54 protein-coding genes, 1 tRNA gene and 1 pseudogene (1 of these 56 running past the window's edge) are annotated in these 56376 nt (G+C 60.4%); 15 read left to right on the forward strand and 41 right to left on the reverse strand.

The annotated features are described in order from the left end of the window. The 4 genes and pseudogenes from E5678_RS10565 to E5678_RS10580 all read left to right on the forward strand — a co-directional run. Nucleotides 1–496 carry the end of a class 1 fructose-bisphosphatase gene (locus E5678_RS10565; RefSeq protein ID WP_136178489.1) on the forward strand. 512 nt of this gene lie to the left of the window's left edge, so the window shows 496 of its 1008 coding nt (coding positions 513–1008); its start codon lies beyond the left edge, outside the window; its stop codon occupies nt 494–496. Between the two features lie 10 nt (nt 497–506). Beyond that, nucleotides 507–582: transfer RNA gene (locus E5678_RS10570), tRNA-Thr, on the forward strand. Between the two features lie 432 nt (nt 583–1014). After that, nucleotides 1015–1350 (forward strand): annotated as a pseudogene (locus E5678_RS10575) (IS481 family transposase); the annotation flags it as partial. A 57-nt stretch (nt 1351–1407) separates the two neighbouring features. After that, a protein-coding gene (locus tag E5678_RS10580; protein ID WP_136177497.1) for an IS3 family transposase occupies nt 1408–2564 on the forward strand; the annotation gives its coding sequence in 2 pieces (ribosomal slippage) (nt 1408–1675 and nt 1675–2564; 1158 coding nt in all). Here E5678_RS10580 and E5678_RS10585 read toward each other — a convergent pair. The 4 genes from E5678_RS10585 to E5678_RS10600 form a co-directional block, all read right to left on the reverse strand. Beyond that, complete coding sequence (locus E5678_RS10585) at nt 2561–3469, reverse strand: site-specific integrase (protein WP_136178490.1); 909 nt, start codon at nt 3467–3469, stop codon at nt 2561–2563. The two genes, E5678_RS10580 and E5678_RS10585, sit on opposite strands and share 4 nt — an antisense overlap. Continuing rightward, complete coding sequence (locus E5678_RS10590; protein ID WP_136178491.1) at nt 3466–4638, reverse strand: replication initiation factor domain-containing protein; 1173 nt, start codon at nt 4636–4638, stop codon at nt 3466–3468. Before E5678_RS10590 ends, E5678_RS10585 begins: the two co-directional genes overlap by 4 nt. A gap of 215 nt (nt 4639–4853) precedes the next feature. Continuing rightward, nucleotides 4854–5132 (reverse strand): hypothetical protein, encoded by a 279-nt coding sequence (locus tag E5678_RS10595; protein WP_136178492.1) that lies wholly within the window; start codon nt 5130–5132, stop codon nt 4854–4856. A 417-nt stretch (nt 5133–5549) separates the two neighbouring features. After that, nucleotides 5550–5780, reverse strand: coding sequence for a hypothetical protein (locus E5678_RS10600; RefSeq protein WP_136178493.1), 231 nt, complete (start codon nt 5778–5780; stop codon nt 5550–5552). Nucleotides 5781–6360: 580 nt separating this feature from the next. On the opposite strand from E5678_RS10600, the gene E5678_RS10605 reads away from it, so the two are divergent. Next, entirely contained in the window at nt 6361–7299 is a 939-nt protein-coding gene (locus tag E5678_RS10605; protein ID WP_136178494.1) for a hypothetical protein, read from the forward strand. Continuing rightward, nucleotides 7289–8170 carry a hypothetical protein gene (locus E5678_RS10610; RefSeq protein ID WP_247596982.1) on the forward strand — a complete coding sequence of 294 codons (882 nt, stop codon included), beginning with the start codon at nt 7289–7291 and terminating at the stop codon, nt 8168–8170. The genes E5678_RS10605 and E5678_RS10610 overlap by 11 nt, the downstream gene beginning before the upstream one ends. Before the next feature lie 308 nt (nt 8171–8478). On the opposite strand, the gene soxB is transcribed toward E5678_RS10610, so the two are convergent. The 9 genes from soxB to E5678_RS10655 all read right to left on the reverse strand — a co-directional run bounded on the left by soxB (nt 8479) and on the right by E5678_RS10655 (nt 16007). Further along, complete coding sequence (gene soxB, locus E5678_RS10615) at nt 8479–10203, reverse strand: thiosulfohydrolase SoxB (RefSeq protein WP_136178495.1); 1725 nt, start codon at nt 10201–10203, stop codon at nt 8479–8481. Between the two features lie 120 nt (nt 10204–10323). Continuing rightward, nucleotides 10324–10971: a sulfur oxidation c-type cytochrome SoxX gene (soxX, locus tag E5678_RS10620; RefSeq protein ID WP_136178496.1), complete on the reverse strand. Its 648-nt coding sequence runs from the start codon at nt 10969–10971 to the stop codon at nt 10324–10326. 14 nt (nt 10972–10985) lie between these two features. Continuing rightward, nucleotides 10986–11756, reverse strand: a complete 771-nt coding sequence (gene soxA / locus E5678_RS10625) for a sulfur oxidation c-type cytochrome SoxA (protein ID WP_247597018.1) — start codon at nt 11754–11756, stop codon at nt 10986–10988. 130 nt (nt 11757–11886) lie between these two features. Continuing rightward, the gene (gene soxZ / locus E5678_RS10630) at nt 11887–12198 is read right to left on the reverse strand and encodes a thiosulfate oxidation carrier complex protein SoxZ (RefSeq protein WP_136178498.1); all 312 of its coding nucleotides are present in this window, start codon (nt 12196–12198) and stop codon (nt 11887–11889) included. Nucleotides 12199–12263: 65 nt separating this feature from the next. Further along, nucleotides 12264–12719, reverse strand: coding sequence for a thiosulfate oxidation carrier protein SoxY (gene soxY, locus E5678_RS10635; RefSeq protein WP_136178499.1), 456 nt, complete (start codon nt 12717–12719; stop codon nt 12264–12266). Nucleotides 12720–12761: 42 nt separating this feature from the next. Beyond that, nucleotides 12762–13094 carry a c-type cytochrome gene (locus tag E5678_RS10640; RefSeq protein ID WP_136178500.1) on the reverse strand — a complete coding sequence of 111 codons (333 nt, stop codon included), beginning with the start codon at nt 13092–13094 and terminating at the stop codon, nt 12762–12764. A 108-nt stretch (nt 13095–13202) separates the two neighbouring features. Further along, nucleotides 13203–14288, reverse strand: a complete 1086-nt coding sequence (locus E5678_RS10645) for a c-type cytochrome (RefSeq protein ID WP_136178501.1) — start codon at nt 14286–14288, stop codon at nt 13203–13205. Continuing rightward, complete coding sequence (gene soxC, locus E5678_RS10650; RefSeq protein WP_210732026.1) at nt 14288–15628, reverse strand: sulfite dehydrogenase; 1341 nt, start codon at nt 15626–15628, stop codon at nt 14288–14290. The genes E5678_RS10645 and soxC overlap by 1 nt, the downstream gene beginning before the upstream one ends. After that, on the reverse strand, nt 15621–16007 hold the full coding sequence (locus E5678_RS10655; protein ID WP_247597019.1) for a metalloregulator ArsR/SmtB family transcription factor: 387 nt from the start codon (nt 16005–16007) through the stop codon (nt 15621–15623). The genes soxC and E5678_RS10655 overlap by 8 nt, the downstream gene beginning before the upstream one ends. A 542-nt stretch (nt 16008–16549) precedes the next feature. Between E5678_RS10655 and E5678_RS10660 the strand changes: the two genes are divergently transcribed. From E5678_RS10660 to E5678_RS10670, 3 genes are all read left to right on the forward strand, one after another. Then, nucleotides 16550–16849 carry a c-type cytochrome gene (locus E5678_RS10660; protein ID WP_136178503.1) on the forward strand — a complete coding sequence of 100 codons (300 nt, stop codon included), beginning with the start codon at nt 16550–16552 and terminating at the stop codon, nt 16847–16849. A gap of 12 nt (nt 16850–16861) precedes the next feature. Beyond that, on the forward strand, nt 16862–18145 hold the full coding sequence (locus E5678_RS10665) for an NAD(P)/FAD-dependent oxidoreductase (RefSeq protein WP_136178504.1): 1284 nt from the start codon (nt 16862–16864) through the stop codon (nt 18143–18145). A gap of 148 nt (nt 18146–18293) precedes the next feature. Further along, on the forward strand, nt 18294–18902 hold the full coding sequence (locus E5678_RS10670; RefSeq protein WP_136178505.1) for a c-type cytochrome: 609 nt from the start codon (nt 18294–18296) through the stop codon (nt 18900–18902). A 125-nt stretch (nt 18903–19027) separates the two neighbouring features. Here the strand turns inward: E5678_RS10670 and E5678_RS10675 are convergent, their stop codons facing one another. From E5678_RS10675 to E5678_RS10695, 5 genes are all read right to left on the reverse strand, one after another. Continuing rightward, nucleotides 19028–19339: a hypothetical protein gene (locus tag E5678_RS10675; RefSeq protein ID WP_136178506.1), complete on the reverse strand. Its 312-nt coding sequence runs from the start codon at nt 19337–19339 to the stop codon at nt 19028–19030. Nucleotides 19340–19372: 33 nt separating this feature from the next. Further along, a complete protein-coding gene (locus E5678_RS10680; RefSeq protein WP_136178507.1) occupies nt 19373–21757 on the reverse strand; it encodes a nitric oxide reductase activation protein NorD in 2385 nt (794 codons plus the stop codon). Nucleotides 21758–21771: 14 nt separating this feature from the next. Then, nucleotides 21772–22575 (reverse strand): CbbQ/NirQ/NorQ/GpvN family protein, encoded by an 804-nt coding sequence (locus E5678_RS10685; RefSeq protein ID WP_136178508.1) that lies wholly within the window; start codon nt 22573–22575, stop codon nt 21772–21774. A 282-nt stretch (nt 22576–22857) separates the two neighbouring features. Next, on the reverse strand, nt 22858–23205 hold the full coding sequence (locus E5678_RS10690; protein ID WP_136178509.1) for a ribulose bisphosphate carboxylase small subunit: 348 nt from the start codon (nt 23203–23205) through the stop codon (nt 22858–22860). A 138-nt stretch (nt 23206–23343) separates the two neighbouring features. Further along, complete coding sequence (locus E5678_RS10695) at nt 23344–24765, reverse strand: form I ribulose bisphosphate carboxylase large subunit (protein WP_136178510.1); 1422 nt, start codon at nt 24763–24765, stop codon at nt 23344–23346. A gap of 181 nt (nt 24766–24946) precedes the next feature. Here E5678_RS10695 and E5678_RS10700 point away from each other — a divergent pair, with 181 nt between their 5' ends. Then, nucleotides 24947–25840 (forward strand): LysR family transcriptional regulator, encoded by an 894-nt coding sequence (locus tag E5678_RS10700; RefSeq protein WP_136178511.1) that lies wholly within the window; start codon nt 24947–24949, stop codon nt 25838–25840. Between the two features lie 18 nt (nt 25841–25858). Here E5678_RS10700 and fba read toward each other — a convergent pair whose 3' ends face one another. The 7 genes from fba to E5678_RS10735 all read right to left on the reverse strand — a co-directional run bounded on the left by fba (nt 25859) and on the right by E5678_RS10735 (nt 33556). Next, nucleotides 25859–26920, reverse strand: a complete 1062-nt coding sequence (gene fba / locus E5678_RS10705) for a class II fructose-bisphosphate aldolase (protein WP_136178512.1) — start codon at nt 26918–26920, stop codon at nt 25859–25861. A gap of 215 nt (nt 26921–27135) precedes the next feature. Then, a complete protein-coding gene (locus E5678_RS10710) occupies nt 27136–27852 on the reverse strand; it encodes an HAD family hydrolase (protein ID WP_136178513.1) in 717 nt (238 codons plus the stop codon). Then, on the reverse strand, nt 27849–29861 hold the full coding sequence (tkt, locus tag E5678_RS10715; RefSeq protein WP_136178514.1) for a transketolase: 2013 nt from the start codon (nt 29859–29861) through the stop codon (nt 27849–27851). The genes E5678_RS10710 and tkt overlap by 4 nt, the downstream gene beginning before the upstream one ends. Nucleotides 29862–29989: 128 nt before the next feature. Further along, a complete protein-coding gene (locus E5678_RS10720; RefSeq protein WP_136178515.1) occupies nt 29990–30874 on the reverse strand; it encodes a phosphoribulokinase in 885 nt (294 codons plus the stop codon). A gap of 137 nt (nt 30875–31011) precedes the next feature. After that, nucleotides 31012–32106 carry a class 1 fructose-bisphosphatase gene (locus E5678_RS10725; RefSeq protein WP_136178516.1) on the reverse strand — a complete coding sequence of 365 codons (1095 nt, stop codon included), beginning with the start codon at nt 32104–32106 and terminating at the stop codon, nt 31012–31014. Between the two features lie 37 nt (nt 32107–32143). Continuing rightward, entirely contained in the window at nt 32144–32827 is a 684-nt protein-coding gene (rpe, locus tag E5678_RS10730; protein ID WP_136178517.1) for a ribulose-phosphate 3-epimerase, read from the reverse strand. Nucleotides 32828–32839: 12 nt separating this feature from the next. Beyond that, complete coding sequence (locus tag E5678_RS10735) at nt 32840–33556, reverse strand: HAD-IA family hydrolase (RefSeq protein WP_136178518.1); 717 nt, start codon at nt 33554–33556, stop codon at nt 32840–32842. 113 nt (nt 33557–33669) lie between these two features. Here E5678_RS10735 and E5678_RS10740 point away from each other — a divergent pair, with 113 nt between their 5' ends. After that, complete coding sequence (locus E5678_RS10740; RefSeq protein ID WP_136178519.1) at nt 33670–34638, forward strand: LysR family transcriptional regulator; 969 nt, start codon at nt 33670–33672, stop codon at nt 34636–34638. Nucleotides 34639–34697: 59 nt separating this feature from the next. On the opposite strand, the gene E5678_RS10745 is transcribed toward E5678_RS10740, so the two are convergent. The 8 genes from E5678_RS10745 to E5678_RS10780 all read right to left on the reverse strand — a co-directional run bounded on the left by E5678_RS10745 (nt 34698) and on the right by E5678_RS10780 (nt 44249). Further along, nucleotides 34698–35231 (reverse strand): porin family protein, encoded by a 534-nt coding sequence (locus tag E5678_RS10745; RefSeq protein WP_168708541.1) that lies wholly within the window; start codon nt 35229–35231, stop codon nt 34698–34700. A 124-nt stretch (nt 35232–35355) separates the two neighbouring features. Then, nucleotides 35356–36297, reverse strand: a complete 942-nt coding sequence (locus tag E5678_RS10750) for a rhodanese-related sulfurtransferase (RefSeq protein ID WP_136178521.1) — start codon at nt 36295–36297, stop codon at nt 35356–35358. A gap of 62 nt (nt 36298–36359) precedes the next feature. Next, nucleotides 36360–37448 (reverse strand): patatin-like phospholipase family protein, encoded by a 1089-nt coding sequence (locus tag E5678_RS10755; RefSeq protein WP_136178522.1) that lies wholly within the window; start codon nt 37446–37448, stop codon nt 36360–36362. A gap of 54 nt (nt 37449–37502) precedes the next feature. Next, nucleotides 37503–38333 carry an HDOD domain-containing protein gene (locus tag E5678_RS10760; RefSeq protein ID WP_136178523.1) on the reverse strand — a complete coding sequence of 277 codons (831 nt, stop codon included), beginning with the start codon at nt 38331–38333 and terminating at the stop codon, nt 37503–37505. 114 nt (nt 38334–38447) lie between these two features. Next, nucleotides 38448–39272 carry an HDOD domain-containing protein gene (locus E5678_RS10765; RefSeq protein ID WP_136178524.1) on the reverse strand — a complete coding sequence of 275 codons (825 nt, stop codon included), beginning with the start codon at nt 39270–39272 and terminating at the stop codon, nt 38448–38450. Between the two features lie 174 nt (nt 39273–39446). Then, nucleotides 39447–41837 (reverse strand): Tex family protein, encoded by a 2391-nt coding sequence (locus E5678_RS10770; RefSeq protein ID WP_136178525.1) that lies wholly within the window; start codon nt 41835–41837, stop codon nt 39447–39449. Nucleotides 41838–41900: 63 nt separating this feature from the next. Beyond that, entirely contained in the window at nt 41901–43367 is a 1467-nt protein-coding gene (locus E5678_RS10775) for an ATP-binding protein (protein ID WP_136178526.1), read from the reverse strand. A 180-nt stretch (nt 43368–43547) separates the two neighbouring features. Continuing rightward, entirely contained in the window at nt 43548–44249 is a 702-nt protein-coding gene (locus tag E5678_RS10780) for a response regulator transcription factor (protein ID WP_136180730.1), read from the reverse strand. 576 nt (nt 44250–44825) lie between these two features. On the opposite strand from E5678_RS10780, the gene E5678_RS10785 reads away from it, so the two are divergent. The 4 genes from E5678_RS10785 to E5678_RS10800 all read left to right on the forward strand — a co-directional run bounded on the left by E5678_RS10785 (nt 44826) and on the right by E5678_RS10800 (nt 48738). Continuing rightward, nucleotides 44826–45272 carry a hypothetical protein gene (locus E5678_RS10785; protein WP_136178527.1) on the forward strand — a complete coding sequence of 149 codons (447 nt, stop codon included), beginning with the start codon at nt 44826–44828 and terminating at the stop codon, nt 45270–45272. 74 nt (nt 45273–45346) lie between these two features. Then, entirely contained in the window at nt 45347–45787 is a 441-nt protein-coding gene (locus E5678_RS10790; RefSeq protein ID WP_136178528.1) for a hypothetical protein, read from the forward strand. A 37-nt stretch (nt 45788–45824) separates the two neighbouring features. Then, on the forward strand, nt 45825–47513 hold the full coding sequence (locus E5678_RS10795) for a DUF4384 domain-containing protein (protein ID WP_247596983.1): 1689 nt from the start codon (nt 45825–45827) through the stop codon (nt 47511–47513). Nucleotides 47514–47550: 37 nt separating this feature from the next. Further along, entirely contained in the window at nt 47551–48738 is a 1188-nt protein-coding gene (locus E5678_RS10800; RefSeq protein WP_136178529.1) for an SEL1-like repeat protein, read from the forward strand. A 42-nt stretch (nt 48739–48780) separates the two neighbouring features. Here the strand turns inward: E5678_RS10800 and E5678_RS10805 are convergent, their stop codons facing one another. The 8 genes from E5678_RS10805 to E5678_RS10840 form a co-directional block, all read right to left on the reverse strand. After that, a complete protein-coding gene (locus tag E5678_RS10805) occupies nt 48781–49995 on the reverse strand; it encodes a multidrug effflux MFS transporter (RefSeq protein WP_136178530.1) in 1215 nt (404 codons plus the stop codon). A gap of 61 nt (nt 49996–50056) precedes the next feature. Continuing rightward, on the reverse strand, nt 50057–50479 hold the full coding sequence (locus tag E5678_RS10810) for an MGMT family protein (protein WP_348770378.1): 423 nt from the start codon (nt 50477–50479) through the stop codon (nt 50057–50059). 129 nt (nt 50480–50608) lie between these two features. Beyond that, nucleotides 50609–51514 (reverse strand): SDR family oxidoreductase, encoded by a 906-nt coding sequence (locus E5678_RS10815; protein ID WP_136178532.1) that lies wholly within the window; start codon nt 51512–51514, stop codon nt 50609–50611. A 28-nt stretch (nt 51515–51542) separates the two neighbouring features. Continuing rightward, nucleotides 51543–52031, reverse strand: coding sequence for a GNAT family N-acetyltransferase (locus tag E5678_RS10820; RefSeq protein ID WP_210732058.1), 489 nt, complete (start codon nt 52029–52031; stop codon nt 51543–51545). Nucleotides 52032–52036: 5 nt separating this feature from the next. Further along, entirely contained in the window at nt 52037–52972 is a 936-nt protein-coding gene (locus tag E5678_RS10825; protein WP_136178533.1) for a glutathione S-transferase family protein, read from the reverse strand. A gap of 34 nt (nt 52973–53006) precedes the next feature. After that, a complete protein-coding gene (locus tag E5678_RS10830; protein WP_136178534.1) occupies nt 53007–54659 on the reverse strand; it encodes an isovaleryl-CoA dehydrogenase in 1653 nt (550 codons plus the stop codon). Nucleotides 54660–54805: 146 nt separating this feature from the next. After that, the gene (locus E5678_RS10835) at nt 54806–55819 is read right to left on the reverse strand and encodes an NADP-dependent oxidoreductase (protein WP_136178535.1); all 1014 of its coding nucleotides are present in this window, start codon (nt 55817–55819) and stop codon (nt 54806–54808) included. A 26-nt stretch (nt 55820–55845) separates the two neighbouring features. Then, nucleotides 55846–56274, reverse strand: coding sequence for a PaaI family thioesterase (locus tag E5678_RS10840; protein ID WP_136178536.1), 429 nt, complete (start codon nt 56272–56274; stop codon nt 55846–55848). Between the last annotated feature and the right edge of the window lie 102 nt (nt 56275–56376).

Consider the following 56376-nt stretch of genomic DNA (forward strand, 5'->3'; position numbering starts at 1 on the left):
GCTCACCGTGGGCGACGGCGTGGCGATGTTCACGCTGGACCGGGAACAAGGCTCCTTCGTGCTCATCAAGGAGCACGTGAAAATTCCGGCCGATACCCAGGAATTCGCCATCAACATGAGCAACATGCGCCACTGGGACACCCCCGTGAAGCGCTATATCGACGAATGTCTTGCCGGCCAAGAAGGCCCGCGCGAGAAAGATTTCAACATGCGCTGGATCGCCAGCATGGTGGCCGATGTGCACCGCATCCTGACCCGCGGCGGCATTTTCATGTACCCATGGGACAAGCGCGAACCCGGCAAGCCAGGCAAGCTTCGCTTGATGTACGAAGCCAACCCCATGAGCTGGCTGATCGAACAGGCCGGCGGCGCGGCAACCAACGGACGCGAACGCATCCTCGACATCCAGCCAACCAAGCTCCACGAGCGGGTCAGTGTGATTCTGGGTTCAAAAAACGAAGTCAACCGCCTCACGGGCTATCACACCGAGCTATAATCGTAGGATTGCCGGTGTAGCTCAGTCGGTAGAGCAGCTCATTCGTAATGAGAAGGTCGGGTGTTCGATTCATCTCTCCGGCACCACTCTTAAAAGCCCCTCGCTGTCATGGTGAGGGGCTTTTTCTATGTAGCTGACGTGTAACCATCGCGATTATTACCCCAAGCACTCGCTCTACACAAGCGCGATGCGAAGCTCACTTCAGTCTGGCGGACGCACGAAGGAGTAAGTTTGATTTGCCTACACCTACTCTCTAGGCCCTCTTTTTTCCAAGGCGTTCTCGACCTCGGCTAAGCGCTCTAAAGTCAAACTGGGATCTTTGGCTGCAAGTTCGAGAAAAAGGTTTCCTTCCTTGAGGAAAAGCTTGGCAAAGAATCCTCTTCGTAGGCCTCTATTTGAATGTCTAAGTGTCGCATCCCGGATGATTGCATAGACTCCAGACGGTACCCATTGTTCATGGCCAGGACGGCCATGAGAGAGTTGGTACAAAGTCTGATGCAACCCACCGGAGAGCTTCCATGATGATTGCCTTGCACAAGAACGCGCGAACAACGCCCGCCATCCGTGCCGAGATCGCTTCCAGCAGCGCCAGTGCGGCCAGCCTGGCTCAGCGCTTTGGCATCACCGAAGCCACGGTCTACAAGTGGAAGAAGCGCTCCACCTTTCAGGACTGCTCGCACACGGCGCACCGCCTTCAAACCACCCTGACACCCGCCCAAGAGCGCGTGGTCGTGGAGCTGCGCCGCACCTTGCTGCTGCCGCTGGACGACTTGCTGGCGGTCACCCGCGAATTCATCTGCTCCAAGGCGACCCGTTCGGGCCTGGACCGGTGTTTGCGCCGCCATGGGCTGGGTGGGCTTCCCCCAGTTTCCCGGACACATCCAATGACATGATGTGTTCAGGAGATAGGTATGACAAGAACCCGAAGGAGCTTCACGGACGAGTTCAAACGTGAGGCAGTGAAGCTGTGCAAGCAGCCAGGAGCCACGGTCACGAACATTGCGCGGGACTTGGGTATCCAGACCAGCGTGCTCAGGCGGTGGGTCACCCAGGAACGTGGCGGAGTGTTGGACCTTAGGCCGAACCGGCCGCTTCGCAGTGAGGCCGCCACTGAGGTGGAGCGGCTGCAACGCGAACTACGCCGCGTGACCACGGAGCGCGACATCCTAAAAAAAGCGCTCGGCTACTTTGCAAAGGACCCGCAGTGAAGTACGGCTTCATCGCGCGGCATCGTAGTGTCTGGCCCACCCGCACCATGTGTCGGGTTCTGGCGGTCTCCCACAGCGGCTTCTACGAATGGATGGACAGAGCGCCGAGCCAGCGCAGCCAAGACGACGCCAGGCTCACCCGCCTCATCCGAGAGAGCTTCGAACTCAGCGACCGAACCTACGGCAGTCCACGCGTCTGGCACGACCTTCGAGCGCTGGGGGAGACCTGTGGGATGAATCGGGTCATCCGGCTGATGCACCTGGCCAAGCTGCAAGCCCGCCACAAGCGACGCAGGCTACCTGGTGATACGGGCAGCAGGCTTGAGAACCATATCGCGCCCAACCATCTGCAGCGCGACTTCGAGGCCAGTGGTCCGAACCAAAAGTGGGTGGCTGACTTCACCTACATCTGGACGGCTGAGGGCTGGCTGTATGCGGCAGCGGTGATGGACCTGTACTCACGCCGCATCGTGGGGTGGTCGATGAGCGACACCATGCAGGCCAAGATGGTGAGCGACGCTTTGTTGATGGCCCTTTGGCGGCGCGGCAAACCCAGCTCGCTGATGCATCACTCGGACCAGGGCAGCCAGTACACCAGCGACGACTTCCAGCGGTTGCTCAAGGCACAAGGCATCACCTGCAGCATGAGTCGTCGAGGTGAATGCTGGGACAACGCTGCGATGGAGAGCTTCTTCTCGTCGATGAAGACCGAACGGCTCAGCCGCAAGGTCTACCGGACAAGGGAAGAAGCCAGGTCCGACGTGTTCGACTACATCGAGCGCTTCTACAACCCGGTGCGTAAACACTCAAAGCTAGACTTCCTCAGCCCAGTCAACTTTGAGCAAGGCTTAATGGGCTAAGCAAACCGTCCGGGAAACTGGGGGAAGCCCACGGCTTCACGATGCCAAGTAGCAAAAGTATGCCGCAAGTCATGCCATCGAAAATCGACTATCTCTGCTCTCTTCAGCGCATTGCGCCACGCCTTTGTGTTGACCTGGACGATGGGACTGCCTTCGTAGGTGAACACATTAATTGAATGACCACCTTGCCGCTTGAGCAAGACCGCCAGTGCCGCCTCATTCAATGGCACCGCGTGAGCACTGCCGTTTTTGTGCTGGTCCGCCCCCACCCATAAATGCCGCCGCTCCAAGCTGATTTGGCGCCATTGCAACCCGGCCACGTTCGCCTGCCTCAGACCAGTGGCAACAGAAAACTGTGCCATATCGGCTAGGTGCTCCGGCAACTCAGCCAGCAGCCTTGTGAACTCTGCCCGAGTCAGTGAGCGCAAACGCCCCCCGTTGTCTCGCATCATGCCGACCTTGGGCACACGGTCCAGCCATTCCCATTCGATGCAGGCCCGCCTCAAGATGGTTCGCACCAAGGCCATGTAGCGATTGGCCGTGGCCGGAGCCATGCCGTTTGCTCGCACTGCGCGCACCTGATCCAACAATGCTCGGTTGATATCTGCGAGGTCTTTCCCCCCTAGATGTGGGTGGAACCAGCGCAGCATGGACTTGTCCCATTCGTGGGTGCGCTTGTGACTCGTTTCCTCCAAGAACTTGGCCGCAGCTTCGTCCCATGTATGGCTAGGACGTACACCCAGCTTGTCTTGCTCCCAGCGCTCACCTTGCAGCTTGTCGTGGTACTGCTGCGCCTGCCTTTTGTTGGCCGTGGCCGTGCTTTGCATCAAGGGTTTCAGCTCACCCTTGATTGGTGAAAATTTGACCCAGTAATACGGCGAGTCTTTGCGTTTGTAGAGGGTCATGACGACGCCCTCCCCACAGCACGATCCAGCATCATCGGGTCTTGCCTGACGTGATAACTGAACGGCTCAATGCGCTTCGGAATGCCCGGTCGAACCAGTTGATTGACCACTTCGGCATAGTCGCCCCCGGCCACCGCCAGCATCAAATTGACCACCTTGCCGCAACTCACACTCGCATTTTCAACCGCCCGGTCATAGGCGATCTGTGCACCTTTGGAAACCGTCTTGATCGTGGATTGCACCTCGTCAAGAACGATCAAGCAAGGATAAGCACCGGCCAGATATTGACCAGGGCGTGTGAGCACGTCATAGGGAATATGCCGATCCTGCGCCCGCCATTCGACTTCGATGCGCGTCCATGGGCTGGTGGTGTCCCCGAGCTGCTTTCCCTTCTCGTAGCACCGCGCATATTTGCCGCTGGCCCGCGACCCAATGCCAATGGTTCGCCCCTTGGTTGAATCTTCGCCATCAAGCCAATCACCGAAGCATTCAGAACGAGGCTTGCGCCCGCCAGCGTTGAACCCCTCGGAACGGTACTGATCGACCGCCCATGCGATGCTGACCAGCTTGCCTTCGTAGTCGTCATAGGCAACATCGGCCCGTTTGATGGATGCGCGATGCGTCTCCATCCATGCCTGCAAAGCTGCCCAGTCGTTGACCATTGAGCAGCCCTGCCCCATCAACGAAAAGAACACCCGCCCGCGTTGACTCTCCCCTCCCCATGCGATGACGGCGACCCCATCACCAATGCGCGCAGAGTATCGAAACCCGAACAAGCCGCGGCGATTTTCAACGGTCTCAATGGGCAAGAATTGCTGCATCTGTTCGATGACCCAGACGTAGGATTTTTCGTCTGGAGGTACGACAGAAAACGCCAGCGCATCGAGGAACGCAACATTGACAGGGACAGTTTCAACAGGGTCAAGATGGCGAACAACACGGACACCATCAGGCCCACCTGACCGAAGCTCGATCCGCTCGCCGGTACCGAAAATTTCACCACTGTCTACCGGATGCCTCTCGGCTACATTCTTTCCCCCCGTGGTTACTACACGGGGTCGAGGCTGTTGCTCTGCTGCGCTCCCGCAGGTGCGGGCGTCCGCCTCGCCCGGCGTGACCGCAGCAGAGGACCTATCGAAAACTGAATTGGGTGCTTGGAAATGTTCCATGCGAACTCCTGAGAAGGGTTCGCTCTAGCCATGCAGCAGCGAACCCGGTTGAGGGATTCGCAAACGCATTCGTAGCTAGTTGCCGGCCTCAGACCATATAGGCCACACGAGGATTCTTTCGCGACAGAGCGTTTTGTGACCGGGACACCAGACCCGTTATTTGCTACGTGAATGCTACGCGAACCACTCGGTGGTGGTCAACAGGTGTTGCTAATTCACGTCGGGACAGCATCCGAGTCGTTGGGGTCGAAGTCCTCAGGCGCACGAAACGAGTACGTCACGCGCCTAGCTTCCGCGTCGTAGTTGACAACCACTTTGAAGCGAGAGCCGATGAGACTGCGCAGCATCGGGTCGTCGGAAAGCTGATCCGCGATGCCCATCACGTAAGGCTGTGCATGATCAGGCGCTAGTGGAATCGTCGCCTTCTTCTTCATTGCGCACCCCATTGCCTTTGGCGGTATGACCTGGAGAGCATGCTCTGTTTTGTTGATCATGGCGCGCAACAGAAGCACACGCACGCCACCGCTGTACTCCGCGCCATGCCTCTACACAGGCCACATCCGTAACAGCCGCAGCGCTTCGCTCCATGGGGGCCACAGCCCCCATACCCCCAATGAAACCGCGACTTCCAGCCTCGAAAATCCGTTCAGTCATGCGTAACTCCTTCGTTGCCATTGACAGCAAAAAATGGGTTACGCGCCTGTGTCTCACTGGGGAGACCTACCGGGAGAGCCCTTCGTAATGAGAAGGTCGGGTGTTCGATTCATCTCTCCGGCACCACATTGAAACCCCGCACGCTGTCATGGTGTGCGGGGTTTTTCTATGGGTGCGCGGGTGAACCACCAGGGCATCAAAAAAGCCCCACCACAGCCAGGCTGTGTTGGGGCTTTTCGCCAGCAAGCGCTGCGCGCTCAACTCTGGTTGGCAAGCAGTCGGAACCCTTTGCCGCGCATGCAGTGTGCCACCAGCAGATCCTTGTCGGAATCGTCCACTTTGCTCACGCCCACTTTGAAGCGGCATTCGGACAATTCGGTATAGGTATCGTCGGCTGAAATGTTGGGCTTGGCCCAGAATGGCTTGGAGGTGGCGCAACCCGCGATGAGCAAAGTCACCGCGATGAGCGCTCCTGCATGCTTGATCATTGAATTTCCTTGATTGGTGAACAGACAGAAAGAGCATATCAAACGCACTCTTTTCCCTTTTCTTCACCGGAAAAGACCCTCTTCATGCGGCCTTGCCGACAACACGGCCGTGTTGAGCTTGCGAGCGGCAATGGGCTTCTGGCTATTGAAGAAGGCGCCCGTCACATCTCAGATGGGCTCACCCCTGGCGACCAGGACGCAAAAAGTCACAAAGTGTAGCTTTCATCCGCTAGGATGAAAGCTGGATGTATCCCCCCGCTGAAACACATACCCAAAGCGCCCCAGATCCCGAGTTGCAACAGATTGCCCCCTAGAAACAGCGGAAGCGACCTGTTGCAACTCGACATTTGGACCATGAACATGCGCATGGCATTGCATCGCTTTCTGCGACCGCAGCAGCACCCACCACTGCAGGTTCGGCCTGAGGGTAGCCATCAACCGGTTTACAACCGCCTGAACCAGACATATACGTTCGCGCAAGCTCCCTTTGCTTACCGCTGGAAGCAGCACCGACATCGGAAACGGGTCCAACCTGAAATCATCTCCGGCTCCTTGCAATGTAAAACAGACTGAAGCCTGAATGAATATCCAACTCCTGCAGAACTGCATCTTCGAGCACCAATTCGAGCGCCCGATCCCTGGGTTCGAAATGCTGGATTTTCGTCAAAATCCCCATCCGGAATGGCGTGAGTTCCAGATTTTCGAGCAGCTGTATCGTGAAGGGCGGCACCAAACAGTTGATGTCCTTGGCGCAGTCTCAAGCCGTTTCTTGGCCAAAGGCCTGCTGGATGGTCATGAGGTACGACGCTGGATCGAGCAAACCCCGGGACGGGATGTCTATTTCGTCAATCCATTCCCACAAAGAGTCTATGACAGCTTCAACTCCAGCGCCCGGATGCCACTGAGCTTCGATGATCCAGACATGCTCAAACGGTTTCAACTGGTTCTAAACACGGCGCGGGTTCCATTGAGTTTTGAAGCGCTGGGGCGTCAACACCATGGCAATCATGGCATGAGCAGCTACTGGTTCGGTACTCCCCGGTTCTGGGAGAGGCTCATGACCGACCTCGTTCTTCCGGTGCTTCGACTCAACGCAGGGGAATTGGGGTCAGAACTCCACGGCTTTCTTTACCAACCTGTCAACTATTACGGGCTGGCTGCGCACCGACCCGGCGCCTTGCCATTTCTGCTTGAGCTTGCCACCAATCTGTATATTCAGGCTGAATTTTCCGACCACGCGCTGTTCTACTCGCACACGCGCGCGCAGGTCTTGGAGCGCTGCATCTTTCCGTTTGACCGCGACTTGGTGAATCTCTTTGGTGACGAGGTGGATGCGATGGATGCATGCGGCATCTATGACAGCAAAGCCATGGCGTACTTCCAGTCGGCATCGCACCACAGCACCATGGGGGCGCTGGCCTACATGAATCGTCACGTGGTCAATTTTGACCATGGTGATCCTCGACCCCACCTTCCCTGGTTCCAGACCAACAAAGTCAAAGACCCCCATGAGCACTGAACGCCGAGTCATCATTCACGAGCCCCTTTGGGAGCCAGGACAGGCACTGACCGATCCATGCTTCGCTCCCCTGAGGCTGCCCGACAACCGGCATGCGGACTGGCGCGAGTTTCGTATTTTTGTTGATTTTTTCCGCAAGGGAGGCCATCAGGGAGCCGATTTGACCGGGATCTTCTCGCCAAAATTCCGATTGAAATCTGGCTTGACAGGACAGGATTTTCTACAATTCTCCTCACGCCAACTCGATGCAGATGTGTGCTTCATCAACGTTTTCCCGAGATTGCTTTACACCTCATACAACGTGTGGATGCAGGGCGAATCTGTCCACCCAGGATTGACCGAGCGCGCACAAGGCTTGCTCAATGCCGCGGGTATTGACTGGGATCTCTCAACCGTCCCTCGTCATGACAAAAGGACCCTCTGCTACGGCAACTTTTGGGTGGCTACGCCTGCATTCTGGGAAGCCTTTGTGGGCAAGGTGCTTGACCCTATCGCGCGATTCCTTGAAGAGACACCGGAGGCACCCATTGGCGTTTCCGTATTTGATCCCGCGAAATACATTGTCAAAGCACCGTATCTGCCTTTTATTGTCGAACGCCTGTTTTCAACATTTTTATCACTCAATCCGAGCTACCGAACCGCCCCGTATCCACTACCACCCGACGCCGCCATGATGTCATGTGTGAATGAGTTTCAACAGGTCAGCCTGCGCCACCTTCAACCAGCCGTTGACAGCGCAGACGCCAAGGGCTCTTTTGACGAAGATCTCATCAAGACACAAGCTGTACTGGGCCAATTGTCAACAATTTACAGCGACCTGTACTATCAAATACACCCGCACCCCCATCTCCCGGCGCCGCCGCGCAGCTGAGCGCCAGGGAGGCGCTGCATACCCCTCGGCGATGGGCGTTCAGATTCAAAACAGGATGGCTGGCGGTGCCTGCTAGGCGTGTCGTGTGCCGGGTGCATACGCAAGCCAACAAGTGCGTCAGACGCCTTATTTAGGTCGCTCCCTTGCGGACCGTGGTTTTGCGGGCCTACACTCCGGATGCAGGTTTTGTTGCACAGCTAGGCTGACCTCGGAATGCACACCTCGTGCTTCATCCCGCAAAAACCACGCCGCGCACGTTGGGTTTATCCGGCGCTTCCCTAGCCGCAGCCCGCGCGCGACCTTTGGACTTAGCCAGCCATACCAGGATTGCCCCCCATGCCGATCAGCTTGGGCGTGTTGAGCTTGCGAGGGGCAATGGTCTTGTGGTTCTTGAAGAAAGCTTCCATCACATCCCAGATCGGCTCGCCCGTGGCGCCTTCGGCCACAGGCGCCCAGCCGGCGACCTTGTAGGTTTTGTCGGCGTCGATGGGCTTGCCTTTGAGCATCATGTTGCTGATGCGCTTGCCAGAGTCGGCCTTGGGGTCACAGGTGTAGGCCAGTCCGCCCACGCGCACCATGTCACCGCCCTGCTGGTAGTAAGGGTCGGGGTTGAAGAGGTTGTCGCAGACATCTTCCAGCACGGTCTTGATGGTTTCACCCGACATTTCATTGAGGGTGCTGGCGGGATAGGTGATCGCCACCTGGTCCATCATGAGCTCACGGGTAATCGCCTGACCCGGGAGGATGGTCGTGCCCCAGCGGAACCCGGGTGAAAACGCCAGGTCAGCGCCCTTCACTTCCATCAAGGCATCGACGATGAGCTGGTCCCATGAACCGTTGAAGTTGCCGCGGCGGTAGAGCAGCCCTTCTGATACTGCAAGCGTTTCTTCCAGCTTGCCTTTGAAGGGCGCGCGGACTTTCTCGATGTAGGCCTGCATTTCGGTATCGGCCGGCAACAGATTGGCGAATACGGGCAGCAGCTTGTAGCGGAAGTCTTGTACCTTGCCACCGCGCACGTCAAAGTCGAGCACGCCCAAAAACTTGCTGTTGGAACCGGCGTTGGTGACCAGGGTCTGGCCGCTGGCGTTTTTGACCACGATGGGCGCCGGCATGCCGTCATGGGTGTGCCCACCCAGAATGGCATCGATACCGGTCACGCGGGAGGCCATCTTGATGTCTACGTCCATGCCGTTGTGCGAGATCACAACGACGGCCTGGGCGCCTTTGGAGCGCGCCTCGTCGACCATCTTTTGCATGTTGTCGTCCTGGATGCCGAACGCCCAGTTCGACACCATGTGGCGGGGGTTGGCGATCGGGGTGTAGGGGAAAGCCTGGCCGATCACGGCCACAGGCACACCGTTCATTTCCTTGATCACATAGGGCTTGAACACCGGGTCGCCGAAATCGTTGGTCTTGACGTTTTGAGCCAGGAAATCGAGCTGCCCGCCGAAATCTTTTTCGATGATTTCCTTGACGCGTTTCTCACCCAGGGTGAATTCCCAATGCGCGCTCATGGCGTTGACGCCCAACAACTTGCAGGCATCGACCATGTCCTGGCCGTTGGTCCAAAGGGCCGTCGCGCTGCCCTGCCAGGTGTCTCCGCCGTCGAGCAGCATCGCGTAGGGGCGGCTGGCCTTCATCTGCTTGACCAAGGTGGCCAGGTGAGCAAAACCACCCACCTTGCCGTAGGTTTTGGCGGCCTTCTCGAAGTTGAGGTAAGTGAATGCATGCGCTTCAGGTGTGCCCGGGCGGATCTTGAAATACTTGAGCAGCTCCTCACCCACCAGGTGGGGCGGGCGGCCAAGCGCTTCGGCCACACCCAGATTCATATTGGGCTCGCGGAAGTAGATCGGCATGAGCTGCGCGTGGCAGTCGGTGAAATGCAGGAAGCTCACATTGCCAAATTTGGGCAGATCGTAAAGGGCTTGCCCTGCCCCGGGCTTGCCCGCCAGCACATCTTTGTGATCCAGGGCCATGCCACCGGCGCTGGCGACAGCCAGGACCTGCATGAATTCACGACGACTGAAGCTCATAAACATTCCTTATCAATTGATTGCTGATATTTGCGCCAAATTTTTTTGTGACGCCCTCCCCGACCACCGCGGGTCTCGGGAGCAATCGGTGCGGCGCCGCAGCGCCGCACCGACGGGACATCACTTGTTCACAGGCGAGGCCGGATCCAGCAACAAGGCCATCACGTCCTTGATCTGCTGCTCTTCCAGAATGTCGTTGTGACCAAAGCGGGGCATCAGGGAACACGCATTGGTTGCGCGGGCGTTCCACATCTTGGCCCAGGTGTACTTCACGATTTCCATGCCTGCGGGACTGTCGGGATTGGTGACACCTCGCAACTTGCCGTAGTTGTAGAGGCTGGGGCCAATCGTTCCAAAGGAAATTTCTTCCTTGGTGATCTGGTGGCAGTTGTAGCAGTTGCCACCGTTGTCGCGGTCGGCCTTGTCGCTCCAGCTCAAGCCTTTGCCGCTCTGGGCCACTTTTTCACCGGCCTTCCAGTCGCCGAGGTATTTGCCGTCAGCGGGCCACTTGATCGTTTTCATGCTGGTGTCTTCGACCACCTTGGTCATCTTCTCGTCCAGCGGCTTGCCAGCCACATCGGCTTCACTGCACAGGCGGTTGGCTTCGTCTTGGTTCAGGCGATCCAGCGTGGCAATGCCCTTGGCCTGGAATGAAGATTTCAAGACATCAGCGGTCAGTTGATCGACGTTGCTGCCGGACGAAGAAGCCGAGCAAGCGGCGAGCACCGTCGTGGCAAGTGCGATCAGGGCAATGTTGGTTTTTTTCATATTCTGTCTCCTGTTCAGCGCTTGATGGCGGGCACGGCGGACTCAGAACCCTTGGAGTTCACGCCCATGTAGATCGACAGTGCCAAGGTGGCATCGCTGCCGAACTTGGGCTCGGGGAAGCGCTGCTGGCGGTAGCAATCGTTCAAGCGCTTCTGCATGGTCCAGAGCTGGGCGTTGGACACGCGGTAAGCAGGCCAGGCGGCAAAGCCCACGCCATCACCCGGATTCACCGTCAGGTTGGGCAGGTCTTGCAGACGGATGCGCTTGTTGTCCTGGCCGTGGCAGGTGGCGCATGCGAAATCGTGTGGGCCGCTGCGCATGAAGAACAGGCGCTTGCCCACTTCATACATGTTCTTTTCTTGATCGTGGGCTTGCGGCAGGTTGATACGCATGCCTTTGGACGCAGTGGCGACGTAGGTCGTCATGGCCACCATGTTCGCACTTTCACCTTTGCCGTAAGACGCGTTCACCAGGTCGTCGGCCTTGAACCCCTGCAAGGTTTCCATGCAGGTGATCAGGCGCATTTCCAGATCCTGGATACGACCGGTATCAGCGAAGTACCTGGGCATCTCAACAAACGCGCCTTTGATCACGCCCGGGCCTTTGCCCAGATCGCATTGTTCGAGCGTGGCGTTCTTCGGCCCGCGTTTGGTTTTCCAGAGCTCTTCGCCCTTCATCTCATACAGTTCGGCAGGGTTGCCGTCTTGCAGCATTTCGCGGTATTTCGCGATGGCATCAGCGGTTGCGTCTTGCCCCTGAGCCGAGCCGATGACCCCGGCGGTCATGACAGCCGCCGCAAGAATATGGCGAATAGCCTTGGTTTTTTTCATCTGGAGGTCTCCTGTTACTTATTGACAGTGAAAAGTCAAAAACGGCCAGCGACAAGAGTGGCTGGCCGTTTGCACCGGCGCCCGATCAGGCGATGGTGGCTTCGTCAGAACGCGAGTCGCCCTTGTTGTCGCTCCACTTCACGGTCACTTTGTCGCCCTTGGCTGCACCCTTGAACTTGAAAGACAAGAAGGGGTTCTGCGACACAGAGCCACTGAACATGGCCTTCAGAACAGACTTGCCGTTGTGGGTGGCTTCGACATCCTGGATGAAGTGGGCCGGAATGAGCGCGCCGGCAGCGTCTTTGCGGGTGCCGGGCTCCATGATGTGTGCCATGAGCACGCGGACAGTGGTTTCGTCGCCTGCGAGAGCGGCGCGGATGCGCATCGGATCAGCCATGATGGACTCCTGAATCTATATAAGTGAATTGAAAACGAAACACTGGGGTTTTGATGGGGGGGCGATCAGCCGCCACAACCGCCCAGGGTGACCTTGGTTTCCTTGACGGCAGAAAAAAGCTTGCCATCGGCGCGGACCACAGCGACCACGTTCGTGCTCTGGCCCATCTTCACGCGGGTCTGTATGTCAGCGGCGGTCCCAGCGGGGAGCATGAACGCGCACGACATGGGCGTGGGGTTCTTCTCAACGATCAGGTAAATGTCGGTGGTGTTGGGCAGCTTGGAGATGCAACCAACAGGCACCACAGCGCCGTTTTCAGCGATGTCTGGAGACACCACGGAAACCTGATCGCTGGTGGCCGGCGTGCCACCGATGGCCTTGAGGGCCTCGTCAAGCGTTTTGACGGCAAATGCGGAACGGTCAACCGCAGCTTGAGCCTGGCTCTGGGTAATGATGCCCAGCGAAACCAGGGTGGCGAAAGCGCCCGTGGTCTTGATGGCGGTGCGGCGAGAATTGTTCATGTCGAACTCCTTGTGAGTGAATGCAGTTGCTGTGAATGAAGTTTACTTGTCTGGAGCGCCGGCGAGTACCCAGGCGGCCAGCAATCTGAGCTCGTCGTCCTTCAGGCCGGGCTGCGGCGGCATGGGCACAGGGCCGTAAATACCAGAGCCACCCGACCGGATGCGTGCGGCGACTTTTTCCACCGCATCGGCTTGACCTTGGTGCTTGGCGGCCACATCTTTGTAGGCGGGTCCGACCAGTTTTTTATCGACCGCATGGCATGCCAGGCAGGCGCTTTTGGACGCCAGTGCTTTTGCAGCAGCAGCGTCCAGCGCGAAGGCTCCCGTCGAAGCCAGCAAGGCCGACGTTGCCAGCACGATCTGTTTGAAATCCATGTTCATAGCTTAGAAGCTCCTTTGGTAAAAATGTATGGGGTTAACGAGCAATTGCCCATATCAATGAATAAGCACAAAGCGTTATTACCTATTTCCTGAGATGGGGCTTCAGGGCGCGCCGGCTGCGATCCACCGGGCGATGGCTTGGGCATCTTCGTCCTTCAGCTGGGGTTGCGCTGGCATGGGCACAGGTCCAAACACGCCTGAGCCACCGGCCTTGATCTTGCTCACCAGGTAGGCCTCCAGATCGGCCTTGCCTTTGTGCTTGGCAGCGATTTCGTTGAAGCCAGGCCCCACGATCTTGTTCTTCACGCCGTGGCAGGCGGTACACGCGTTGCTTGCGAGCAAAGCCTTGACATCGCCACCTTCGGCCGCGGATGCTGCGGCCAGGACAGCTTTGGGAGCCGGCACTGAACCGACGGAGCCTTTGGGCGGTGGCTGGGTGGTGTCGGCGCCGCGCACAGGGCCGATCAGGCGGTTTTGCTCGGCCACGTTGCCATGGGCATCGCGCGCAAAAGCTGGCAGCGAGGAGTGCACCGTGGGATCGACTTCGCAGTTCTTCATGCAAGCCACGTTGTTCACATCGCCCTTGCCATTGACTTTCCACAACGGCTCATAGAACACCATGCCGTTGCGGTTAGGCATGCGCTGCTGCACCTCAGCCATGTTCTTGTCGCTTAGCGTGAAATCGGCTGGAACGATGGAAGCGAGGTTGAGCAGATAGGCGGTCACACCGTAGACCTCATCGGCTGTCAGCGACTTCGGCGCGTTCCAGGGCATGGCCCGGTTGATGTAGTCCCAGAGGGTGGACAGGGTCGCCACCTTCATGATGGTGGTTTTCTGGGGGACGATGCTCTTGCCCTCTGCCAGCCCTTTCACGTGACCGGTCTTGATGTCGTCGGCGGTGGTGCCACCGATGATGGGTGTGAACACTTCATTGGACTCCCCAAATATGCCGTGGCAAGAGGCACATTTGTCTTCCCAGACATTGGTGCCCATGTTCACCGAGCCCGATCCCTTCGGCAAGCCTTTGAAGTCGGGGCGGACATCGATATCCCAGGCCTTCACTTCGGCTGGCGTGGCATCGCGGCCCAGGTTGTGCCAGGCAGGATCTGCGGCCGACGCCCAGCCAGACGCCAGCAAGGCGGTGGCCAGGACAATGGCTTGAGTGGTTTGTTGGAGTGGAGTTTTCATCAATACACCTGCACGTTCGAGAGTTCGCCGTTTTCAGACACCAACCAGCTTTGCACGGCGTTCTGGTGGTAGACCGAGCGCGTGCCGCGCACGGCGCGCAACTGGTTGATCTTGGGCTGCACATACCCCGTGCTGTCGATGGCACGGCTTTGCAGGATGGCGGGCTTGCCGTCCCAGACCCAATCGATGTTGAATCGGGCAAACGCCTTCGGCAACACAGGGCCTTCCAGCCGGGCGGTGCGCCAGTTTCGGCCGCCGTCCACGCTCACATCAACGCGCTTGACGGAGCCTCGCCCCGACCAGGCCAGGCCTGTGACGTTGTAGTAGCCCTTGTCGAGCAGGGTCTGGCCAGCGGACGGCGTGGTGATCACGCTCTTGCATTCCTGGATACCGGAGTACTGGCGATGCGAGCCGTCGGGCATCTGGTCGATGTAGTGCACAGCCTCGTCTTTGGTGGCCCACTTCTGGTCGCCCACTTCGATGCGGCGCAGGTACTTGACCCAGCTCACACCCTGGATGCCCGGCACCACCAGCCGCAGCGGGTAGCCGTTTTCGGGGCGCAGCATTTCGCCGTTCATGGCCCAGGCCACGATGCAGTCGTCCATGGCGCGCTCGAAGTCGATGGTGCGGGTCATGGAAGAGCCATCAGCACCTTCGGCCAGCACGAACTTCGCGGCCTTCTTGTCAACGCCGCACATCTCCAGCAGGGTGGACAGCAGCACGCCGGTGAACTCGGAACAACTCACCATGCCGTGGGTGTACTGCACCGTGGGCACCGCGACATTGCCCCACTCGGTGGCACCATTGGCACCGCATTCAATGAAATGGATGCGCGAGACGCTGGGCAGGCGCATCAGATCGTCCATGGTGAAGACGCGCTCGCGCTTGACCAGGCCATTGACCATCAAGCGGTGTTTGGAGGGGTCGATGTCCCACCAGCCTTGGTGGTGGCGCTCGAAATGCAGGCCACTGGGGGTGATGATGCCGAACAGACCCTGCAGCGGGGTGAAGCTGACCGAGGCCTGATTCACACGGGTCAGGCCAGGGCTCTGGCGGCGCTGCAAGTTGGCTTCCCACTTGCTGGGCTTGCCATAGCCATCGGTCGCCACCGATTGACCCAGACCCGTTGTGTGCTCGGGCAATTTGAGGATGGCGTCTTCCCCATCTGCCGCCAGCGCACGGCCGGCAGAGGCGGTTGCCGCCACGCCAGCGCCCATGGCCAGTGCATTGCCCATGAAGCGGCGACGCGCCTTGCGGGCGGTCTCCAGCTTGTCGGGGCTCAGAAAATTTTCGGGCGCAGGCAAGACGCGTCCGATCACATCGCTCAGGTCTTTAGACACTTGCTTCTTCCTTCAGGTTGGCAGGGATAGGGATGGGGCCCGTGAAAACTTCAGCAGCGGGCTGCAGCTGGTGGTCACTGCTGGTGAAAACCGTGTCGATGCGCCCGATCAGCTGTACGGAAACCGTGCGGCACAAGTCGACATACAGGGGATCAGCCACCTTGTAGATGATCTGGGTGCCCTCACGGCGGCGCGACAACATGCCCGCCTGGTACATGAGCCCCAGGTGGCGCGAGACGTTGGCCTGGGCCAAGCCCGTTGCCTTGATGATCTCGTTCACGCACTGCTCTTCCTGGCACAGGGCATGGAGGATGCGAAGGCGCGTCGGCTCGCCGAGCACGCTGAAATAGCGTGCAACCGACTCGAATACCTCTTGCATGTCATCCACGGCGTGTCTCCGGGCGTTGTTGAGGGGTGGGTGTTGAAGCCATCTCAGTTCAACTATATGATTGATTGCCTATATATAGATTAGTGTAAACCCGTATGTCAGCCATTTTCTGACACCCTCTCCCCCCGGATCAGGCTGAGCACACCGGCCAGGATGCAGAAGCTTGCGGAAACTCTGCATAACCCGCGTCGAGCGCGGCGTGGTCTTTGCGGAATGAAGCGCCAGCGCGAAATCCAAGGTCGGCCTGGACAGCTGACCTTGGATTCGAAACGAAACCAATCGTCCGAACAACCAGTGCCCACAGGGGTTGGGCCCACCACGGGCGCCACGGGCGCCACGGGCGCCATGGGCGCCATGGGGGTTATGCAGGACTTCCCTAGGGTTTTCACGCTAGGGACCCCCGGAAAAGCGTTGGTAGCATCAAAACCAAAATAGGCGCAACCAACGAGATAGCCGATAGCACCCACTTTTCCCCGGGCTATCGGTGGCTTTTAGACCTTTTCCCGACCCTGCATCACACCGGAGGCAACCTCATGCAACTCAAACATTGGCTGGCTGTGGGCACGCTGAGCCTGACGATGGGGGGGGCGCAAGCCCAAGTGAACCAGATCAGGGTGTGGGCAGCCGCCTGTGCCACCTGCCATGGCACCCAGGGCAAGGCTGAGGCCGGCAATGAATCACTGGCCGGCAAGGACAAAGATGAAATGCTGCAAAAGCTCCTGGACTTCAAGTCGGGTCGCAAACCCGCCACCTTGATGCATCAGCTCTCCAAGGGTTACACCGACGAGCAGCTGGCGCAATTGGCCGCCTATTTCGCCGCCCAGAAGAAATAAGGGAGACCCCACATGAAACGTCGTCAATTTGTACAAAGCATCGGAGCGGCCTCTGCCGCGGCGGGTTTGGGTCTGGCCTCGGGTTGCGCGTCTAACGCCGGAGGGGGCGGCGCCAAGGTGGTGGTGATCGGTGGGGGCTACGCGGGCGCCACGGCGGCCAAGTATGTGCGGCTGTTCTCAGAGGGCTCGATCCAGGTCACGCTGGTCGAGCCCAATGCCCAGTTCGTTTCTTGCCCGATCTCCAACCTCGTGCTCGGCGGCCACAAGACCATGGCCGACATCACCACGCCGTATGACAACCTGGAAAAGCGACACGGCATCAAACTGGTGCGCGATACGGTGGCCAGCATCGACGCCGACAAGCGCACGGTCAAGCTGGCGAGCGGCGGCGAACTGCCATACGACCGTCTGATCGTGTCACCCGGTGTGGATTTCATGTTTGATACCCTGCCCGGCATGGCCAAACCTGGCGCCAAAGATGCGGTGCTCCACGCCTGGAAAGCAGGCCCGCAAACCATTGCGCTGCGCCAACAGCTGGAAGCCATGCCCGACGGCGGTGTCTACGCCCTGTCCATTCCACTCGCACCGTTCCGTTGCCCACCCGGCCCCTACGAGCGCGCTTGCATGATCGCCAGCTATTTCAAGACCGCCAAGCCCAAGAGCAAGGTCGTGATCTTCGACGCCAACGACGACATCCAGTCAAAAAAGGGCCTGTTCACCAAGGCCTGGGAAGAGCACTACAAGGGCATCATCGAATACAGGCCCAAACACCGGGTGGCCGATGTCGACGCCGCAACCAAAACCATGAAGTTCGAATTCAACGACGACTTCAAGGCCGATGTGCTCAACGTGATCCCCAACATGCGCGCGGGCGATATCGCACTCAAGTCGGGACTGGCCACGGCCAACAACCGCTGGTGTGAAGTCGACTTCCTCACCTTCGAATCGGTCGCCGCGAAAAACGTGCATGTGCTGGGTGACTCGATTCAGGGCGCGCCCGGCATGCCCAAGTCAGGCCACATGGCCAACCAGCACGGCAAGACCTGCGCTGCCGCTGTAGTTTCGTTGTTGCAAGGCAAGGAGGTACCCGGCATGCCCATCTACGCCAACACCTGCTACAGCTTTGTGGCGGCTGACGAGGCTGTGCACGTGGCCAGCGTACACCGCTACGACAGCGAGAAAAAGACCATGTTGGCCGTGCCAGGATCTGGAGGCATTTCGACTGCGGCCAGCGAACTGGAGAGCAAATTCGCGCTGGCGTGGGCGCGCAACATCTGGGCTGACACGTTGGCCTGAACATGCCCCCCCCGCGCCGCTTTCGGCGTCACCCCCTCAATCGGGCCGCATCTGCGGCCCGGCAAAACCGGTTCAACGATGCTCTGGGTGCGGCCATCGCGCGCATCGTAGCCCCCTGTCGGCCAATCGAAGCAATTGAACAAGTCCTATGACATTTTGTATTTCACGCACTGCCATCACTGTGGGTGCCTTGCTGCTGGGCGTCTCCTCGGCATGGGCCCAAGCCGACGAGGCGCGCGCCAAGAAAATCGCGGGAGGCTCGTGTTTTCTGTGCCACGGCGCCAAGGGTGAGTCCACCAGCGAGATCTTTCCACGTCTGGCCGGCCAGCATGCCGAGTACATCGCCAAACAGTTGCAGGCTTTCAAAAGCGGAGAACGCAAGAGCAGCACCATGGCGGACATGGTGGCCAAATTAACCCCCGATGAAATGCAGGCGATGGGTCGGTACTACGAGAAGATGCCCACCCAGTCGACGGCGCCCAAGGAACCGCAGCTGGCCGCCATGGGCCAGTACATCTATCAGAACGGCAACAAGTTCAGCGGTGTACCTGCCTGCGCCAGCTGCCACGGCCCCGAAGCCCAAGGCACCGCCACCCTGCCCCGACTCGCATCCCAGATTCCGGGCTACATCCACACCCAGCTCAAGTCTTTCAACAAGCGCGATCGCACCAATGACAATGCGGTGATGCACGCGGTGGTGGAGAAGATGACGGAGCTGGAGATGGTGGCCGTGGCGGAATACGTGAGCGGAAAATAGGGTTTTCGGATTGCGCGCGGCCTTGCTTTCCCGGGAGCTTCAAGGCTTTTCGAAACCTTCTCATCTCTGGGGCATGCACACGACGCACCCCGTTTGAAGACGTTCGCCTCAAGCCAATGGGCGCGTCAATCGTCGTCGCCCAACTCGGCGTTCCAGCCCCCTGCTTTGGCGCGTTGAATCGCTTCATCGTGGATACGGGCATGGCGCTCGGCCAACGCAGGCGGCAGGCGACTGGGCAAATGTCCGTAGGGCTCCCAGGCCTTGTGCACCTGCTCAAACAGGTTCTGCATGTCACCGGCTGTCTTGCCTGCGAATCCATCACCCTCCGGCAGAATGCCGAAAACCCAGGCGTCTCGAATGGAGCGCCCGGTCATGGTCATGCCATGGTTTTCTTCGTGCTCTACACCGGCGTAGGTTTGTGGTCGGGTCTGGATCATGGCTCGGGGTTCGATCGGTCGGTGGTTTGAAATTCAGCGGGTCAGGCCAGCGTACAGCAGGGGTAGTTTTTCGGGCAAGCGTTCCACCTTGTCGACCACCACATAGTTGCGAGCCCCGAAGATGCGGCTCACATACTGATCGGCGCGTGGGTCAAGGCTCATGCAGTAGGTGAACACGCCGCTGCGTCCAGCTTCTTCCACCGCCTTCTTGGTGTCGTGGCGCAAATACTGCGGATCGCGCACATCCACATCAGCCGGCTCACCGTCGGTGATCACGAGCAACAGTTTTTTGCTGGATCGCTGCTGCCGCAATGTCACTGTGGCGTGGCGAATGGCCGCCCCCATGCGGGTGGAAAGTTGTCCAGTCATGCCCGCGATGCGCGCCTTGGCAAGATCGTCGTAGGGCTGATCGAAATCCTTGAAGCGCCAATAGTTGACGTCGTGCCGGCCATCGCTGCAAAAACCGTGGATGCCAAACGGATCGCCCACCTTGTTCACAGCGTCGGCCAGCAGTACGCAGGCTTCCCGGGTCAGGTCGAGCACGGTGCGTTCCTGGCCAGCGCCCTTATCGCCGGGCTCTCCAGCACGCACCACATCGTTGGTCGAATGCGAAAGATCCAGCAGCACCAGGACCGATATATCGCGCACCTGGCGCACGCTGCGCATCATGATGCGCGGGTCGGGCTGCTGCCCCACGCGCATTTGGACCAAGGAATCCAGCGCAGCATTGATGTCGATCTCGTCGCCATCTTCGAGCTTGCGCTGGCGCTGCACCCCTTGTGGCTGCATCGCATCAAGCATGACCTTCATGCGCCCGATCAAACGGCGGTGCTCGGTGGTGATGGCATCGACAACGGCCAGATCACCCACTTTGGCGCGGCGCTCCTGCACCGTGACCCAGGCCGGGCGCTCGAGCTGGATCAGATGATCCCACTCCGGGTAGTGGCTGGGTGGCACCATCGGCTCGTGGCCCTCGCTCTGGTTGAACGACACCCCCCGATCTTCGTAGGGGAAAAACTCGGTGCCCATGACCCAGATTTCCTGTGCGTCATCGCCCGCATTCTCCACCTCGATCTCGTTGGCCAGCTCCATCACGTTCACATGCTTGCGCACCTGCTGCTCCGGCTGGTAGCCCGCTGCGGCGGCTTCATCGGCATCGAAACCTTCAAACGCCCAGAAATAGCGGTTGTCATCGCGGTAGGGTGCGGCCTGCAAATCGGTACGCAGCTGAAACGCAGGGCCCTGGCACAAATCGCGATAGCTGTGGGCCAGCGCTACGCCGATGTCCCACGAGACGGTACTTTCAAAAGGCTGGGCCAGGATGCGCGGCAAGCCATCCGCCACGAGTGCACGGCCCTGAGCGATCCACGGGTGCTCATCCCGATGTTTTGGGTCGACCAGCGCGCGGGCAAGCCGGTTCAGATAATCGCCCGCCGTGTTCGCCTCATGACGGTCGATGGTGTGCAGGCTGGCCCAAAGCGCGCGCAAACCCGGGAATCGCGCCACGGCCAGCGCCTCTACGCGTGCATCCTCTATGAGCCCGATCACCGCCATCTGCCAGGGGTTCAGCGATTCGGCCGAAATCGGCTCACGGGTGTAGACCACATGTGCCGCCGCATGCGCAGCGGCGGCGCGGTAGAGTTCGGTGGCATTGACCGTGCCGTTGTTGCCCTCCACGGCATCAAAGGCATCGGGCAAATGGATCAGCCAGTCTTCAATGAAGGGCTTGTGGCCTTCGCGGTTTTCAAAGTCGCCCGCCGTGGGCCGCATGAAAAAGTCTCGTCCCCAGAGCGCGCGCAAATACATGTTGATGCGCCGCTGCACATCGACCAGCAGCGTGCCCTTGCGCTCTTGCTGCAGCATGGCCAGCGATTCTTTGGAGTTCAAGCCGAAGTAGGCGATCTGCTCCTCAAACTGGGTGCGGTGTGCGTGCGCGCCCCAAGTCGCCCAGCGCCGCAAGCCGCCCAGCGTGAGCTGGCCAAACAGCACATCCAGTTTGTCGAGCATCGGCCGCAAACCCCGGGGTGCCTGCGCCACCAGCGTGTTGAGAAACTGCAGGTATTGCAGAAACAGTTCTCCATCGGCCAGGCGACGCGCGGCGGTGGGCGCGGTGCCCAGCACCAGCTCGATCACCGAGCCCGAGGTGCGCGAGGCGAGCGACAGCGCTGTGGTAGCGAGGTCGCCCACCACGTCTTCGCCCACTTCCCTAGCCACGGGCGGTGCCGCTTCGATCCATGCATTCACCAGCCCAGCCCCCCGACCCAGACCACCCAGGGCAGAAGCACCCTTCACGTAGTTGTCAAGCCCGCGTTCAGAAAACACCTTGGTGGCATCGGCCCAGGCGTGCGCCAGCAAGGCGCACGACGCTGGTTCCAGCGTGTCGGTCCATTCGGCATAGTCTTGGAGGTGCACTGACATGCGTTATCCGGTCGTCAAAAGAACGCGGAGACTGCAGCATCCAGGGCGTCGCGCATGTCCGGGTCATCGGTAATGGGTCGAACCAGGGTCACACGGCAAGCGGCCTGCGCCACCACGCCCTGCTGAATCAGGCTGCCAGCGTAAATCAGCATGCGGGTGGAGATACCTTCATCAAGCCCATGACCTTTGAGGTTGCGTGCGCGCTCGGCGATGCTCACCAGCTTGTTCGCCACTTCCGCATCGACGCCGGATTCGTGCGCCACGATCTCGGCTTCCACTGCGTGCTCGGGGTAGTTGAAATCGAGCGCCCCAAAGCGCTGCTTGGTGGACTGCTTCAGGTCTTTCATCAAACTCTGGTAGCCGGGGTTGTAGGAGATGACGATCTGGAAGTCAGCATGGGCGCGCACCAGTTCGCCCTTCTTCTCCAACGGCAGCACGCGCCGGTTGTCGGTCAGCGGGTGGATGACCACCGTGGTGTCCTGGCGCGCCTCGACCACCTCGTCGAGGTAACAAATGGCACCATGGCGCGCAGCCACCGCCAGCGGGCCGTCTTGCCAACGCGTGCCATTGGCATCCAGCAAGAAGCGGCCGACCAGATCGGAAGCCGTCATATCCTCGTTGCAGGCCACGGTAATCAGGGGCTTTTTCAGCCTCCAGGCCATGTGCTCAACGAACCGCGTTTTCCCACACCCGGTCGGGCCCTTGAGCATCATGGGCATGCGCACCGAATAGGCGGCCTCATACAGCTCGACCTCGTCGGCCACCGGGCGGTAGTAGGGTTCTTTGCCGACGCGGTAGGCGTCGAGGTTGTCGCTCATGGTCGTCTCCACACTTGGGTTAGCGGCGCGTTTTCACTTTGCCTGCACCGCGCGAGCCGGGGTGAACGGATCCGTTCATGCCCCCCGCAGCCCTGCAGCCGGCTCCTCCTTGACTTCACTGCGCCGCTCACCCCGACTCACACTCGTAGGTTGCGCTGAGCCAAGGCACGCAGTTAGATCATCTTTCCGGAGCACGTGTCGATCCGAGGGCACCGCGGAACCGGCTTTGCCGGGCTGCCAGTGCCGCCCCCTGGGGGGTGACGCCACAGGCGGCGCGGGGGGCTACACCGTGTTTCCGCGAAAGATCACCATCGAGGTGCCTTGCGACTGGTTGAAGTTGTTGTAACCAATCAGGCGCACGTGGTTCTCCGGGTTGGCCTTGCGGCAGGCCTCGGCTTCGGCCAGCACCTTGTCCACATCGGTTTCACCGAACATGGGCAGCTTCCACATGTACCAGTAAGAGTCGCCCAGGTAACGCGGCTCGGTGTGTTCGATGGCCGGGTTCCAGCCCTTTTTGACCAGGTACTCCACCTGCTTGCGGATCTCTGCTTCGGTCATGGGGGGCAGGTACGAAAAGGTTTCGAACTTGCGGCTGGCGGGGTCTGAGAGACGGGATGTGTAGTCTTGCATTTGGGGGGCCTCTGAATGTTGGAAACGAAGGGGTCGCTCTCTGTCAAGTTCGAGGCAAGAGGCGAAGCAGGGCTGCAGACAGTGCTGAAGGCACGGCAAAGTCCTGCGACAAAGTATTGGCTCGAAATCGACAGAGATTTACTTGTGGGCGACGTCGAGCTTGTCGACGGTGTCGAACTCGAACTTGATCTCTTTCCAGGTCTCCATGGCGATCTTGAGTTCGGGCGAATGTTTGGCGGCATCCATCAATACGGTCTTGCCTTCCTTCTCGACTTCCACGCCCTCGTTGCGCGCCTTGACGCAGGCTTCCACGGCCACGCGGTTGGCGCAGGCGCCCGCCGCATTGCCCCAGGGGTGGCCCAGCGTGCCGCCGCCAAACTGCAGACAGGAGTCGTCACCAAAGATGTTGACCAGCGCGGGCATGTGCCACACGTGAATGCCGCCCGAGGCAACCGGGAAGACGCCGGGCATGGAGCCGAAGTCCTGATCGAAAAAGATGCCTCGTGAACGGTCTTCCTTGATGAAACGTTCGCGCATCAGGTCGATCCAGCCCAGCGTGGCTTCGCGGTCGCCTTCCAGCTTGCCCACCACGGTGCCCGAGTGCAGGTGGTCACCTCCAGAGAGGCGCAGGCATTTGGTCAGCACGCGAAAGTGGATGCCGTGGTGCGGGTTGCGGTCGAGCACGGCGTGCATGGCGCGGTGGATGTGCAGCAGCATGCCGTTGTTGCGGCACCAGTTGGCCAGGCTCGTATTGGCGGTGAAACCACCGGTGAGGAAGTCATGCATGATGATCGGCGCACCCAGTTCCTTGGCGAACTCGGCACGCTTGAACATCTCTTCCACGGTGGGCGAGGTCACATTCAGGTAGTGGCCCTTGCGCTCGCCGGTCTCGCGTTCTGCCTTCTGGCAGCCCTCCACCACGAACTCGAACCGGTCGCGCCAGCGCATGAAGGGCTGGCTGTTGACGTTCTCGTCGTCCTTGGTCAGGTCCAGGCCACCGCGCAGGCACTCATACACCGCGCGGCCGTAGTTCTTGGCGGACAGCCCCAGCTTGGGCTTGATGGTGCAGCCCAGCAGCGGGCGGCCGTATTTGTTGAAGCGGTCGCGCTCCACCTGAATGCCGGCGGGCGGGCCACCGCAGGTTTTCACATATGCGATCGGGAAACGGATGTCTTCCAGGCGCAGGGCGCGCAGCGCCTTGAAACCGAACACGTTGCCGACCAGCGAGGTCAGCACGTTGACGATGGAGCCTTCTTCGAACAAATCAATCGGGTAGGCCACGAAGGCGTAAAAACAGGTGTCGTCGCCGGGCACGTCTTCGATGCGGTAGGCGCGGCCTTTGTAGAAGTCGAGATCGGTCAGCAGGTCGGTCCAGACCGTGGTCCAGGTGCCGGTGGACGATTCGGCGGCCACGGCGGCGGCGACTTCTTCGCGCGACACACCCGCCTGGGGCGTGATTTTGAAACACGCCAGGATGTCGGTGTCCTTGACGGTGTAGTGCGGTTCCCAGTAGGTGCTGCGGTATTCCTTGACACCGGCGTTGTAGGTTTTCGTGGCCATGATTGTTCCTGGTGGATGGGTCTGAATGCTGTGGTGTTGGGCTCCTGCCTCCCCACCAACGGTGATCGGGCTCTGAACTGGCATTCATTGTTGATGGCTTATAGAATAAGTAAAAGTAAAATGTTTAAACGGTTATCTTTTACTTTTATCTATCTATAGATTTTTCTGTTTTTGGAGACCCATGAACCTGCGCCATGCCACCCTGCACCAGCTGCGCATCTTTCACGCCGTGGCCCAGCACAACAGTTTCGCGCGCGCCGCCGAAGCGCTGCACCTCTCGCCACCCACCCTGTCTTTGCAGGTCAAGCAACTCTCGGAAACCATCGGCCAGCCCCTCTTTGAACAGCTGGGCAAAAAGATTTTTCTGACCGCGGCGGGCGCCACACTGGCCCGGGCCTGCGCCGATATCGAAATCCGCATGGAACGGCTCTCGCAAGACCTTTCAGCCCTGCAAGGCGTGGAACGCGGCACCTTCAAGCTCGCCATCCTGACCACGGTCAAATACACCGTGCCCAAGCTGCTGGGCGGCTTCTGCGCGGCCCATCCCGGGATTGAGGTGGCGATGGTGGTGGGCAACCGGGAAAACCTGTTGCAGCGCCTGGCCAACAACCAGGACGATCTCTACATCATGGGCCAGCCGCCCGACCACATGGACCTTGTGAGCGAGCCCTTTGCGGACAACCCCCTGGTGCTGGTGGCGCCGCCCGACCATCCCTTGGCTGGCAAGAAGCGCATTGCCCCCAAGCGCCTCGCCAGCGAGCCCTTCATCATGCGGGAACCGGGTTCGGGCACGCGTCTGACGGCTGAGAGGTTCTTTGCCGAACACGGCATCGCATTAAAGAACCGGCTGGAAGTGGGCAGCAACGAAGCCATCAAGCAGACCGTTGCCGGCGGGCTCGGACTGGCCGTGTTGTCGGCGACCACGGTGGTGTCGGAGCTCGCCCTGGGTGAACTGGTTCAGCTCGACGTTCAAGGCTTCCCCTTGATCCGCCGCTGGCATGTGGTTTACCCGCGCGGCAAACACCTTTCAGCGGCCACGCTGGCCTTCAAACAGTGGTTGTTCGACCACCGTTGAAATGGCACCTGCGGCCCTTCACATGGCAGCCAAAGTTCCGGCGTCGTACCGTTTTTGCATCGTTTCCAGGCTGTGCACCTGGCCCATCTTGCTGGCCATACCCGCTGAGCCAAACGCCTCGTAGCGCGCGACGCAAATCGCCTGCATCGCCTTGGTGGCTTCCTTGTAGAACTTGCGCGGGTCGAAGTTCTTGCGCTCTTCGGCCAGGTGCCGTCGAATTGCGCCAGTGCTGGCCATGCGCAGGTCGGTGTCAATGTTCACCTTGCGCACGCCATTCTTGATGCCTTCCACGATCTCCTCCACAGGCACGCCGTAGGTCACGCCCATATCACCACCGTACTGGTTGATGATGGCCAGCCAGTCTTCCGGCACGCTGCTGGAACCGTGCATCACCAGGTGCACGTTGGGAATGCGCTGGTGGATTTCTTTCACCCGGTCGATGCGCAGCACCTTGCCGCTGGGTTTGCTGCTGAACTTGTAAGCGCCGTGGCTGGTGCCGATGGCAATCGCCAGCGCATCCACCTGGGTTTTGCTCACAAAGTCGGCGGCTTCATCGGGATCGGTCAGCAAAGACGAATGGTCCAACACGCCTTCCGCACCGTGGCCGTCTTCTTCGCCAGCCTTGCCGGTTTCCAGCGAACCCAGGCAGCCGAGCTCACCTTCCACCGACACGCCGCAGGCGTGGGCCAGGTCCACCACCTGGCGGGTGGTGTTGACGTTGTACTCGTAGCTGGACGGCGTCTTGCCATCGGCCAGCAGGCTGCCGTCCATCATCACCGAGCTGAACCCCGACTGGATGGAGCGCGCGCAGATCGCAGGCGCTGCGCCGTGGTCCTGGTGCATGCAGACGGGAATGTGCGGGTACATCTCGATGGCGGCTGAAATCAGGTGGCGCAAAAACGGCTCGCCCGCGTAAGAACGCGCGCCCGCCGAACCTTGCAAGATCACCGGGCTGTTGACCGCATCGGCCGCCTGCATGATGGCCTGCACCTGCTCCATGTTGTTGACGTTGAAGGCGGGCAAGCCATAGCCATGTTCCGCAGCGTGATCGAGCAATTGACGGAGGGTGATGAGTGCCATGGTGTTTCCTTTAACAAATCGAAAAAATGGAAAATCGATACATTTGCGACCCGGCCGACCATGAAGTGCGTCGTGCGCCAGAATGAGGTGGGTCCAGCTTTGCCGGGCTGCTCGCATCGCCCCAGGGGGGGTTGACGCCACAGGCGGCGCAGGGGTACTTTCCGCGCGGCACTCCAGCGCTTCAAACACCGGCAAGCACTTGCCCTCCAGAGCGTTCAGGGCGTTTGTTGTTCACGGTGGCCTGGTTCGAAGCCAGTCAACAGGGAGGTCAACGCCGAAAAATCGGGAATCACGCGGTCCGGCTGGCTGGCCGCTATGGGCTCGCCCATGTTGTAGCCATAGGGCATGGCCCAGACAGCAAGGCCACCGTTGCGCGCAGTGGCGATATCGATGCTGGAGTCGCCCACAAACAACGTTCGATCGCGCGTGGCGCCAAACCGCTTCAGGCTTTCATCAATGCCCATGGGGTTGGGTTTTTTCACGGCAAAGGTATCGCCGCTGATCACCAGATCAAACAGCGGCGCCATCTGGTGCGCATTCAGCACGGTCTCGGTGTAGCGCCCCTCCTTGTTGGTCATCACAACCAGCTTCACCCCTGCGGAACGCAAGGCAACCAGCGCCTCGCGCACGTGGGGGTACAAGTGGCTTCGGGTGCCACAGCGTTTTTGGTAATGGCCACCAAACACCGCCTCCTTCTCGGCGAACCCAGGGTCTCGCCGAACCGTGTCCGCTGGTGTGTGGGTCACAAAGGCCAGCGCCTGGATCAGGAGCTCACGCGTGCCGTGGCCGATCCAGTGATTCACTTGCTGCTGGGTCACTGTTGGCAAACCCAGCTGCTTCAGCGTGTCATTGACCGCGTCGGCGATCTCCGGCGCGGTTTCGATCAGCGTGCCATCCAGATCGAACAGAATCAGGTCATAAGGGAAGCTCATGCCAGTTGGCCTTTCACAGCCTCAACCACCTTCTCGGCGGTGATGCCAAAGTGGACGTAGAGATCCTTGGCCGGTGCCGATTCGCCAAAGCTCGCGATGCCCACCACCGCCCCGGTGCGCCCCACGTACTTGCGCCAGAAATCGGGATGTGCGGCTTCCACCGCCACCGTGGGCAGGTTGATCGGCAAAACGGCTTCCTGCCAGGCACGGGGCTGGCGGTCGAAGACATTGCTACAAGGCATGGAGACCACACGGGTGCGCACACCTTCAGCCGCCAAGGCCTTTTGAGCCGCCAACGCGATTTGAATTTCCGAGCCGGTGGCCACGATGGCAACCTGTGGCCGTTCCATTTCCGAGAGGATGTAGCCGCCCTGGCGAATCTGGGCCGCCGCGATGTGCTCGGTGACGCGGGGCAGGTTCTGGCGCGACAGGCACAAGGCGCTGGGGCCATCGGGGCGTTCAACCGCGCAGACCCATGCCACGGCGGTTTCAAGTCCATCGGCCGGTCGCCACACGTCCAGACCGGGAATGATGCGCAGGCTTGGCACATGCTCGACCGACTGGTGTGTGGGCCCGTCTTCACCGAGGCCAATGGAGTCGTGGGTGAACACATGGATCACGCGTTGTTTCATCAGCGCGGCCATGCGGATCGCATTGCGGCTGTAATCGGAGAACGTGAGGAAGGTGCCGCCGTAAGGGATGTAGCCACCATGCAGCGTGATGCCGTTCATGATCGCGGCCATGCCAAACTCGCGCACACCGTAGCTCAGGTGATTGCCCCAGACATCGCGACCGGCTTTGACGCAGCCCTTGAAGTTGGTGAGGTTGGAGCCGGTCAGGTCGGCGCTGCCGCCGAAAAACTCCGGAATCAGAGGCGCCAGGACATCAAGTGTGTTCTGACTGGCTTTGCGGGTCGCAATGGCGTCGGGTTTACTCGAAATGGCGTGGAAGATGGCAGGCAGCCGGTCTGAAAAATCGGGCGACAAATCACCTGCCATCCGCCGCTCGAACTCGGCCGCATCTTGCGGGTACAAAGCGCGGAAGGCCTCAAAACGCTCGCGCCAGGCCGCCTCGGCCTGGGTACCACGGTCCACGGCATTCCATGCCATGGCCACTTCAGAAGGGATAGCGAACGACTCTGCCGTCCAACCCAGGGCTTCTCGGGTGGCCTGCACTTCGGCCGCGCCCAAGGCGGCACCGTGCACATCGTGCGTACCGGCCTTGTGGGGCGAGCCCATGCCGATCACGGTCTTGCAGCAGATCAAGGTCGGTTTGCCATGGGCCTGTCGACCCTGCTTTATGGCCTCAAGCAGCGCCGCCTCAACCGCGTCGGGATTGTGGCCATCCACATTGGGAATCACGTGCCAGCCGTAGGCCTCGAATCGCTGCGGCGTGTTGTCGGTGAACCAACCTTCCACATGGCCATCGATGGAAATACCGTTGTCGTCATAAAGTGCCACCAACTTGGACAGGCGAAGGGTACCGGCCAGGGAGCAGGCTTCGTGGCTGATGCCCTCCATCAGACATCCATCGCCGAGGAAAGCGTAGGTAAAGTGGTCAACGATGTGGTGTTCATCGCGGTTGAACTCCTGCGCCAGCAACTTCTCAGCCAGCGCCATGCCCACCGCATTGGTAATGCCCTGGCCCAGCGGCCCGGTGGTGGTTTCAACGCCTGGGGTGATGCCCACTTCTGGGTGGCCCGCCGTCTTGCTGTGCAGCTGGCGGAAGTTCTTCAACTCATCCATCGGGAGGTCGTAGCCCGTCAGGTGCAGCAGTGCATAGATCAGCATCGACCCATGCCCATTGGACAGCACAAAGCGGTCCCGGTCAGGCCAGTGGGGGTTGCCCGGGTTGTGCTTCAGGTGGCGGTTCCACAAGACCTCTGCAATGTCTGCCATGCCCATGGGCGCACCGGGATGACCCGACTGGGCTTTCTCAACAGCATCCACCGCCAGCATGCGAATAGCGTTCGCCATCTGGCGGGCAAGTTCAGGGGACGGGTTGTTCATATGAAATCCTCAAGACGAAAAGAATGAAGGTGCGACCCACCCCGAGCCATCGGGGGGGCGCAATACCCAGTACGCCGCGGAACCGGCTTCGCCGGCCGCCTGCGTTGTCCCCAGAGGGGCGCGCGGCGTCAGCCGACGCGGGGGGCGTTCTTCTTCCGCTCCACCATCCGCCAGATGAAGGGTGTGAAAATCAGCTGCATCGCGAGTTCCATCTTGCCGCCCGGCACCACGATGGTGTTGGCGCGACTCATCATGGAGCCATTGATCATGCTCAGCAGGTAGGCGAAGTCGATGCCCTTGGGCTTGGCGAAACGGATCACCACCATGCTCTCGTCGGCGGTTGGCACATCACGCGCCACAAAGGGATTGGAGGTGTCCACAATCGGCACACGCTGGAAGTTCACATGGGTGTACTGAAACTGCGGGGTGATGTAGTGCACGTAGTCGGGCATGCGGCGCAGGATGGTATCGGTCACCGCGTCGGCGCTGTAGCCGCGCATGTTTTTGTCGCGCCAGAGCTTCTGGATCCACTCCAGGTTGATGACCGGCACCACGCCGATCAACAGATCGGGGTACTGCGCGATGTTGTGTTCGTCGGTGACCACGGCGCCATGCAAACCCTCGTAGAAGAGCATGTCTGTTTTCTCTGGCAGCGCCTCCCAGGGCGTGAAGGTGCCGGGGTCCTGTTTGTAGGGCGCAGCTTCTTCGGCGTTGTGGAGATACTTGCGGCTCTTGCCCTCCCCGGTCTCGCTGTAGATCTTGAACAGGCTTTCTATCTCGCCAAAGAGGTTGGCGCTCGCACCAAAGTGGCTGAAATTGTTGTTGCCGGCAGCTTCAGCCTCTGCCGCCCTGGCCTTCATTTCCGTGCGGTCGTAGCGGTGGTAGCTGTCGCCTTCGACGATGGCTGCAGTGACATTCTCGCGCCGGAAGATGTTCTGGAACGTGCGCGTCACAGTAGACGTACCGGCCCCGCTGGAACCGGTGATCGCGATGATGGGGTGGCGTTCAGACATCTGTTTCTCCAATAAGACACAATTGATTCGGTGGCAGGCAATCCCTGCCGAAGGCTTTTCGGAAGCGGCTTCGCTTGGCCACCATGGCCGCTCCCTAGTGGGGGTCACGGGCCCCCAGGGCGCGGCGCGGGGCTGGGTCAATACATGAACAGTGAGCGCTCGGCAAACAGCGGGTTGCTGTCTTTGTAGGTGGCGGGCTCAGCGTGGTAACGCTCAATGCGCTCCACCTCGTTCCTGGAGCCGAATACCAGGCCAATGCGTTGATGCAAGCTGGTGGGTTGCACCGTCAACATGGATTCGCGCCCCGTGCTGGCACGGCCACCCGCCTGCTCGATGATCATGCCCACGGGATTGGCCTCGTAGAGCAGGCGCAAGCGCCCTGGTTTGCTCGCGTCCTTCGTGTCACGCGGGTACATGAACACGCCGCCTCGCATCAGAATGCGGTGGGCTTCGGCCACCATGCTGGCAATCCAGCGCATGTTGAAATCCTTGCCGCGCGGACCGGTCTTGCCCGCGAGACATTCGTCCACATAGCGCTTCACGGGCGCTTCCCAGAAGCGGCTGTTGGAAGCGTTGATGGCGAACTCGCTGGAGTCTTCCGGCACCATCATGTTCGGGTGCGTCAGCATGAACTGTCCCAGGTTGGGATCCAGCGTGAAACCTGCCACACCATTGCCTACCGTGAGCACCAGCATGGTGGTGGGGCCGTACAGCGCATAGCCGGCTGCCATCTGTTGCGTGCCGGGTTGCAAAAAGTCGGCTTCCACCACATCGCGCCCGCTGTCGATCACTTCTTGCGGCGCGCGCAGCACACTGAATATGCTGCCCACGGTGACGTTCACATCGATGTTGCTCGAGCCGTCGAGCGGATCAAACACCAGCAGGTATTTGCCGCGCTGCAAGCTCTTGGGGATCTGGTACGGCTCATCCATTTCCTCAGAGGCCATGCCCGCCAGATGGCCACCCCACTCGGTCATCTCGGTGAAGTAGATGTTGCTGATCACATCCAGACGCTTTTGCTCTTCCCCCTGCACATTGATGCTGGTCGCCACATCCAGCATCTCGCTGCCCGGCATGCCGCTGAGCTCACCAAAGGCGACCGAACGGGCGATCGCTTTGCAGGCCAGCGCCACGTCCAGCAACAAGGCATTGAAGTCACCGCTGGCTGAAGGAAAGCGGCGGCGCTGCTCGATCAGATATTGGGTCAGGGTGAAGCGGCGGCGGGTGGTCATATCGGGCTTTCGGTTTTCAAGAATGAGGTGGCACCGCTCAGCGGACTTCGCCGTTGTGGCGCAATTGCTGGATCACGCTGCGGTATCCGCCATCGCTGTCGGGCGCACCAAACACAGCACTGCCGGCCACCAGGGTGTCGGCGCCAGCCTCAACGATTCGGCCGATGTTGTCGAGCTTCACCCCGCCATCGACTTCGAGCCATATCGGCTGACCGCCTGCCGCCCGGTGGTTGTCAATGCGCTTGCGTGCGGCTTGCAGCTTGGCCAGGGTCGAGGGAATGAACGCCTGCCCGCCAAAACCGGGGTTCACACTCATGAGCAAGATGAGGTCCACCCGCTCCATCACATGGTCCAGCCACTCCAGCGGCGTGGCCGGGTTCAGTGCCACGCCGGCCTTGCAGCCGTGGTCACGGATGAGTTGCAGCGTCCGGTCCACATGCCGGCTGGCTTCGGGGTGAAAGCTGATGAGGTTGGCGCCCGCCTTGGCAAACAAGGGGATCAGGGCATCGACCGGCTCGACCATCAAATGCACGTCGATCGGAATCTGCACATGCGGGCGGATGGCTTCACACACCAAGGGTCCGATGGTGAGGTTGGGCACGTAGTGGTTGTCCATCACATCAAAATGGACCAGGTCGGCGCCAGCGGATTCGATGGCACGCACCTCTTCGCCCAGCCGGGCAAAGTCGGCAGACAGGATGGAGGGTGCCAGGCGGATCATGGGAGTGGCCCTTCAGTGTTGAGCGGCAGCGAACCATTCGCGCAGCTGGTCGAGCTTCACACCCGTGAGGTCGGGGACGACCCGCAATGCGCCACTGAAGTCATGGTGGGCTGTGAAAGCATTGGGGGTGATCACGGTCGCGAGCTGCGCAGCGCATGCCGCCCGAAGGCCATTGAACGAGTCTTCAAAAGCGAGGCACTCCCTTGCCGGCATGGCCATGTCGGCCAGCACCCTGAGGTACACCTGCGGATGAGGCTTCTTGATCGGCACATTGCCCGCATCGGCCACGGCACTGAACAACATCCGCCATTGAGAACCCAGTGCACTGCGCAGCAACGCGGCAACATTCGCCGGTGAGGTGGTGGTGGCAATCCCCAGCTTCAGGCCGGCGGCACGGGCTTCTTCCATCAAGGTCAGCACACCGGGCCGAAAGGCCACAGCGCCGTCCTGAATGGCTGCATCATAGAAAGCGTTTTTCACGTCATGCAACCGGTCGATGGTGGCCTGCACAGCGCCCGCCCCCACCTCGGTCAGCTCGGGGTTGACCAGACGCCAATGGTGCAGCATGCGCTCTTTGCCACCGGAAATCGCCAGCAGCTCGGTGTATTGGGTCAAGGTCCAGTGCCAGCCCATGCCCTCTTGATCGAAAGCCTGGTTGAATGCGCGCCAGTGTGCGGCCTCTGTGTCGGCCAGCGTGCCATCAACATCAAAAATCAGCGCCTTCAACATGCGATTTCCCTTGAACTGCAGCCCGCCAGGATCGGTGGGCTGGAATCACTATAAGGAATCACTTAAATAAGGTAAATTCACAAAATACTCACTTCTAATTAAGGTTTTACTTAATGAAGAACGCCACCTTCCGACAGCTCAGGGTTTTCACCGAGGTCGCCAAACACCTCAGTTTTGCCCGTGCGGCCGAAGTCTTGCACCTCTCGCCACCGGCTGTGACCATGCAGGTCAAGGAACTGGAAGGCCATGTGGGATTGCCCCTGTTTGAACGCAGCGGGCGGCGGGTTGCGCTCACCACGGCGGGCGAATACATGCTGGTCTACGCGCGCAAAGTCATTGCCACGCTGAAGGATGCTGAAGATGCGGCCGCACGCCTGCAGCGGCTGGAAGTGGGCACCTTGACCATCGGCATGGTCAGCACAGCCAAGTACTTCCTGCCCCGCTTGCTCGCCGATTTCCAGCGGGAGCACGAAGGCATTGAAATCCGCCTGGCGGTTGGCAACCGCGAACAGCTGGTCAAGATGCTGCACGGCAACGAGGTCGATATCGCCGTGATGGGACGCCCCCCCACCGAGCTCGCCACCCGGGCCGAGCCTTTCGCGGCCCACCCGCACGTGTTTGTGGCACCGATCGACCACCCACTCCTGAAAGTCGGCCATCCGACCATCGAAGCCCTCAAACCCTATGGATTTATCTTGCGCGAGCGCGGTTCAGGCACCCGGGCGGCGATGGAAAAACTGCTGGAACGGTCGCGCCTGGAGCCCCGTGTGGTCATGGAGATGGGCAGCAACGAAACCATCAAGCAAGCCGTGATGGCGGGCATGGGCATCAGTTTCCTGTCGTTGCACACGATTGGCCTGGAGCTGGAACACGGCCTGATCGCCAAGCTCGATGTAGAAGGCACGCCCATCATTCGCGCCTGGAATGTGGTGCACACCCTGTCCAAACTGTTGTCGCCAGCCGCAGAGGCTTTTCGCTACTTCATGCTGGAGCAAGGTGAACAACATCTGGCCAAGCACTTTGGCCGTTACCAGGCGCTGGACGGGCGAGCTGGCGCACTGTCCTCACCACCCAGCTCATAAAAAAAGGCCGCCCCAAGGGCGGCCTCATGATCACATCCGGCCCGCGAAGGGCTGGCGCATCAGAAACGGTAGTTCAAGCCCACGCTGTAGCCATCGATCTTGGCATCGTCCTTCTTGTGGTAAATCATGTAATCCACATTGAGCGACAAGGCGGGTGTCATCTTGAAACTGCCACCCACACCATACGCCAGGGACCCTTCGCGATCGGATTCGCCATCCAGGGTCAGCTTGGTACTCACATAACCGGCCCGGCCAAACAGCTCAAACACATCGCCCACCGGCATCTTGGGCTTCACGAAAGCACCGATCATGTTGTCGATTTTGAGTCCCAGGCCAGAGCTGGCTCCCGCTACCCGCAGCGTTTCGCTGCCAGCACCGAAGGCCAACATGCCTTCAAACGCCAACATCGGACTGATTTCGTAGCCCACCAGACCACGCACGGCATTGGGCTTGGCGGACAAACCGACGCGGCTCACCGAGTCACTGAAATCGGTGGCCATATAACTCACCTCGCCATACACCGTCTGCGCCTGAGCCGCAGACGCGACCAAAGCCACCACGGCCATCGATGCGCACTTAAAAAACTGCTTCATATATCCCCCTTCAGGTGAGAACCAACCATACAACCAAAATCCTGTACCCGTCCAGACCCATCTCTCAGGAAACGGGTTGAAAACATCTGCACCTCGCGGCTTTTTAAACACCCCCCGTTGGGCACTAACCGGGCAATCGCGCGCCCACATGCACTTCGCCGCGGGCTTCGGCCAGCTCCACCTGGCGCTGGCGTTCGGCCAAGCCAGCCTTTTCCTCGGGTGTGCGCTGGTCCACACAATGCGCGCAGCTCACACCCTTGACGTAAGCCGGCGACGCCTTGTCAGCCTTGCTCAGCGGCCAGCGGCAGGACCGGCACAACTCGAACGGACCTGGCTTCAAACCGTGGCCAACGCTCACCCGCTCATCAAACACGAAACATTCACCCTCCCAGACACTCTCTTCGGGCGGCACTTCTTCAAGATACTTCAAGATGCCACCTTCCAGGTGGTAAACCTCGTCAAACCCACGCATTTTCATCAGGGCGGTCGATTTTTCACAGCGAATGCCGCCCGTGCAGAACATCGCCACCTTGACCTTTTTTCCACCCTCGGCAACCAGACCCGGTTGGGCATCCAGCCACACGGGCAGCTCGGTGAACGTCTTGATCTCTGGATTGATGGCGCCCTTGAAAGTTCCAATCGCCACTTCGTAATCGTTTCGGGTGTCGATCACCACCACATCGGGATCGGCCAACAAAGCGTTCCAGTCTTGCGCTTTGACATACTGCCCTACGGTCTTGTTGGGATCCAGCTCGGGAACCCGCAGCGTCACGATTTCCTTTTTCAGCCTGACCTTCATGCGAAGAAACGGAGGCTTGTGCGACCAGGACTCTTTGTGGGCCAAGTTGCCCAGCCGCGCATCTGCCCGCAAAAAGGCCAGCACAGCGCGCACACCGGCCTCCGGCCCTGCGATCGTGCCGTTGATGCCCTCGCTGGCCAGCAGCAACGTGCCTTTGACCTGATTCGCCTCACAACAGGCGAGCAAGGGATCGTGCATGGCGACAAAGTCGGGCAGGTCTACAAATTTGTACAGGGCGGCAGTGAGGTAGCGGCGATCGGGTTCCATGCCCCGATTATCCTACTGCCCGCAGGGATTCACCATCGCCCGGGAGGCTTTTACACGGACGGCTACAGGGGTTCGAGGCGGTCCAGATCGGGCTTGTGCAGCCATTCAGCGAATTCGTCCGCGAGCTGTCGCGCGGCGGAGGTTGAGCGGGTCCAGACCCGCATGCGGCCAGCCAGGTCTTGCCCGTAGCGGGTGAAATCGGATCGATCGGGCAAACGCCCTTCCGGCAAACGCCGTATCCACTCCAGGTCGGGGGCCAGAACCAACATATGGTCCAGCGCAGAGGTGGCGGCATGGCGCCGTTTCCAGGCCTTGTCCAGCCAACCCGGTACAACCGAGCGCTGAAAATGGGGGTACAGCACCAGCGGCGACGTTGCCGGCAGGCGGTACCTCAGGTGCAGGTGGTAGTCCGTGATGCCCCCATCCCAATAGGCGCCTTTGGGCGCGCCTTCGATGTCGTGGACTGGGCGCAGCACAAATGGAATGGAACAACTGGCCTGCAGGGCATCCATGAAATTGCGCGAAGACAAGCGCACCTGGTGCGACCTGAAATCGTCCGTGTCAAACGGCAACACCGATGGCCCTACCGGCGGGTCGCTGGAAAAGACCACGCGGTCCAGCCAGCCACCCAGCGCCCGGCGGTGCACGGCGTTGGCGGCGAAGGCGCCCACATAGCCCAGAGGGGTTCGCATGCGCCCATCGCGAGCCAGCACACCGCGGCCACGTGAGGTCACGATGTGCAGCCGGTAGCGAGGGTGGTTCAGCACCTGATCCACCCGTCCGCCATAAAAAACCTGCAGGTTGTGGCGGAACTGCCCACTGACCTGTGTTGCGGTCGGTCGTTTTTGGCCTGGCGGCAACTCGAAATGCTGGGCAATGTAGTTCCGCTCCAGCTGCTCAAGCGCCGGCACGTTGTCATCCAGACAAGCCGTGGCCATGCGCCAGGCGCCGATCGACGCACCAATCAGGTGAACCTGCTGCTCAGACCCACGCAGCCACTCACCGAAAACAAAGCGATCGATCGGGCCCAGAATCAGGCCTTTGGGTCCCCCGGCAGCAGCAGGAATAGCCCCCACATGTTGTGGGAGCAGACCTTGTTGCTTGATGTGGTTCAGGGCCGCTGGACCCGCATATAAACGAAGCGCTTGCATGGCTCCGATTGTCGCGCAGGGCCGTGAAGACCGATGCGCCCCTGCTCCAATCGATCAGGCTGGCTCGGTTTCGGCCTCGGCGCTTGCGCTCGTAAGAGCCGGAATTTCTTCGCCGATGAGAATGTCGGGATCGATGCCCAGCGCCACGCCCACCGGATCGGGGTAGGTGTTGATCAGTCCTTCGCTGCCCAACGACAGCTCTTGCGCGCGGGCGCGCCAGGACGCTACGTGGATCACGCCGGCGATCGGCTCGTACACATCGTTGTCAAAAGGCGCTGTCTGGTGCAGGATGGCGTCCACCATTTTCTTGGGAAACTTCCATTCGCGGGCCAAAGCAGCCCCAACATCGGCGTAGCTGTAACCGAACAAGCCTTGCTCAGCCCGCGCCCGCTTGAGGTCCAGCATGGGAATGCTGCGGTCCAGATCCAGCATGGCCTCAGGCATGGCCACATGCATCATCAGCTCACCAATGCCATGCACCAAGCCGGCGGTGAATGCCGTGTTTTCGTCAATCTTGATCGGCAGCGCGATGTAGCGAGAGAGGTTGGCGGCATTCATGCTGTAGCGCCAGAACTGGTTCAGGTTCACACTGCCCACGCGGTGAAAGCCTTCACCCAGCGAGGCACCGATGACCAGCGCACGCACCTTGATCAGGCCCATCACATTGATGGCGTCACGGGCATTGGACACCGAGCGGTGCAATCCAAAAAAAGCCGAATTCGCCATCTTCAGCAACTTGGCAGTGAGCACCGGATCGTCTTCGATCAGCGACGCGACATACATGATGTCCACGTCTTCCTGATTGAAGGTGTCCATCAGTTTCCGAATCACCTTGGGCGCTGAGGGCAACGTGTTGGGCTGCTTGAGGAGTTTGTCGAGGTTCATATGCGCCTGCCGGTGGTGGTGAGGTTGATCGGAGTACCGTTCTTGTGTTCTGTATCGACCAGAAAGGGTGGTACTGGAATGGTTTTTGAGATATTTTTTTGAGTGGGTGCAACGTCAAACGAAGGCGCCCAGCGCCTGGCTGAACGACCACTCTGCAGGGTCTTTGTCCAGCACGCTGTCCAGATCAAGGCCGAGGGTCAGGCCCACCATATCGGGGAAGGTCGCCACCAGGCCCTGCGAGTCCAGCTGCAGTTCTTCTGCCCGGGCACGCCAGGAGGCCAGGTTGATCACGCCCGCCAGCGGGTCGTAGGCCTCCCCTTCGAATGGCGCGTTCTGGTTGCGCAGCGCAGCGACCATTTCGGCCGGGAATTGCCATTTCTCAGCCATGCCCGCGCCCACTTCGGCGTAGCTGTAGCCAAAGATCGACTGTTCAACGTCGGCGCGCTTCAAATCCAGGGGGGGTGTCCCCATATCGATCGGAACCATCTCGTCGGGCATGGCGATGTGCATGACCAGAATGCCGATGGCGTGGATCAGCCCTGCCGTGAAGGCGTTGCCCTGGTTCTGCTGCAAGACACCCGCCAACGAACGGGCGATCTCGGCAGAGCGCAAGCTGTAGCGCCAGAATTGCTTGAGATCGATACCGGGAACGCTCTTGAAGCTGGCGCCCAGCGCCGCGGCCATCACCAGCGACCGCACATGGGTCAGGCCCAGCAAGGCCACCGCTTCATCGGCATTGCCAATTTTTCGGCTCACTCGAAAGAAGGCCGAATTGGACAAACGCAAGACGCGTGTGGTGAGCGCGGGATCGCGACCGATGAGCTCCCCGATCCGCTTGGGACTGGGCTCCTCCCGGTTCATCTCGCTCAGCAGATCGGTCACCGCTCGCGGCATCGCTGGGAGAGCGCGGGGGTAGTTGAGCAGGGCTTCGAGTTCCATGGCTACCAAGGTGTAGATGAAGAAGAAAGTGTGTCGAGATACTCTCTCTATCGTCCAGACCCCCGCCAACTTGAGCCTCAAAACACGCTTGGGGATGACCGCAGCAACCTTGGCCCAGTGCCCACCCGTGCGACCCAGCGCTCCCCAAAAAGGAGCAGACCCCGGCCGCTGCGCTCAGTGTTTGTCTTTTTGCAGCTTGGCGAAGGCAGAGGCCATGGCGGAAGCCGGTTGGGCTTGTGGCGCTCCGCCACCCCGTTGACCTCCGTGCCCTTGCCTTGTGGGCTCAAAGCGGTTGTCCCTTGGTTGCCCAGCATCGCGCTTCGGCGCAGTCGCATCCAGCTTCATGGACAGGCCAATGCGCTTGCGCGCCACATCAACCTCCATCACCTTGACCTTGACGATATCGCCCGTCTTGACGATTTCCCGAGCATCGGTGACAAACTTGTGCGCAAGCTGGCTCACATGCACCAGTCCGTCCTGGTGCACGCCCAGGTCAATAAAGGCGCCGAATTGAGCCACGTTGCTCACCGTGCCCTCCAGGATCATCCCTTCGCGCAAATCGCTGATGTCGTCCACGCCGTCGTTGAAGCGCGCCACCTGAAAATCAGGTCGCGGGTCGCGGCCGGGCTTCTCGAGCTCGGTCAGGATGTCCTTGACCGTGATCACGCCAAACTTGTCGTTGGCAAACAGCTCGGGCCTCAGCGTTTTCAGCATGTCAGCGCGGCCCATGAGCGCCGCAACAGGCTGGCCCGTGCTGGCCATGATTTGCTCCACCACCGAATAGGTTTCAGGGTGAACACCGGTCATGTCGAGCGCGTTGTCGCCATCGCGGATGCGCAAGAAGCCAGCGCTTTGTTCGAAGGTCTTGGCGCCCAGGCCAGAAACCTCCATGAGTTGCTGGCGGCTCTTGAACGCACCATGCGCCTCGCGCCAGCGCACCACAGCCTTCGCCACACTGGCGGACAAACCCGACACCCGGGCGAGCAACGGCACGCTGGCGGTGTTGAGGTCCACGCCAACGCCGTTCACGCAGTCTTCCACCACGGCTTCCAGCGTGCGGGCCAGTTCACTCTGATTCACATCGTGCTGGTACTGACCCACCCCGATGCTCTTGGGGTCGATCTTGACCAGCTCGGCCAGAGGGTCTTGCAGGCGGCGCGCGATGCTGGCGGCGCCGCGCAGGCTCACGTCCACGTCGGGCATTTCTTGCGAGGCAAACTCGCTGGCCGAATAGACCGAAGCACCCGCCTCGCTGACCACAACTTTCAGCACATCGGTCTGCCCGGCCTTGTCCAGCATCTTGATCAGATCACCCGCCAGCTTGTCGGTCTCGCGGCTCGCCGTTCCATTGCCGATGGCAATCAGGTTCACCCCATGTTTGCGTGCCAGCAAGCCCAGGGTGTGCAATGAGCCGTCCCAGTCGCGGCGCGGCTCGTGTGGGTAAACCGTTGACGTGTCCACCAGCTTGCCGGTGGCATCCACCACCGCAACCTTCACCCCGGTCCGGATGCCGGGGTCCAGCCCCATGACCACTTTGGGGCCAGCAGGCGCGGCCAGCAACAAATCGCGCAAATTGTCGGCGAACACCTTGATGGCCACGTTTTCGGCGCTTTCGCGCAACCGCGCAAACAAATCACGCTCACCGGAGAGGCTCAGCTTCACGCGCCAGGTCCAGGACACGCACTTGCGCAACAGATCGTCTGCCGCCCTGCCCTTGTGGCTCCAACCCAGGTGAATGGCAATGCGGCCTTCGGCCAGCGACACCACAGGCGCGGGTTTGCCACTGGCGGTCAGCACCGCATCAGGCTCTGGCAGCACCAGCTTGGCATCCAGGATTTCCAGCGTGCGCCCCCGGAACACGGCGAGTGCCCGGTGCGAAGGCACACGGCTGATGGGCTCGTCGTATTCAAAATAGTCACGAAATTTCGCCACATCGGGGTTGTTTTGATCTTTTCCCTTGACCAACGTGCTCTTGAAGAGGCCTTCGGTCCACAGCCATTCGCGCAGGTTTTGCAACAAGCCTGCGTCTTCGGCCCAGCGCTCGCTCAGGATGTCGCGCACACCGTCCAGCACAGCCGGCACCGTCGAAAAATCGGCCCCTGGCTTGCCGTCATCCAGGACTTCGGGCGGGCGGGTGAATGCCCCGGCTTCTGCGGCCGGGTCCAGCGTTGGATCAGCCCAGAGCTTGTCGGCCAGCGGCTCAATCCCGAACTCGCGCGCGATCTGGCCCTTGGTTCGCCGCTTGAGCTTGTACGGCAAATAAAGGTCTTCCAGCTCCTGCTTGGTGGGCGCAGTCGAAATGGCCAGGCGCAAGGCGTCGGTGAGCTTGCCCTGCTCGTCGATGCTCTTCAGCACAGCAGTGCGCCGGTCCTCCAGCTCGCGAAGGTAGGTCAGCCGGTATTCGAGCTCTCGCAGCTGGATATCGTCCAGCCCGTCGGTGGCTTCTTTGCGGTAGCGGGCCACGAAGGGCACGGTCGCGCCCCCGTCAAGCAACTCGACAGCGGCCAATACCTGGTGGGCACCGACCCGGATTTCTTGCGCAATCTGCGCGATGATTTTCTGCATGACAAAAAAAAGGGCACCGTTTGGTGCCATCAACACAACAACCGCAAGAGTTTGCCACAGCCCCTACAAAGGCAATGTCATCCGCACCAAGGTTCCGCAGCCAGGTTCGCTCAGGATCACGAGTTGGCCGCCAACGGCGACCGCACGCCGGCGCATGCTTGTCAGGCCTTTTCCGCCAGATTGCCCCGGCTCGGGGACATCAAAGCCTGCGCCATCGTCGTGAACCTCCAGCAACAAGGCTTCTCCCGGTGGTGGCGCATGACAACGCACCGTCACCCGAGTTGCTCCCGAATGGCGCATGACATTGGCCAATGCTTCCTGTGCAACGTGCAGCACTTGGCGGCTGCGGTCATCGTTCAGTTGTAACAGAGGTCCATCGTAGGCGACCTCCCAGGTCAGTTCGATGCCTTGCCGATCAAGCGAATGTTGCACCCGATAGCGCAGACGCCCCAGGGCGTCGAGCACGTTTTCATGCGTCTCCTCGATGTCATCGACGAGGATCTTCACATCCAGCAGGCATTGTTCCAGAGCCGACGCGACCACCCGTTGCTGGGAATCGGCGGGATCAAGCGACGAGATGATGCTCACGATTTGTGAACCCACCCCGTCGTGAAGGTCCTGGGCAATCCGCCGACGGGCCAGCTGGGTCTTTGCGTCCGGCCCAGATACCGACCCGCCCGTTTCGCCCTCTCCTCCTGTGCCACCCACCAGCGTCTTCATGGGGGGCGGCAGGGTTTCTCCCGCAAAGAATGAGCTTTCAAACGGGTTCTCGTTGGAAGCGTTGGCTCCGCCACGGCTGGGGATGCGCTGCGAGACCAGGAGCCAGAGCATTAACAGATAAGCCGCAAACATGTAGTGCACGGGCGACGCCTCCGAGACGCCCCGGTCAGCCGCCGACATGTTGGTCAGCATGATGCCAAAACCCATCAGGCTGGCCCCCAGAATCAGCCAGGCCCGGGCCTCGCCATTCACCAGCAGCTCGCGGCCCAGCATCAGGAACAGCAGGGTGCCGCCCAGCACATTCAGGATGCGCCAGGCCTGGAATGCTGGCTCGATCCAGCTGCCGGTGACACAGGCAGCCAGCAACACCAGCAAAGCCACCACCAAATGCCCCCAAGCCAACGCCCTTAAACGGTGCGTTTCGAAAGGTGCGCTCCACAAAAGAAACTGGCACGCTGAGAAGGCGGTCAGCTGGTAGGTCACGTGGATCAGGCAGGCGGCGGCCAGCTCCGTGGGGGCGAGCTCTTCCCAACCATGACTGAGCATGACCATGAGCCAGCTCAAAACAGTCAACAAGAACCAATGATCAATTTTGGGCGGTGTATTGGATTCAACCCGCAGGCCAATGGAGACCGAGGTCAGGAGGGCCAGCAAGGCCGCCAACAGGCCCAGCACCCAACCCGCATGCACCATCAACGAGCTCATCCAGACCTCGGCAGGGGCAGCGATTTCGATCAAGGAAGCCACGGCCAGCGCAACGATCAACAACGCCCAGATCAAACGCCCCGGGGCCAGCAGTCGGCTCAACATGGCGCGGCACCCTGTGAGCCCGTGTGTGTCAGCACCGCGTTCTCCGTCGCGATCGGGTCACTGCCACTGTGAGCCGGCGAAAACAGGAAGGGGCTTTTCCGCAGTTCATTCCATATGCCGTGGGCACTTTCGATGTGGCCATGATGAAGTCCAACGCATGTCAAAGCGTGCCGATCCCGGTTAGAGCAACCCCCGCTCCGTCGCACAACTGACCGCCTGAGCACGCGTGCGCACCTGCAGCTTGTGGTAAATATTGCGGATGTGTGTGTTGACCGTTTGTCCGCTGATCACCAGCCGTGTTCCGATCTCTGGGCTGGTGTAGCCGCAGGCCACCATCTTCAACACTTCTTTCTCACGGTCGGAGAGGCGTTCTCGCTGGTTGGGTCGCGTGGACGGAGCGGCCTGACGGGTATCGAGACGGTTGAGGAGGCGGCGCGCCAGGTTGGGGGTGATTGAGGCGCCGCCATTGACGACCTGCAGCACAGCCTGGGGGAAGTTGCCAAACCAGGAATTTTTGATGAGGTATCCCGTTGCGCCCAGCTCAAAAGCGCGCAACGCGTGTTCCTCGTCTTCAATCGCCGAGATCACGACCACCTCGGTCATGGGGGCCAAGGTCTTCACCTGCTCGATCAGGTCAAAACCACACCCGTCGCCCAGGTTCAGGTCAACGAGCATCACGTCGAAATCGTGGTGCCCCACCTTGCGACGCCCATCCCGCAGGCAACCGGCCTGGCCCACCAGATGAATGCGCTTGTCGCCGAGCAATTCCTGGGCAATGACGTGGCTCACATGGGGGTCGTCGTCCACCAGCAGTACCCGCACCGGCTGCTCTTCTTGCCCCACCAGGAAGTCTGGCCAGACCGACGGGGGATTGCTGTGCATGGCGAACTGCCGGCCCCCACGCTGCGGCTCACTCCAGGGCGCGTGCGCTGCAACGGCATGTGTCCCCGTGGATTCAAATGCTTTGTTCATAAGGCCTCCTGCAACCAGTTCATGTCAACCCTCTTCAATCCACTTTGCGCCTGCAGCTGAAAGCATGAGAGGCTGAATGACCTCTATACCCGGCTTTGCAGTGGACTTTTTGTCACTCTAAGTGGTTATTTGATACAGGTGACGTAACCATTTCACGAATAACACGCTTTGTTACCTTTGTTGCATTATGAATCTGATCACTTTATTTTCCATGTGCTAGCTTTTTTTGTAGCACGTATGTGCTGCGTATTCAGCTCCCCCGCCAACATGTCACCCGATTTACCTCATTTGAAGTCACATCTTTTAACTAACGTTTACACGCGATTGGTTACCCCTCCTCAAACCGTGACACTGAACCCAGACAAAGCGAAAAGCAATGCGCAGCCCCTCCAGGCCCAGCAAAGCCCACCGCCGAGTCACTAGGCTGGTGGCGCCGGAAACCTCCGACCCGCCGGGAAATGGGAATCAACTTTTTGGGGAAACATCATGAAAAAGCTTGTCATCATTGCATCAGCAGCTCTTGCATCTCTCGCCTTCGCTGGCGGTTCTGACCCAGAGATCGTCATCGACGGCAACTCGCTGCAAGTCGTAGCAGCAACATCTTCGGTCTTCCTGAACGCAGCAACAGGCGACGACGCCTATGCACAACAAAACGTGTCCAGCAACTCCGGAAACGTTGAAATTGACGGGACCTCGATTCAACTGACCGCAGCCCGCGGTTCGCTTGTGGCCAACCTCGCCTTGGGCGAAGACGCTTACGCCAGCCAGAACATTTCGTCGAACATCGGCAAAGTCAGCGTCGATGGCCTGTCAGTGCAGCTCACCGCGCTGAACAACTCGGGCGTGGTCAACGTGGCAGGCGAAGACACCCGGGCTATTCAAAACGTGGCCAGCAACAACGGTTGCGTGTCTTGCCAGCCCGGCCATCACTAAAGGGTAGCAGCGCTTCTCGGCCCTTCGGGGCTTGAAGCGTTGCCAATCGATCACTTCACCGTCGAAGGTTTGCCATGAAAACAGCTCAAGTTCTTTCAGGCGCCTTCGCCACGGTGGTTGCCCTCATGGGTGCGCTCACATGGCTCCCAGCGTTCGCTGCCCCTGGCGAAGACCCCATTCAACTCAACGGCCCGGTGCAATACCGGCTGATGCCCACTGCGCCACAAAACCGATCTGGCGACATGGACAGCGCCACCGACATTCCCGCCTGGATGCGCGCACGAATGACGCGTTATGTGGCGAAAGCCTATTCGGCCACCGCCGACGATGGCTCGATTTACACCGACAACGACGTGGTAACCACCGTTCAGACCGAAGGCCTGAGAAAAACCTGCGTGCAAGAAGTCGGCTCCAACACCGTACCCGCTGGCGGCACCCTGGGCACGCGCTACGGACCACAAACACAGGACCAAGTGGTCGTCTTGCGAGGAGACCTCGTCAACGTTTGCCGATAGACGATAGAACGAACAACAACCGAAGGTCGAGGTCATCATGAACAAGCAGCAGCCCTTTGCCACCCCAATGGCACACCACACACATAAACCCCTGTCCGTCTCCTTGGTGGCTGCCGCCTTGTTCATCAGTGGGTGTTCGACGCCTCTGGATGCCCGAAAAGACACGGGATTCCAATCGAACGCTCATGCCATGGACCGGCCAGCGAACCGCCCGGTGCGCTCGTTGTCGAGCTTTTCGGACTCGCTCATGTGCATGGACCACATGTTCCGTGACGCCGAGGTTCCCACGACCTTGATCACCAGCAAACAAATCCCGGATTACTCTGGCCGTGTGCCCGTCGCCACCAAAGACATGATCATCACCGCGTTGTCTCAAATGTCACGGCTGAGCAACGCGTTCCGGTATGTGGATTTCGAAGTGGACATTGCGCGCCAGGACACGGTGCAAAACCTCACCACCATTCTGCTCAACAACAACCAGATCAAGTTGCAGCGCCCGGCGCTGTATGTTTCAGGGGCTGTGGCGTTTGTGGATCAAAACGTGATCAACAACCGCTTTGATGTCGGAACTTCGGCCTCGCGTCTGGAGACCGGGTTCAGCAAAGATAACAAGGCCACCATCATTGGCATGGACCTTCAGCTGGGCGACTTCCGCTCGCGCACCCTGATCCCTGGCCTAGACTCGGCAAACGAGGTCATCGTCGGTTCAGGAGGGCAGGGTCTTGACCTTGCCGGGCGCATCGGCGACTACGGTTGGCAATTCAATGTCGGTCGCGACTACACACAGGGATCGGGCGCAGCCGTTCGCACACTGGTCGACCTGGCCATGATCGAGCTGACCGGCAAATGGACCCGCCTGCCCTACTGGCAATGCCTCACGCTGGAGCAGGCCCACCCCTACTTTCAGCGTCAATTGCGCGATTGGTACGAGGAAGGCAGCACAGCCGTGCGTGGGGCTCTCGTGAAAAACTCCCTGGTGAGTGCAGGCTACCTGCCCGCCAACATCCAGGGCTTGCCTCTCAACCACCCCCAGATGCGCGACGCCATTTCCAGGTACCAGGCCGACCAAGGGATGGTGGTCACCGGGGTCGTGGATTTCATGACCTACGAACGCGCGCTGCGCCAGTATGTAGCTTTGGGCGACAAGGGGGAGTTGATTCGTGTTGGGTGGACGCCCACCGTGGATACACCCACGCAACCCAACATCAACGATGGCACGGTCACCGCAGCGCCCACAGGTGCACCCTACGGATCGCCACCCAACCCACTGGGCTTGAACCTGCAAATGGAAAACCTGGTGGCCGACAAGTCGAAATTCGAACAAGGCACACAAATATTCCTGTCAGCAACCGTGTCGCGGGCCGCACACCTCTACTGCTACCTGCAGGCCTCGAACGGAAAGGTGCAGCGCATCTTGCCGAACCCCACCAACCGTGCGTCGCTCGTTTCAGCCAATCAAACCGTTCGCATTCCTGACTGGATGGCGCCCAACCCAGGCTTCATACTGGACGCAGGCTTGCCCGGCAATGAAGCGGCCGCTTGCTTCGCCACCGGCGACGATGTCTTTGCGATGCTGCCAGCACCCATGCAAATTGATGGCTTGCAGCTGATAGAAGGATTTGAAGGCATGGACAGCATCCAAAAGGCTTTCGAACAAGCCGCTGTCGGCACCGAACTGACCACCCAGCGCATGCAGTGGACATCGCTTCCACGCAACAGCCGCTGACCGGCAAGCTCGCCATCCGTTGCCACCAGGGGTTGCCATGCGCCAGACTTTTTCGCTCAGTTGGCATGTGCAACTCCCTGTTCATGCTGTTGTGGTTGCGATCTGGGCGCTAACGCTGGTCACACCGGTTCAGGCGGGCACCCAGATTGCGCCCACCGAAAGCCCAGACATTGGTGCACCCATTGAGCCATCCCCATGGCCATCATCGGACATGGCCCTGGACCCGATTGAGCCACGCCCTCTTCAACGCTTTGATCCGCAAGATCTCGACACCACCAGCGAGCTCGCTGCATTGACTCGAATCGCAGATTCGCCCGCCGTCCGGGCACAATTGAAAAGCAAGCGGCGTCCCAGAAGCAGCGCTTACCTGTCCGCAGGCAACGCCGCTTGGACTCTGGGGCTGATCTATTTGCACGGGGCTGGCGTTCCACAGGATCTGAGCCAAGCCCACCTGTGGTTTGAACGGGCCTTGGCGTTGGGCGCTCGACAAGCGCTGGCGGGCATGGCCTGGTGCGCCATCGAAGGTTGTGCGGGCCTGCCGGAACCCTCCAAGGCCGAGCAATGGATTCGACCGCTTCGCGCCATCAACCGCCCCTTGGCACTCTATTTGCAATGGCTGGCGCTGGATCGCCTGAGGCCACTGCACACCGCGACACCCGACCTCCAGAACAACGATCTAGAACCACCACTCATCGCGCCGGAATTGCTGATCAGTGCAGCGCGCGCTGGCAACATCCACGCTTTGATCGAGCTGGGTTTGAATGCTGTGGCCAAGCAGCAGCCAGACAAAGCATTGAAGTACTTTCAACAGGCAGCAGGCGATTCGGCGATTGCTGCTGCCAATGCCGCCATCGTGGCGCAAGGCGAGCAGCCCCGGAACGACCCCAGAAGCGACGCCAGCAAAGTCGCCGCGGAACTGCTGAACCAGGCTCAGCGCTTTCACCGGGGCTCCGGCGTTTCCGTCAACTACTCCGAGGCCATCCGCCTCTACCGACTGGCTGACGCCAAAGGCAGCAAAGAAGCAGGGCGCATGCTGGCCCTGATCTATTCACGGCCATTGGTGGGGGGGAACGTGGATTTTTCCTGGTTCAGCCAGCTCAGCGAGCTGGACCTGACTCAATCGACCCCGGGCCTGCGGATCAAAACTGCGCCACGCCAGCTGCAGCGCGAACGCACCCCCCTGATCGATCTGCTGCCTGAAAAGTGGCGGACCCGCATCTACTGACGACCGCCGTCTGCAGCCCTTCGGTAGAGTGGCTGAAGGCATTCAACTGCTGCGCACCGGCGCCGCCGTATGTGGCGCTTGCCCGCGCAAGGTGATCCAAGTGAGGGCCACGCCCGTCAAGGCTCCTGCGGCCATGCCCGCCACCATGGGCAGAGGCTTGCCATTGGCAAACAGGCTCACGATGCCCATGGCCGCAGCACCGCCCAGCATCTGCAGGGTACCCATCAAAGCCGAGGCCGTCCCGGCGATGGCGCCATGCCGGTCCAGCGCCAGCACCGATGCGGTCGGAATCACCAGGCCCATGAAGCCGCTGGCCACGAAGTAAAGGCTCATCAACACCAGCAGGCTGTCGCCGCCGGCCAGGTAAAACGCCAGCAGGCTCACCATGAACACGCCCGATGCGCTGGCCGCGAACTTCACCAGGCGCACCAGACCGAAACGTTTGCCGAGCGCGGCCGTGAACTGCGACGCACCGATGAAAGAAATGGCGTTCAGCGAAAACGCAAGGCTGTATTGCACGGGTGTGAGCCCGTAATGGTTGATCAATACAAAAGGTGACCCGGCCAGAAAAACAAAAAAGCCTGCCATCGCACTGGCGCTGATGCCCACCAGGCCCAGGAAATAGCGGTCCCGCAGCAAGACACCATAGGCACCTACGGCACTGCCCAGGCTGCTCGCCACCCGCTGTTCAGGCCCTCGGGTCTCTTTGAGCAGGTAGTGGATCAGGAACATGCCCGCCAAGGCTGCCAGCGCCACACACCAGAAAACGCCACGCCAGCCCGCCACCGCAATCACGCCGCTGCCAGCCAAGGGCGCCAATATGGGTGACACACTGAACACCAGCATCAGCAACGACATCATGCGCGCGGCCTCGGTGCCGGTGTGCAGATCGCGCACCACCGCGCGCGGAATCACCATCCCCGCAGCGGCCCCCAAACCCTGAACAAACCGCAAGGCGATCAACGTCTGCACATCGGTGGTGAACGCGCAGCCGATGCTCGCCAGCGTAAAAATGCCGAGCCCAAAGTACAGTGGAGGCTTGCGCCCCACCATGTCGGAGATGGGGCCGTACAACAGTTGGCCAGAACCCAGCGCCAAGAAGAACACGGTGAGCGTGAGCTGCACTTGCCCCACCTCGGCCCCCAAGCTCTGGCCGATATCGGGCAAAGCGGGCAAGTACATGTCGATCGCAAACGGACCGATGGCGGAAATCAAGCCCAGTATCAGGGCCATTTTCAAGTAACGAGAGACGGGCATGGCGCCGATTGTGCGTCATGGGTGGAAACCCTGGACTTGGCCGGCTACCGGGCGGCTTGAATCAGCGAAACAGCGGCAGGGTCTCGCTCCGCATGGCGCCTTCAATGGCCAGCATGCGCAGTTTGGTGGCCGCGCCGCCGGTGGCTGAAAAGCCCCCGGGCCGATTCCCTGCCGCCAGCACACGGTGGCAAGGCACCACAGGTGCGAACGGATTGTGTCCCATGGCCTGGCCCACCGCTCTCGCCAGTTTCACATCACCCAACCCACGCGCCACCTCGCCATAGGTGCGGGTGCTGCCTGGCGGAATGGCGCGTGCGAAGGCATAAACCCTGCTCTGAAAATCGGTGAGCAGCGACATGTCCAAAGGCAACTCAAGCAGGTTCCGGGGCTCACCCCGCAAAAGGGCTTGAATGCCTTGCACCGCCTGCGGAACCAAAGAGGGAACATCGGACAGCGTCGGACAATCGCCGGCGCTTTTCAACAATCGCCGCTTCGTGGCGTCATCGTCCGCTTCCGGCAGCTGAACCCCCAGGAGACCTTGCGGTCCCCATGCCAGCCCGCAACGGCCGATGGCCGTGTCGAACAGGATGTGGCCGCACCCAGCCATCGCCGGTCAGCTCGCGCGCAACTGAGCGCGCAGTTTCTCGCCAATGTCTGGCCGGGCGGTGAAAGGGTCGACCGGGTTGGTGCCGGCCACGATGGCGTCGAAGCGTTGCTGGGCATTGCCCAGTGCCTGTGGATGGCTGTAAATGTAGAACTGGTCGGTGCCCATGGCGTTGAACACCATCTCGGCCACTTCCGACGCCGACACCTTGCCCGAGCTCACCGCTTTTTCGCCCATGGCCTGACCGATCAACTGGCTTTGGGTCGCTTTCTCGTCGGCCATTTCGGTGGGGCGGTTGCGGTGGCTCTGGCTGATGCCGGTGGGCACAAAATACGGACACAGCACACTGGCGCTCACCTGATCGGTGACCAGCTTCAAATCCTGGTACAGCGTTTCGGTGAGGCTCACCACGGCGTGCTTGCTCACGTTGTAAATGCCCATGTTGGGCGCCGTCAACAAGCCTGCCATGCTGGCGGTGTTGACAATATGACCCCGGTAGGCTGGATCGGCCTTGGCTGCGGCCAGCATCATGGGGGTGAACAGGCGCACGCCATGCACCACACCCCAGACGTTCACGCCCAAGACCCATTCCCAATCTTTGACCGAGTTCTCCCAGATCAGGCCACCCGAGCCCACGCCCGCGTTGTTGAACACGAAATGGGGGGCGCCAAAGGTCTTTTCAACTTCATCGGCCAAAGCGGCCATCTGGTCGGCATCGGACACGTCCACACGCCGCGCCAACACCTTCACGCCGGTGGCCTTGATTTCGGCCTCGGCTTTGTCGAGCGCATCCTGCTGCACGTCCACCAGCACGAGATTCATGCCATGGGCCGCACCAATGCGGGCGCACTCCAGGCCGAAGCCGGAACCCGCACCGGTGAGCACGGCGGTTTTGTTCTTGAAATTTTGAATCATGAAAAATGTCTCCTGGGTAAAAAGGGAATCAGGGCCGAATCATCTCGATGTGCGCGATGCCATCTTCGATATAGGGCTTGTTGTCCGACACGAAGCCGTGCCGGTTGTAGAAATTTTCCAGATGGGCCTGGGCACCGATGCGCACTGGCTGCTGGCCCCAAAGGATCGTGAGTTGTTGCAGCGACTCGGCCATGAGCGCGTGACCGAGACCGCCGCTGCGCGCTTCGGGCGCCGTGACCACGCGGCCAATGCTGGCTTCGCCGAAGGCCACCCCCGCGGGAACCAGGCGCGTGGACGCCACCAGCTTGCGTTCGCCTGCGTCACCCACGGTTTCACCCAAGACGTGCAAACAGGCGGCATCCATGCCGTCCATGTCCAGAAAAATGCATTGCTGCTCCACCACAAACACCCGCGAGCGCAGGCGCAAGAGTTCGTACAGCGCCTCACCCGATAATTCGGCAAATGGCAAACAGCGCCATTGCACCACCGCAGGTATGGTCACCGGTGCACTTGGCATGGCGCTCAATTGCGAACCTCTTTCAGCACGAAGCCAATGCGGGGGAAGTGCACATGCACGGTGCCCACCCGGTCATCTGTGCGTTCCAGCGTGTAACGGGTCCGGGTCGCTGCGCGCAGCACACCTTCGGTGGCCTCTGTGCCGAAAGTTTCAGCCGAAATGGTGACGCGGCTGCCCAGCGCGATGTCGTGCTCATCCTGGAAAACGGCCTCGCTCAACGGCGCAGGCTCGGCTGCGGCAGCCACGCCGATGGCGTCGGCAGCGCTGAACTTCTCCATTTGGCCGTGGCCCAGCGCGTGCATGCGATCCATCCACTCGATCACGTTGGGCGTGGCGTCCAGAACACCTGCCATGGCGGGGTTCACCACCCGGCTGAACCACAGTGGATGGTAGGCAGCAAAGTCGGCCACACAAGGCCTTTCTCCGAGCAAAAAATCTTGCCCGTCGAGCATGTTGGCGAGACGGCGCAGGTAACTCTTGTAGGCAGCCGTTGCATCGCCTGCACGCGGTGTGGTCATGCCCTCGCGCATGGCACCACGGTCTGCGGCAAATGCCTTGGCCTCTTCGGGTGGTCGCCCCATGAACATGGCGGCAGCGCCGGCAGGACTCAGGTTGTAGCCCATCGCGGCCCAGAACAGGGTGCCGTCGGCCCACTGCGCCAAGACCCGCGCCAAGCCTTTGTTGTGTAGCGGGAAGAGTGGGGGTTCTGGTTGACGGTCCTCAAGCACGTCGCAGATGAGTGCTGTGTCGCAGTAGATGTCGGCCCCGACCTGCAGAATCGGCGTGCGGCGGTAGCCGCCGGTCAGGGTGAGCACATCGGGCTTGGGCATGATGCGCGGAATCAACACACTCTTCCAGGCCAGCTGCTTGTAGCCCAGGACCAGTCGCACTTTCTCCGAGAAGGGGGACGAGGGGTAGTGGTGAAAGATCAGGTCGCTCATGGCATGTCTCCGTGGGTTTTTGGTGGATCAGATTTCAGCGTGGCATGGCACGCGCAAGGATGGCGTCGAAGTCGGTCCCGACACCCAAGCTGCCAAAACTGTGACCCCAGTGGCCATCCAGCCGGGAATCGCAGAACGCAGCAAACACGGCCGCTGGCGCGGTCTGCGCGAGCAAAGCGGCCTGTACCGCCAAGGCAACGTCTTGGGTGAGGCGACGGGCCTCGGTTTCCGAGGCCATCGCCGCCACCCGCGTGGGCAGAGATTCGGCCAAGTGGTCCAGGGCCGGATGCATGCCGCGGGCTGGCGCCAGTTCTTGCGCCAGGGCCTCCCCCGCGTCTGCCTTGCGCAGGGCACGCAGCAGATCCAGCGCCATGATGTTGCCCGCGCCCTCCCAGATGCTGTTGAGCGGCATCTCACGGTAAATGCGCGCCATGACGCCTTCACCGCCCTCTTCCACATAGCCATTGCCTCCCAGGCATTCCATGGCCTCTTGCGCGAACAGACTCCCTCGCTTGCAGATCCAGAATTTGGAGACCGGTGTCAGCAAGCGGTTCATCACCAGCTCATGGGGATCGGAAGACCGGTCAATGCTGCGGGCCAGGCGAACCGCCAAAGCCGTTGCGGCCTCGGACTCCAGGGCCAGATCGGCCAGCACATTGCGCATCAAGGGCTGATCGATCAGCAGCTTGCCAAACGCCTTGCGTTGGGAGGTGTGGTTCAGTGCCAGCGACAGCGCCTGGCGCATCAGGCCACTGGTTCCCAATGCGCAGTCCAGGCGTGTCATGTTGCCCATGGCGAGAATCTGCGGCACGCCACGCCCTTCTTCCCCCACCAGCCAGGCGGTCGCGTTCACGAACTCCACTTCGGAGCTCGCATTCGCCTTGTTGCCCAGTTTGTCTTTCAGGCGCTGAATGAACAGCGCATTGAGCGAGCCGTCGGGCAACACGCGGGGCAGGAACAGGCAACTCAAGCCCGACGCCGTTTGCGCCAGGACCAAGAACGCATCGCACATCGGTGCGGAAAAAAACCACTTGTGCCCCGTCACGAAAAAGCGCTGTCCCCACCCGTCCTGACCATCGGCCACGGCCTGCGTGGTGTTGGCACGCACATCAGAGCCGCCTTGCTTTTCCGTCATGCCCATGCCCATGGTCACGCCGGGTTTGTCTTTCCAGAGTTTCAATTCAGGGTCGTAGGCGCGGCTGGTGAGTTGCGGCGACCAGTCGCCGTAGATCGCGGCGTTGCCTTTGAGCGCCGGTGTGACCGCGTAGGTCATGGAGACCGGACAGAGCACGGAAGGCTCAAGCTCCGTGAAGAGCATGAAACCGGCGGCTCGCTTGACATGGGCGTGGCCCGTGGCCTGCTCGGTCTCGCCGAACGCCGACCCATGCAATCCCGCCTCAATGGCGGCCGACATCAGCGCGTGGTAACTCGGATGAAACTCGACCTGATCGAGCCGCCGCCCAAAACGGTCATGGGATTTGAGCTGCGGCGCAAACACATTGGCCAGCCTCGCATGGGTCTGCATCTCGGCGCTGCCCACCTGCGCACCCAGCGCCTGCAAAGGCGCGACGTCCAGCAAAGGTGCATTGAAGGCCAACGCGGCTTGCAAGGCCTGATTGCCCGCAAACAGGTTCACGTCCACCAACGGCTCAGGCTGGTTGAAAACTTCGTGCGTGAGGTTATTCATTGGCGCTCCCAATGTCCGACAGCCAAAAGAGCGGCCCAAAAAGCGAGAGCGAAGGCATGCTCAAACCCAGGCCACCGCGGAACCGGCTCTGCCGGGCCGCCAGTGGCGCCCCCCTGGGGGTAACGCCAACGGCGGCGCGGGGGGGATTACACCTTCACCAGCTGCTTGCCGAAGTTCTTGCCCTTGAGCAAGCCAATGAAAGCTTCGGGTGCAGCGGCCAAACCATCGGCAACGGATTCGCGGGGACGCAGTTTGCCGGTGCCCACCAGAGTGCCCAGTTCGGCCAGGGCTTCGGGCCACACTTCCATGTGCTCGCTCACGATGAAACCTTCGACCTTGAGTCGGTTCACCAGAATGAGCTGGGGGTAGGTCAGGGGCACGGGCTCACCGTTGTAGCCGGCGATCATGCCGCACATGGCGATACGGCCAAAGGCGTTCATGCGCGTCAGCACGGCGTCGAGCACCATGCCGCCCACGTTTTCGAAGTAACCATCAATGCCCTTGGGGCAAGCTTCCTTCAGTGCTTTGCCCAGCGAGGCGGAGTCCTTGTGCAGCTTGTAGTCGATGCAGGCATCAAAGCCCAGTTCTTTTTCCGCGTACTGGCATTTCTCTGGGCCGCCGGCAATGCCGACCACGCGGCAACCACGCGCCTTGGCAAGTGCACCGAAGGCGCTGCCTACGGCGCCGGTGGCGGCGCTGATGACGAGGGTGTCGCCCGCCTTGGGGTTGATGATTTTGACCAGACCGTACCAGGCGGTCACGCCTGGCATGCCCACCGCACCGAGGTAATGGGACAGTGGCACATGGGTGGTGTCGACCTTGCGCAGCGCGCCCGGCTGATTGGCATCGACCACGCTGTAGGTCTGCCAGCCACCCATGCCGACCACCTTGTCGCCGGCGGCGAACTTGGGGTTTTTCGACTCCACCACTTCGCCCACGGTACCGCCGCCCATGACTTCACCCAGCGCTTGAGGCTGTGCGTAGCTCTTGGCATCGTTCATGCGGCCGCGCATGTAGGGATCGAGGCTGAGGAAATGGTGCTTGACCAGCACCTGGCCATCGGCCAAAGCGGGTGTCTCGCTGCTGACGAGTTTGAAGTTGTCTGCGGCGGCTTCGCCTTGGGGACGGTTGTCGAGAACAATTTGCTGATTGGTAGGCATGGTGTTTTCCTTGAAGGGACTGGTGATCAGTCGGTTGAAATGCGATTGAGACTTTGTGTGCTGCCCGAGCCAACGGGCAGGCGGGCCACAAACTTGAAGGTACCGGTTGCGTGGCTGCAGAGCTTGCCAGCGGCGTCAAAAACGCTGGCTTCGGTGAAAGCCATGGTCGCGGTGCGGTGCAAGAGCTTGCCCTTGGCCACCAACGGCCCTTTGGCGGCGCGCATGAAACTGGTTTTCATCTCAATGGTGACGCAACCCATGGTGGGTTCGACCGAGCGCGCCGCATGGGCCATCACCACATCGATCAGCGTCATGCTCGCGCCCCCGTGCACCACATCAAATGAATTGAGGTGGTCGCCTGTGGGCTTGAAAGCGATCTCCGCATGACCGTCGGCCATGCTCAACAGCTCGAAACCCAACAGCTCGACAAAAGGGATATGAACAGAAAATTCCATGGACACAGTGTGCAGCAGTCTCGAAGGGTAGGGGTCGGCAGAACTCGGAAGCCCGCCGGAGCGAAGTGCATTTCCCAAGGATGCCGTGGAACTGGCTTTGCC

The organism is Hydrogenophaga sp. PAMC20947 (assembly GCF_004795855.1).
GTDB lineage: Bacteria > Pseudomonadota > Gammaproteobacteria > Burkholderiales > Burkholderiaceae_C > Hydrogenophaga.

What these genes read in the sequence shown, in the direction of transcription:
- E5678_RS10585 (WP_136178490.1), bottom strand. Translation starts at nt 3,469, where the DNA reads ATGACCCTCTACAAACGCAAAGACTCGCCGTATTACTGGGTCAAATTT.
- E5678_RS10590 (WP_136178491.1), bottom strand. Translation starts at nt 4,638, where the DNA reads ATGGAACATTTCCAAGCACCCAATTCAGTTTTCGATAGGTCCTCTGCT.
- E5678_RS10595 (WP_136178492.1), bottom strand. Translation starts at nt 5,132, where the DNA reads ATGATCAACAAAACAGAGCATGCTCTCCAGGTCATACCGCCAAAGGCA.
- E5678_RS10600 (WP_136178493.1), bottom strand. Translation starts at nt 5,780, where the DNA reads ATGATCAAGCATGCAGGAGCGCTCATCGCGGTGACTTTGCTCATCGCG.
- E5678_RS10605 (WP_136178494.1), top strand. Translation starts at nt 6,361, where the DNA reads ATGAATATCCAACTCCTGCAGAACTGCATCTTCGAGCACCAATTCGAG.
- E5678_RS10610 (WP_247596982.1), top strand. Translation starts at nt 7,289, where the DNA reads ATGAGCACTGAACGCCGAGTCATCATTCACGAGCCCCTTTGGGAGCCA.
- soxB (WP_136178495.1), bottom strand. Translation starts at nt 10,203, where the DNA reads ATGAGCTTCAGTCGTCGTGAATTCATGCAGGTCCTGGCTGTCGCCAGC.
- soxX (WP_136178496.1), bottom strand. Translation starts at nt 10,971, where the DNA reads ATGAAAAAAACCAACATTGCCCTGATCGCACTTGCCACGACGGTGCTC.
- soxA (WP_247597018.1), bottom strand. Translation starts at nt 11,756, where the DNA reads ATGACCGCCGGGGTCATCGGCTCGGCTCAGGGGCAAGACGCAACCGCT.
- soxZ (WP_136178498.1), bottom strand. Translation starts at nt 12,198, where the DNA reads ATGGCTGATCCGATGCGCATCCGCGCCGCTCTCGCAGGCGACGAAACC.
- soxY (WP_136178499.1), bottom strand. Translation starts at nt 12,719, where the DNA reads ATGAACAATTCTCGCCGCACCGCCATCAAGACCACGGGCGCTTTCGCC.
- E5678_RS10640 (WP_136178500.1), bottom strand. Translation starts at nt 13,094, where the DNA reads ATGGATTTCAAACAGATCGTGCTGGCAACGTCGGCCTTGCTGGCTTCG.
- E5678_RS10645 (WP_136178501.1), bottom strand. Translation starts at nt 14,288, where the DNA reads ATGAAAACTCCACTCCAACAAACCACTCAAGCCATTGTCCTGGCCACC.
- E5678_RS10655 (WP_247597019.1), bottom strand. Translation starts at nt 16,007, where the DNA reads ATGCAAGAGGTATTCGAGTCGGTTGCACGCTATTTCAGCGTGCTCGGC.
- E5678_RS10660 (WP_136178503.1), top strand. Translation starts at nt 16,550, where the DNA reads ATGCAACTCAAACATTGGCTGGCTGTGGGCACGCTGAGCCTGACGATG.
- E5678_RS10665 (WP_136178504.1), top strand. Translation starts at nt 16,862, where the DNA reads ATGAAACGTCGTCAATTTGTACAAAGCATCGGAGCGGCCTCTGCCGCG.
- E5678_RS10670 (WP_136178505.1), top strand. Translation starts at nt 18,294, where the DNA reads ATGACATTTTGTATTTCACGCACTGCCATCACTGTGGGTGCCTTGCTG.
- E5678_RS10675 (WP_136178506.1), bottom strand. Translation starts at nt 19,339, where the DNA reads ATGATCCAGACCCGACCACAAACCTACGCCGGTGTAGAGCACGAAGAA.
- E5678_RS10680 (WP_136178507.1), bottom strand. Translation starts at nt 21,757, where the DNA reads ATGTCAGTGCACCTCCAAGACTATGCCGAATGGACCGACACGCTGGAA.
- E5678_RS10685 (WP_136178508.1), bottom strand. Translation starts at nt 22,575, where the DNA reads ATGAGCGACAACCTCGACGCCTACCGCGTCGGCAAAGAACCCTACTAC.
- E5678_RS10690 (WP_136178509.1), bottom strand. Translation starts at nt 23,205, where the DNA reads ATGCAAGACTACACATCCCGTCTCTCAGACCCCGCCAGCCGCAAGTTC.
- E5678_RS10695 (WP_136178510.1), bottom strand. Translation starts at nt 24,765, where the DNA reads ATGGCCACGAAAACCTACAACGCCGGTGTCAAGGAATACCGCAGCACC.
- E5678_RS10700 (WP_136178511.1), top strand. Translation starts at nt 24,947, where the DNA reads ATGAACCTGCGCCATGCCACCCTGCACCAGCTGCGCATCTTTCACGCC.
- fba (WP_136178512.1), bottom strand. Translation starts at nt 26,920, where the DNA reads ATGGCACTCATCACCCTCCGTCAATTGCTCGATCACGCTGCGGAACAT.
- E5678_RS10710 (WP_136178513.1), bottom strand. Translation starts at nt 27,852, where the DNA reads ATGAGCTTCCCTTATGACCTGATTCTGTTCGATCTGGATGGCACGCTG.
- tkt (WP_136178514.1), bottom strand. Translation starts at nt 29,861, where the DNA reads ATGAACAACCCGTCCCCTGAACTTGCCCGCCAGATGGCGAACGCTATT.
- E5678_RS10720 (WP_136178515.1), bottom strand. Translation starts at nt 30,874, where the DNA reads ATGTCTGAACGCCACCCCATCATCGCGATCACCGGTTCCAGCGGGGCC.
- E5678_RS10725 (WP_136178516.1), bottom strand. Translation starts at nt 32,106, where the DNA reads ATGACCACCCGCCGCCGCTTCACCCTGACCCAATATCTGATCGAGCAG.
- rpe (WP_136178517.1), bottom strand. Translation starts at nt 32,827, where the DNA reads ATGATCCGCCTGGCACCCTCCATCCTGTCTGCCGACTTTGCCCGGCTG.
- E5678_RS10735 (WP_136178518.1), bottom strand. Translation starts at nt 33,556, where the DNA reads ATGTTGAAGGCGCTGATTTTTGATGTTGATGGCACGCTGGCCGACACA.
- E5678_RS10740 (WP_136178519.1), top strand. Translation starts at nt 33,670, where the DNA reads ATGAAGAACGCCACCTTCCGACAGCTCAGGGTTTTCACCGAGGTCGCC.
- E5678_RS10745 (WP_168708541.1), bottom strand. Translation starts at nt 35,231, where the DNA reads ATGAAGCAGTTTTTTAAGTGCGCATCGATGGCCGTGGTGGCTTTGGTC.
- E5678_RS10750 (WP_136178521.1), bottom strand. Translation starts at nt 36,297, where the DNA reads ATGGAACCCGATCGCCGCTACCTCACTGCCGCCCTGTACAAATTTGTA.
- E5678_RS10755 (WP_136178522.1), bottom strand. Translation starts at nt 37,448, where the DNA reads ATGCAAGCGCTTCGTTTATATGCGGGTCCAGCGGCCCTGAACCACATC.
- E5678_RS10760 (WP_136178523.1), bottom strand. Translation starts at nt 38,333, where the DNA reads ATGAACCTCGACAAACTCCTCAAGCAGCCCAACACGTTGCCCTCAGCG.
- E5678_RS10765 (WP_136178524.1), bottom strand. Translation starts at nt 39,272, where the DNA reads ATGGAACTCGAAGCCCTGCTCAACTACCCCCGCGCTCTCCCAGCGATG.
- E5678_RS10770 (WP_136178525.1), bottom strand. Translation starts at nt 41,837, where the DNA reads ATGCAGAAAATCATCGCGCAGATTGCGCAAGAAATCCGGGTCGGTGCC.
- E5678_RS10775 (WP_136178526.1), bottom strand. Translation starts at nt 43,367, where the DNA reads ATGTTGAGCCGACTGCTGGCCCCGGGGCGTTTGATCTGGGCGTTGTTG.
- E5678_RS10780 (WP_136180730.1), bottom strand. Translation starts at nt 44,249, where the DNA reads ATGCACAGCAATCCCCCGTCGGTCTGGCCAGACTTCCTGGTGGGGCAA.
- E5678_RS10785 (WP_136178527.1), top strand. Translation starts at nt 44,826, where the DNA reads ATGAAAAAGCTTGTCATCATTGCATCAGCAGCTCTTGCATCTCTCGCC.
- E5678_RS10790 (WP_136178528.1), top strand. Translation starts at nt 45,347, where the DNA reads ATGAAAACAGCTCAAGTTCTTTCAGGCGCCTTCGCCACGGTGGTTGCC.
- E5678_RS10795 (WP_247596983.1), top strand. Translation starts at nt 45,825, where the DNA reads ATGAACAAGCAGCAGCCCTTTGCCACCCCAATGGCACACCACACACAT.
- E5678_RS10800 (WP_136178529.1), top strand. Translation starts at nt 47,551, where the DNA reads ATGCGCCAGACTTTTTCGCTCAGTTGGCATGTGCAACTCCCTGTTCAT.
- E5678_RS10805 (WP_136178530.1), bottom strand. Translation starts at nt 49,995, where the DNA reads ATGCCCGTCTCTCGTTACTTGAAAATGGCCCTGATACTGGGCTTGATT.
- E5678_RS10815 (WP_136178532.1), bottom strand. Translation starts at nt 51,514, where the DNA reads ATGATTCAAAATTTCAAGAACAAAACCGCCGTGCTCACCGGTGCGGGT.
- E5678_RS10820 (WP_210732058.1), bottom strand. Translation starts at nt 52,031, where the DNA reads ATGCCAAGTGCACCGGTGACCATACCTGCGGTGGTGCAATGGCGCTGT.
- E5678_RS10825 (WP_136178533.1), bottom strand. Translation starts at nt 52,972, where the DNA reads ATGAGCGACCTGATCTTTCACCACTACCCCTCGTCCCCCTTCTCGGAG.
- E5678_RS10830 (WP_136178534.1), bottom strand. Translation starts at nt 54,659, where the DNA reads ATGAATAACCTCACGCACGAAGTTTTCAACCAGCCTGAGCCGTTGGTG.
- E5678_RS10835 (WP_136178535.1), bottom strand. Translation starts at nt 55,819, where the DNA reads ATGCCTACCAATCAGCAAATTGTTCTCGACAACCGTCCCCAAGGCGAA.
- E5678_RS10840 (WP_136178536.1), bottom strand. Translation starts at nt 56,274, where the DNA reads ATGGAATTTTCTGTTCATATCCCTTTTGTCGAGCTGTTGGGTTTCGAG.